At 63.5% G+C, this 55577-nt stretch carries 59 protein-coding genes and 1 pseudogene (1 of these 60 running past the window's edge); 28 read left to right on the top strand and 32 right to left on the bottom strand.

Going from position 1 to position 55577, the window contains the following annotated elements; all coding sequences use genetic code 11:
- A protein-coding gene (locus BSG09_RS14020; RefSeq protein ID WP_092934168.1) for a PAS domain-containing sensor histidine kinase crosses the window boundary here: on the bottom strand, positions 1-1539 show its 5' portion. Its footprint begins 333 nt before the window's first position; only the first 1539 of its 1872 coding nucleotides appear in the window; it begins with the start codon at positions 1537-1539; the stop codon falls past the left edge of the window.
- Positions 1540-1758: 219 nt separating this feature from the next.
- Positions 1759-2172 (bottom strand): Lrp/AsnC family transcriptional regulator, encoded by a 414-nt coding sequence (locus BSG09_RS14015; RefSeq protein WP_008009069.1) that lies wholly within the window; start codon positions 2170-2172, stop codon positions 1759-1761.
- Positions 2173-2274: 102 nt separating this feature from the next.
- On the opposite strand from BSG09_RS14015, the gene carA reads away from it, so the two are divergent.
- Complete coding sequence (gene carA, locus BSG09_RS14010; protein WP_092934166.1) at positions 2275-3354, top strand: glutamine-hydrolyzing carbamoyl-phosphate synthase small subunit; 1080 nt, start codon at positions 2275-2277, stop codon at positions 3352-3354.
- Positions 3355-3537: 183 nt separating this feature from the next.
- Here carA and BSG09_RS14005 read toward each other — a convergent pair whose 3' ends face one another.
- The 3 genes from BSG09_RS14005 to BSG09_RS13995 form a co-directional block, all read right to left on the bottom strand.
- The gene (locus BSG09_RS14005; protein ID WP_092934164.1) at positions 3538-4308 is read right to left on the bottom strand and encodes an SIMPL domain-containing protein; all 771 of its coding nucleotides are present in this window, start codon (positions 4306-4308) and stop codon (positions 3538-3540) included.
- Positions 4309-4513: 205 nt separating this feature from the next.
- On the bottom strand, positions 4514-5461 hold the full coding sequence (locus BSG09_RS14000) for a glycosyltransferase family 2 protein (protein ID WP_092934162.1): 948 nt from the start codon (positions 5459-5461) through the stop codon (positions 4514-4516).
- Between the two features lie 49 nt (positions 5462-5510).
- Positions 5511-6218, bottom strand: coding sequence for a class I SAM-dependent methyltransferase (locus BSG09_RS13995; protein ID WP_092934160.1), 708 nt, complete (start codon positions 6216-6218; stop codon positions 5511-5513).
- A gap of 210 nt (positions 6219-6428) precedes the next feature.
- Between BSG09_RS13995 and BSG09_RS13990 the strand changes: the two genes are divergently transcribed.
- The 3 genes from BSG09_RS13990 (at position 6429) to BSG09_RS13980 (ending at position 8459) form a co-directional block, all read left to right on the top strand.
- Positions 6429-6710: a helix-turn-helix domain-containing protein gene (locus tag BSG09_RS13990; RefSeq protein WP_092934158.1), complete on the top strand. Its 282-nt coding sequence runs from the start codon at positions 6429-6431 to the stop codon at positions 6708-6710.
- 178 nt (positions 6711-6888) lie between these two features.
- Positions 6889-7710 carry an MBL fold metallo-hydrolase gene (locus BSG09_RS13985; protein WP_092934156.1) on the top strand — a complete coding sequence of 274 codons (822 nt, stop codon included), beginning with the start codon at positions 6889-6891 and terminating at the stop codon, positions 7708-7710.
- A gap of 29 nt (positions 7711-7739) precedes the next feature.
- Positions 7740-8459, top strand: a complete 720-nt coding sequence (locus tag BSG09_RS13980; RefSeq protein WP_092934154.1) for a YkgJ family cysteine cluster protein — start codon at positions 7740-7742, stop codon at positions 8457-8459.
- Between the two features lie 208 nt (positions 8460-8667).
- On the opposite strand, the gene BSG09_RS13975 is transcribed toward BSG09_RS13980, so the two are convergent.
- Positions 8668-9078: a TRAM domain-containing protein gene (locus tag BSG09_RS13975; RefSeq protein WP_008009056.1), complete on the bottom strand. Its 411-nt coding sequence runs from the start codon at positions 9076-9078 to the stop codon at positions 8668-8670.
- A 113-nt stretch (positions 9079-9191) separates the two neighbouring features.
- Positions 9192-10919: a radical SAM protein gene (locus BSG09_RS13970; RefSeq protein WP_092934152.1), complete on the bottom strand. Its 1728-nt coding sequence runs from the start codon at positions 10917-10919 to the stop codon at positions 9192-9194.
- A gap of 111 nt (positions 10920-11030) precedes the next feature.
- On the opposite strand from BSG09_RS13970, the gene BSG09_RS20860 reads away from it, so the two are divergent.
- Both BSG09_RS20860 and BSG09_RS13965 read left to right on the top strand, forming a co-directional pair.
- Entirely contained in the window at positions 11031-11189 is a 159-nt protein-coding gene (locus BSG09_RS20860) for a DUF7559 family protein (protein ID WP_175542208.1), read from the top strand.
- Between the two features lie 165 nt (positions 11190-11354).
- Positions 11355-11828 carry an Hsp20/alpha crystallin family protein gene (locus BSG09_RS13965; RefSeq protein WP_092934150.1) on the top strand — a complete coding sequence of 158 codons (474 nt, stop codon included), beginning with the start codon at positions 11355-11357 and terminating at the stop codon, positions 11826-11828.
- A 31-nt stretch (positions 11829-11859) separates the two neighbouring features.
- Here BSG09_RS13965 and BSG09_RS13960 read toward each other — a convergent pair whose 3' ends face one another.
- Together BSG09_RS13960 and BSG09_RS13955 are read right to left on the bottom strand one after the other, a co-directional pair.
- Positions 11860-13056: an NAD(P)/FAD-dependent oxidoreductase gene (locus tag BSG09_RS13960; protein WP_092934147.1), complete on the bottom strand. Its 1197-nt coding sequence runs from the start codon at positions 13054-13056 to the stop codon at positions 11860-11862.
- Positions 13057-13600: 544 nt separating this feature from the next.
- Entirely contained in the window at positions 13601-13891 is a 291-nt protein-coding gene (locus BSG09_RS13955; protein WP_092934145.1) for a DUF7521 family protein, read from the bottom strand.
- A 149-nt stretch (positions 13892-14040) separates the two neighbouring features.
- Here BSG09_RS13955 and BSG09_RS13950 point away from each other — a divergent pair, with 149 nt between their 5' ends.
- A complete protein-coding gene (locus BSG09_RS13950) occupies positions 14041-14280 on the top strand; it encodes a CDGSH iron-sulfur domain-containing protein (protein WP_092934143.1) in 240 nt (79 codons plus the stop codon).
- A 30-nt stretch (positions 14281-14310) separates the two neighbouring features.
- On the opposite strand, the gene BSG09_RS13945 is transcribed toward BSG09_RS13950, so the two are convergent.
- Genes BSG09_RS13945 through BSG09_RS13935 form a run of 3 tightly spaced genes read right to left on the bottom strand, consistent with a single transcriptional unit; the run spans position 14311 to position 17866 of the window.
- On the bottom strand, positions 14311-16758 hold the full coding sequence (locus tag BSG09_RS13945) for a heavy metal translocating P-type ATPase (protein ID WP_092934141.1): 2448 nt from the start codon (positions 16756-16758) through the stop codon (positions 14311-14313).
- 2 nt (positions 16759-16760) lie between these two features.
- Positions 16761-17639, bottom strand: coding sequence for a sulfite exporter TauE/SafE family protein (locus tag BSG09_RS13940; RefSeq protein WP_092934139.1), 879 nt, complete (start codon positions 17637-17639; stop codon positions 16761-16763).
- Between the two features lie 14 nt (positions 17640-17653).
- On the bottom strand, positions 17654-17866 hold the full coding sequence (locus BSG09_RS13935; protein WP_092934211.1) for a cytochrome-ba3 oxidase subunit: 213 nt from the start codon (positions 17864-17866) through the stop codon (positions 17654-17656).
- A gap of 101 nt (positions 17867-17967) precedes the next feature.
- On the opposite strand from BSG09_RS13935, the gene BSG09_RS13930 reads away from it, so the two are divergent.
- The 4 genes from BSG09_RS13930 to BSG09_RS13915 are packed head-to-tail and all read left to right on the top strand — an operon-like array spanning position 17968 to position 20950.
- Positions 17968-18195, top strand: coding sequence for a hypothetical protein (locus tag BSG09_RS13930; protein ID WP_092934137.1), 228 nt, complete (start codon positions 17968-17970; stop codon positions 18193-18195).
- Positions 18192-19019 carry a cytochrome c oxidase subunit II gene (locus BSG09_RS13925; protein ID WP_092934135.1) on the top strand — a complete coding sequence of 276 codons (828 nt, stop codon included), beginning with the start codon at positions 18192-18194 and terminating at the stop codon, positions 19017-19019. Before BSG09_RS13930 ends, BSG09_RS13925 begins: the two co-directional genes overlap by 4 nt.
- Entirely contained in the window at positions 19006-20748 is a 1743-nt protein-coding gene (locus tag BSG09_RS13920; RefSeq protein ID WP_092934133.1) for a b(o/a)3-type cytochrome-c oxidase subunit 1, read from the top strand. Before BSG09_RS13925 ends, BSG09_RS13920 begins: the two co-directional genes overlap by 14 nt.
- A 1-nt stretch (position 20749) precedes the next feature.
- Entirely contained in the window at positions 20750-20950 is a 201-nt protein-coding gene (locus tag BSG09_RS13915) for a CbaC protein (RefSeq protein ID WP_092934131.1), read from the top strand.
- Between the two features lie 104 nt (positions 20951-21054).
- Here the strand turns inward: BSG09_RS13915 and BSG09_RS13910 are convergent, their stop codons facing one another.
- Positions 21055-22083, bottom strand: coding sequence for a mannose-1-phosphate guanylyltransferase (locus BSG09_RS13910; protein ID WP_092934129.1), 1029 nt, complete (start codon positions 22081-22083; stop codon positions 21055-21057).
- Between the two features lies 1 nt (position 22084).
- Entirely contained in the window at positions 22085-22396 is a 312-nt protein-coding gene (locus BSG09_RS13905; protein WP_008009022.1) for a DUF7091 family protein, read from the bottom strand.
- 131 nt (positions 22397-22527) lie between these two features.
- Between BSG09_RS13905 and dapA the strand changes: the two genes are divergently transcribed.
- The 3 genes from dapA (at position 22528) to BSG09_RS13890 (ending at position 25162) form a co-directional block, all read left to right on the top strand.
- A complete protein-coding gene (gene dapA / locus BSG09_RS13900) occupies positions 22528-23418 on the top strand; it encodes a 4-hydroxy-tetrahydrodipicolinate synthase (RefSeq protein WP_092934127.1) in 891 nt (296 codons plus the stop codon).
- A gap of 171 nt (positions 23419-23589) precedes the next feature.
- The gene (locus BSG09_RS13895; protein ID WP_092934125.1) at positions 23590-24519 is read left to right on the top strand and encodes a replication factor A; all 930 of its coding nucleotides are present in this window, start codon (positions 23590-23592) and stop codon (positions 24517-24519) included.
- Between the two features lies 1 nt (position 24520).
- Positions 24521-25162 carry an RPA family protein gene (locus BSG09_RS13890; RefSeq protein ID WP_092934123.1) on the top strand — a complete coding sequence of 214 codons (642 nt, stop codon included), beginning with the start codon at positions 24521-24523 and terminating at the stop codon, positions 25160-25162.
- A 52-nt stretch (positions 25163-25214) separates the two neighbouring features.
- On the opposite strand, the gene BSG09_RS13885 is transcribed toward BSG09_RS13890, so the two are convergent.
- Together BSG09_RS13885 and BSG09_RS13880 are read right to left on the bottom strand one after the other, a co-directional pair.
- Positions 25215-25898 carry an alpha/beta hydrolase gene (locus BSG09_RS13885; RefSeq protein ID WP_092934121.1) on the bottom strand — a complete coding sequence of 228 codons (684 nt, stop codon included), beginning with the start codon at positions 25896-25898 and terminating at the stop codon, positions 25215-25217.
- On the bottom strand, positions 25895-26851 hold the full coding sequence (locus tag BSG09_RS13880) for a VOC family protein (RefSeq protein WP_092934208.1): 957 nt from the start codon (positions 26849-26851) through the stop codon (positions 25895-25897). Before BSG09_RS13880 ends, BSG09_RS13885 begins: the two co-directional genes overlap by 4 nt.
- Before the next feature lie 154 nt (positions 26852-27005).
- Here BSG09_RS13880 and BSG09_RS13875 point away from each other — a divergent pair, with 154 nt between their 5' ends.
- The 5 genes from BSG09_RS13875 to BSG09_RS13855 all read left to right on the top strand — a co-directional run bounded on the left by BSG09_RS13875 (position 27006) and on the right by BSG09_RS13855 (position 31356).
- Complete coding sequence (locus tag BSG09_RS13875; RefSeq protein WP_092934119.1) at positions 27006-27413, top strand: ribbon-helix-helix protein, CopG family; 408 nt, start codon at positions 27006-27008, stop codon at positions 27411-27413.
- Positions 27414-27563: 150 nt separating this feature from the next.
- Complete coding sequence (gene trpC / locus BSG09_RS13870; RefSeq protein WP_092934117.1) at positions 27564-28358, top strand: indole-3-glycerol phosphate synthase; 795 nt, start codon at positions 27564-27566, stop codon at positions 28356-28358.
- A gap of 2 nt (positions 28359-28360) precedes the next feature.
- Positions 28361-29677, top strand: a complete 1317-nt coding sequence (gene trpB / locus BSG09_RS13865) for a tryptophan synthase subunit beta (RefSeq protein ID WP_092934115.1) — start codon at positions 28361-28363, stop codon at positions 29675-29677.
- A complete protein-coding gene (gene trpA, locus BSG09_RS13860) occupies positions 29674-30537 on the top strand; it encodes a tryptophan synthase subunit alpha (RefSeq protein WP_092934113.1) in 864 nt (287 codons plus the stop codon). Before trpB ends, trpA begins: the two co-directional genes overlap by 4 nt.
- Before the next feature lie 24 nt (positions 30538-30561).
- Entirely contained in the window at positions 30562-31356 is a 795-nt protein-coding gene (locus BSG09_RS13855) for a 2-amino-3,7-dideoxy-D-threo-hept-6-ulosonate synthase (RefSeq protein ID WP_092934111.1), read from the top strand.
- 53 nt (positions 31357-31409) lie between these two features.
- Here BSG09_RS13855 and BSG09_RS13850 read toward each other — a convergent pair whose 3' ends face one another.
- Both BSG09_RS13850 and BSG09_RS13845 read right to left on the bottom strand, forming a co-directional pair.
- The gene (locus BSG09_RS13850; protein WP_092934110.1) at positions 31410-32852 is read right to left on the bottom strand and encodes an amidase; all 1443 of its coding nucleotides are present in this window, start codon (positions 32850-32852) and stop codon (positions 31410-31412) included.
- Positions 32853-32960: 108 nt separating this feature from the next.
- Positions 32961-33935, bottom strand: coding sequence for a cation diffusion facilitator family transporter (locus tag BSG09_RS13845; RefSeq protein ID WP_092934108.1), 975 nt, complete (start codon positions 33933-33935; stop codon positions 32961-32963).
- Between the two features lie 181 nt (positions 33936-34116).
- Between BSG09_RS13845 and BSG09_RS13840 the strand changes: the two genes are divergently transcribed.
- Both BSG09_RS13840 and BSG09_RS13835 read left to right on the top strand, forming a co-directional pair.
- A complete protein-coding gene (locus tag BSG09_RS13840) occupies positions 34117-34689 on the top strand; it encodes a SprT-like domain-containing protein (RefSeq protein ID WP_092934206.1) in 573 nt (190 codons plus the stop codon).
- 130 nt (positions 34690-34819) lie between these two features.
- Entirely contained in the window at positions 34820-35353 is a 534-nt protein-coding gene (locus tag BSG09_RS13835) for a hypothetical protein (RefSeq protein WP_092934106.1), read from the top strand.
- 14 nt (positions 35354-35367) lie between these two features.
- On the opposite strand, the gene BSG09_RS13830 is transcribed toward BSG09_RS13835, so the two are convergent.
- A complete protein-coding gene (locus BSG09_RS13830) occupies positions 35368-36042 on the bottom strand; it encodes an HAD family hydrolase (protein ID WP_092934104.1) in 675 nt (224 codons plus the stop codon).
- A gap of 235 nt (positions 36043-36277) precedes the next feature.
- Between BSG09_RS13830 and BSG09_RS13825 the strand changes: the two genes are divergently transcribed.
- The gene (locus BSG09_RS13825) at positions 36278-37135 is read left to right on the top strand and encodes an HFX_2341 family transcriptional regulator domain-containing protein (protein ID WP_092934102.1); all 858 of its coding nucleotides are present in this window, start codon (positions 36278-36280) and stop codon (positions 37133-37135) included.
- A 9-nt stretch (positions 37136-37144) separates the two neighbouring features.
- Here the strand turns inward: BSG09_RS13825 and BSG09_RS13820 are convergent, their stop codons facing one another.
- The gene (locus BSG09_RS13820) at positions 37145-37663 is read right to left on the bottom strand and encodes a hypothetical protein (RefSeq protein ID WP_223174719.1); all 519 of its coding nucleotides are present in this window, start codon (positions 37661-37663) and stop codon (positions 37145-37147) included.
- A 286-nt stretch (positions 37664-37949) separates the two neighbouring features.
- On the opposite strand from BSG09_RS13820, the gene BSG09_RS13815 reads away from it, so the two are divergent.
- A complete protein-coding gene (locus BSG09_RS13815; RefSeq protein WP_092934098.1) occupies positions 37950-39140 on the top strand; it encodes a 3-dehydroquinate synthase II in 1191 nt (396 codons plus the stop codon).
- Positions 39141-39153: 13 nt separating this feature from the next.
- Here BSG09_RS13815 and BSG09_RS13810 read toward each other — a convergent pair whose 3' ends face one another.
- From BSG09_RS13810 to BSG09_RS13800, 3 genes are all read right to left on the bottom strand, one after another.
- A complete protein-coding gene (locus BSG09_RS13810) occupies positions 39154-39585 on the bottom strand; it encodes a zinc ribbon domain-containing protein (protein WP_092934096.1) in 432 nt (143 codons plus the stop codon).
- 167 nt (positions 39586-39752) lie between these two features.
- Complete coding sequence (locus BSG09_RS13805; protein ID WP_092934094.1) at positions 39753-40427, bottom strand: type I 3-dehydroquinate dehydratase; 675 nt, start codon at positions 40425-40427, stop codon at positions 39753-39755.
- Between the two features lie 69 nt (positions 40428-40496).
- Entirely contained in the window at positions 40497-41477 is a 981-nt protein-coding gene (locus BSG09_RS13800; protein WP_092934092.1) for a transcription initiation factor IIB, read from the bottom strand.
- A 218-nt stretch (positions 41478-41695) separates the two neighbouring features.
- Here BSG09_RS13800 and yjjX point away from each other — a divergent pair, with 218 nt between their 5' ends.
- The 3 genes from yjjX (at position 41696) to BSG09_RS13785 (ending at position 43446) form a co-directional block, all read left to right on the top strand.
- A complete protein-coding gene (gene yjjX, locus BSG09_RS13795; protein ID WP_092934090.1) occupies positions 41696-42220 on the top strand; it encodes an inosine/xanthosine triphosphatase in 525 nt (174 codons plus the stop codon).
- Positions 42221-42444: 224 nt separating this feature from the next.
- Positions 42445-42666, top strand: a complete 222-nt coding sequence (locus BSG09_RS13790) for a DUF7123 family protein (RefSeq protein ID WP_049911526.1) — start codon at positions 42445-42447, stop codon at positions 42664-42666.
- Between the two features lie 117 nt (positions 42667-42783).
- Positions 42784-43446, top strand: a complete 663-nt coding sequence (locus BSG09_RS13785; RefSeq protein WP_092934088.1) for an HAD family hydrolase — start codon at positions 42784-42786, stop codon at positions 43444-43446.
- A gap of 37 nt (positions 43447-43483) precedes the next feature.
- On the opposite strand, the gene BSG09_RS13780 is transcribed toward BSG09_RS13785, so the two are convergent.
- The 5 genes from BSG09_RS13780 to pyk all read right to left on the bottom strand — a co-directional run bounded on the left by BSG09_RS13780 (position 43484) and on the right by pyk (position 48676).
- Positions 43484-44101, bottom strand: coding sequence for a winged helix-turn-helix transcriptional regulator (locus tag BSG09_RS13780; RefSeq protein ID WP_092934086.1), 618 nt, complete (start codon positions 44099-44101; stop codon positions 43484-43486).
- Between the two features lie 347 nt (positions 44102-44448).
- On the bottom strand, positions 44449-45624 hold the full coding sequence (locus BSG09_RS13775) for an SPFH domain-containing protein (RefSeq protein ID WP_092934084.1): 1176 nt from the start codon (positions 45622-45624) through the stop codon (positions 44449-44451).
- Between the two features lie 69 nt (positions 45625-45693).
- On the bottom strand, positions 45694-46311 hold the full coding sequence (locus tag BSG09_RS13770) for an NfeD family protein (protein ID WP_092934082.1): 618 nt from the start codon (positions 46309-46311) through the stop codon (positions 45694-45696).
- 193 nt (positions 46312-46504) lie between these two features.
- Positions 46505-46831, bottom strand: coding sequence for a DUF7312 domain-containing protein (locus BSG09_RS13765; RefSeq protein WP_092934080.1), 327 nt, complete (start codon positions 46829-46831; stop codon positions 46505-46507).
- Positions 46832-46918: 87 nt separating this feature from the next.
- A complete protein-coding gene (gene pyk, locus BSG09_RS13760; RefSeq protein ID WP_092934078.1) occupies positions 46919-48676 on the bottom strand; it encodes a pyruvate kinase in 1758 nt (585 codons plus the stop codon).
- A 134-nt stretch (positions 48677-48810) separates the two neighbouring features.
- Between pyk and BSG09_RS13755 the strand changes: the two genes are divergently transcribed.
- Entirely contained in the window at positions 48811-49098 is a 288-nt protein-coding gene (locus BSG09_RS13755; protein WP_092934076.1) for a GYD domain-containing protein, read from the top strand.
- Between the two features lie 83 nt (positions 49099-49181).
- On the opposite strand, the gene BSG09_RS13750 is transcribed toward BSG09_RS13755, so the two are convergent.
- The 3 genes from BSG09_RS13750 to mfnA all read right to left on the bottom strand — a co-directional run bounded on the left by BSG09_RS13750 (position 49182) and on the right by mfnA (position 53441).
- Positions 49182-49946 (bottom strand): potassium channel family protein, encoded by a 765-nt coding sequence (locus BSG09_RS13750; protein WP_092934074.1) that lies wholly within the window; start codon positions 49944-49946, stop codon positions 49182-49184.
- 119 nt (positions 49947-50065) lie between these two features.
- The gene (metG, locus tag BSG09_RS13745) at positions 50066-52153 is read right to left on the bottom strand and encodes a methionine--tRNA ligase (protein ID WP_092934204.1); all 2088 of its coding nucleotides are present in this window, start codon (positions 52151-52153) and stop codon (positions 50066-50068) included.
- A 202-nt stretch (positions 52154-52355) separates the two neighbouring features.
- Positions 52356-53441, bottom strand: a complete 1086-nt coding sequence (gene mfnA / locus BSG09_RS13740) for a tyrosine decarboxylase MfnA (RefSeq protein WP_092934072.1) — start codon at positions 53439-53441, stop codon at positions 52356-52358.
- A 256-nt stretch (positions 53442-53697) separates the two neighbouring features.
- Here mfnA and gatD point away from each other — a divergent pair, with 256 nt between their 5' ends.
- Positions 53698-54954 carry a Glu-tRNA(Gln) amidotransferase subunit GatD gene (gatD, locus tag BSG09_RS13735; protein ID WP_092934070.1) on the top strand — a complete coding sequence of 419 codons (1257 nt, stop codon included), beginning with the start codon at positions 53698-53700 and terminating at the stop codon, positions 54952-54954.
- Between the two features lie 314 nt (positions 54955-55268).
- Here gatD and BSG09_RS13730 read toward each other — a convergent pair.
- A pseudogene (locus tag BSG09_RS13730) lies at positions 55269-55577 on the bottom strand (IS5/IS1182 family transposase); the annotation flags it as partial.

Genomic DNA, 55577 nt, shown 5'->3' with positions numbered 1-55577 from the left:
GTCGTCGGCCTGGGCCGTGACGGGGTCGGGTGCGGTCACCGTGATGTCTGTGTCCGGATAGTCGTCGTCGAAGTCAGTCGCCAGCCCCAAGAGCATCGCACCGACGTCACAGGTGGCATCGGGATGGCGGTCACGCTGGAACAGGTCCCGCACGGCCGCGGCGTTGTCGCTAATCTTGCACAACTCGGCGGCTTGTTCTTCGATCGCAGTCAGCGCCTCGTCTCGCTCGTCGTCGGTGAGATTTCGGAGCCGCGTTGCGTTCCCTTGGATGACGTTCACCCCGTTTCGGATGTTGTGTCGCAGAATCCGGTTGAGCACGTTGAGTCGTTGTTCGCGCAGTCGTTGTTCGGTGACATCGGACTCGATCGCGACGAAATGCGTTATTGCATCGTTGTCATCGGTAATCGGCGCGATCGTCTGCTCGACGTGGTACAGTTCCCCGGATTTCCGGCGGTTTATGAGTTCGTGTTCCCAGACCTCGCCCGAGCAGATCGTCTCCCACAGCGTCTCGTAAAACGTCGCGTCGTGTTTGCCCGATTTGACCAGCCGTGGATTCCGACCGACAGCTTCCGTGTGGGAATAGCCACTGTCTCGCTCGTAGGCCGGATTGACGTACTCGATCGTTCCCTCGCGGTCCGTGATTACGATCCCGTGACCGGCCTGTTCGACCGCCTTCTGAAAGAGCTGAAGCTCCTGTTCGCGTTCCCTTCGCGCCGTCACGTCTCTGACAGCGCCGCGTAACGCGACGACCTCATCGCCATCGGCGACCGGCTCGCCGACAGTGTGGACCCATCGTTCGTTCCCCGCAGCGGTGATGATTCGCAGTACCACGTCGTATGGCTCGCCGCCGTCTCGACACGTCTCGACGAACGAGCGAATTCGGTCCCGGTTGGCAGGGTGATAGAACTCGAGTGCCTCGGACAGCGTCGGGTCGTATCCAGCATCGACCTCGAATATCTCGCGTGTCCCATCGGTCCACCGGAGGTCGTTCGACCGCAAATCGAGTTCCCACCCACCGACGGCCGCGAGCTGCTCCGCTTTCTCGAGGAGATCGCGACTCCGTGTAAGTTCACGTTCTGTTCGCGTTTGCGCGGTGACGTCACGAACGATCCCGACGAGCTGCTCGACTGTTCCGTTTTCGACAGTCGGCGTCAGTTTCGTCTCGAGCGTGCGTTCGCCGGCGGGAAGCGACAGCGTCGTCTCGTCGTCGATCGTCGCCGCCTGTTCGACGCATGCGTCGTATCGCTCAGTGACGGCAGCCGCCGTTTCTGTGCTGAAGATCTCGGCCGGTGTCCGTCCACGGATCTCCGTGTCGGTCAGGCCGGTGATCGTCTCGTAGGCGGGATTGACGCGTCGATATCGGTACGTGCGATCGTCAGCCGTTCGATCGACATCGAGGAGCAAAACGGCGTCCTCGACGGTGTCGAATATTGTTTCGTACTCCTCGAGCGTCGTCGAACGCTCCTGATCCGACCGTGTCCAGCGATCGGAGGACACTGCCGAGTCGGGTTGCTCGGCAGGCTTCTCCCCAGTAGTCATTAGTTGTGAATGTGAAACCAACTCGAAAAAGGAATCGAGGTTTTCCAACGCACTGAGAATACCGACGTACTCCGGACCCCAGACTCCTAGCCAGCAGTCACGACGACGCCGGTCGCAGACATGCGGCCATCGCCTGTGTGAGGACGGCCGCGAATTCGCCCGGCGTCACGTCGTTTTGTGCGGCAGTATCAGGTCGCTCAAGTCGACCCAAGACCACGCTTACCCGAGTTCTTCATCTAAGATCAGCCGCGTCTTCGTGCTGACAACCTCGTCCTGATCCCGGGCCTTCGTAATGAGATCGTTGACCCCGCGCGTGTCCGCGGCGTCGACGACGAGGACGATGTCCTGCTCGCCCGAGACCATCCAGACGAAGTCGACCTCGTCCCACTCCGCCATCCGCTCGGAGACCCCCTTGGTATCGACGTCGACCGCGACGCTGATCTCGAGCATCGCTTGGACGTTCCCCGTCCGAGTCGAGATGGTAAAGCGCTCGATGACGTCGTCGTCCATCATTCGTTCGACACGGTTGCGCACGGTCCCCTCGCTCGTCCCGACCTCGTCTGCGATCTCCGTATACGGCGTTCGGGCGTCACGCCGGAGAATATCGAGGATCTGTCGGTCCAGGTCGTCCATAGAGATGCGTACCTATACTCGACGTGCACTTACCGATTACGAAAATCGTAACTGAGCTTCGAAGACAACACTTATGAGCATCCATCCGATACGTAGATCGTAATGACGGAAGCCTACGTCGCACTGGAAGGCGGCCACGTACTCGAGGGACGTGGTCGTGCGTCAGGTACGGCCCGCGGTGAACTCGTTTTCACAACAGCATATACAGGCTACGAGGAGAGTCTGACCGACCCCTCCTACGAGGAGCAGGTCCTGACCTTCTCGTACCCGTTGATCGGCAACTACGGCGTCCGAGAGGAGCGGTTCGAGTCCGACCGCGTCCACCCACGTGCGGTGCTCGCGAAGGAACTCACTGAGGATGTCGCCGAGTGGCTCGAAAGCGAAGGTGTCCCGGCAGTCGACCACCTCGATACGCGTGATGTGGTCACTGACATCCGCGACGGCGGCGCGATGAAATGCGGTATCGCCGTCGGCGAGGACGTCACCGAGGAAGACGCACTGGCCGAACTCGAACAGTGCAAGGCCATGAGCGACCACACCGACATCGGCACACAGGTCAGCGTCGACGAGCCCGTCGTCCACGGCGAAGACAACGACGGCGAGACCGTCGCGCTTATCGACTGTGGCGCGAAAGGCTCGATCATCGACTCGCTGCTCGAGCGTGACGCGACCGTCCACGTGTTCCCCTACAACGCGACCGTCGACGACGTCGCGGCCGTCGAGCCGGACGTCCTTTTCATCTCGAACGGCCCCGGCGACCCGGTCAACTTCGAGCAAGCCATCACGCTCGTCGAGGAGTTCGTCGAGGACACGCCCGTCGCCGGCATCTGTCTCGGCCAGCAGATCGTCGCCGAATCCCTCGGCGGCTCGACCGAGAAGATGGACTTCGGCCACCGCGGCGTCAACCAGCCCGTGCTCGATCTCGAGTCCGGGCAGGTCGTCATGACCACCCAGAACCACGGCTACACGGTCGCCGAACCGGGTGACCATCTCGAGGTCACCCAGATCAACGTCAACGACGATACGCCCGAGGGAATCGACGGCGTCGAGTACGACGTGATCACCCGCCAGTACCACCCCGAAGCGAACCCCGGTCCCGAAGACACCCTCGACTTCTTCGACGACGTGCTCGCCATGGCTTCCGGGCGAGCTGACTCGCGAGCGGTTCCAGCCGACGACTAACGACGACTGCTGACTGAGCGTTTCGTCTTTCGTGCGTCACCCACGCAGTGACACCTGTTTCTTGGAGACTACTCGGAGTGTCCGACAGCAGAAAACGAAGGTGATGGCTGCTTTCGGGCGGTGATCTGATCACTCGTCGACTATACTGTCCCGATCGCGGTCAGCCACCCTCACAGTCGCCGTTTACGCTGTAAACGCGTACGTGATCGTCACGCTGGCACTCACGCGAACCGGCTCCGTCCCGATTTCCGTCTGCGGTGCCCCACCGCTTGCCGCGTCAGCGCTCGTCATGGCTTCGGCTTCGAGATGGACCGGGTGAACCCGTACGTCACCGGTCGAAACGGCCGTCGTCCCCTCGAGTTCGACGCCACGGTTGTCCGCGATGTGGGATGCCTCCTCGTCGGCGTTTGCCAGTGCATCGTCGATCGCGTCGTTTCGCAGTTCGGATCGCGTCTCCTCACGGAGCGTAAAGCGAACGTGACCCACGTCGTCCGCACCGGCTTCGGTCACTGCATCGATAATCTCGCCGACGCGGTCGACGTCGGTGACCGTCACCTCGAAGGAGTGTACCCCCTCGTAGCCGGTTGCAGTTCGACCATGTGCTTCATGAACCCGATATCGTCCATCCTCGATGTTCTCTTCGGGAATCCCGAGGTCGTCGAACGTCGTCCGCAACTCGTCAGCGCCGGTCGAGAGTTCCTCGGTGACGGCGGCTGCGCTTTCGCCGGACGCCTCCACACCGACGTCGATGACTGCCTGATCCGGCTCAGTTTCGACTTCGCCGCTGGCGCTGACAGTGATCTCACCGTCTTGTGCCGTCATGTCCGATTCCGCTCCGGGGTCGGCCTCGGAACCGGGTTCGGGATTCTCACTGCTGAGCGGACTACCCAGACAGCCCGCCGCCGCTGCTGTGAGTCCGATGCTCGAGGCCGCCAGAAACTGTCGTCGATCCATACCTCATCGACGGTCGGGGATGGGGATAAAAGTACCTTAGACTGAAATGTTCATTTGACGTATCCCAACAGGCGAAGACATTCTGGAAAGCTGACCAGTATGATCAGTAGCGTGAGTGACGCGAATGACCCACCAGATCGCCCGCGCGATCGTCGATGTCGCCGAACGAACTGACGTGCTCGAGTGTCGCTTTTGAGACCGGCAGTTAGCGCCAGTCGTAGACCTGCACTGCGCGATCGTGTCGCTGTGAGAGCCCGTTGGGGTTACGGCGAGGCGAGCGATCATTGTACCGAGCACGAACGCCATCCCACAGGCCGCGTGTGACGTTCCTGACGACATCGGTTCCATCAGAGAGCCAGCCCGTCGGTGTCGCCTCGCCGGCCGCCAGCCGGCAGACGCCGGCAGCCCCCTCTCGCAGCGCACTGCCGGCAGTCCGTGCGAGAACGTTCGGCCGCAGCCCGTAGTTTTTCGCCAGCCGGTACGACAGCGATCGATAGGCCGCCCCCCAGTCAGGATCGGTGCGGCCACCGTCAGAACGAAGTTCCGACGAAGCTTCCTGCGAGTCGATCACCGCGTCGCAATCGGTTCTGACCTCACAGCGAGCAGCCATCGCCGCGTTCCACGACACCTCGAAGTCGAGGCTCGCGATCCGATGTGCACAGTCGCGCTCACCCGCCTCTGTGAGATACTCGTCGAAGCCATCCAGCGCATCGAGGACGGAGCGATCGAATGCAGCGTTGTCCCCGTGGAAATGGGTTACAGTCCGGCCAGCGACGGCGTCGGACGACTGACCGGCGTGAAGGGGATGACCGGTCACAGGACCGGTGACGACATCGGTCCCATCAGTCATTGACTCGTCGATGGCTGAATACCAGCTATGGTCGATCGCGTACTCGCCGTCGAGGAAGGCGACGACCTCGCCCGTCGCGAGCTCGAGGCCGGCGTTGCGGGAGACGTTCGGATTGCGCTCTGAGATTTCGACGAGCACGTCGATGTCGTCGCGGTCGCGGACGACGCCAGTCGTGCCGTCCGAGGAGGGGCCGTTGACGACGATGCACTCGGTTTCGCTCGGCGTTCGCTTGGCGAGTGCATCGAGACACGACACTAATCGCTCTCGGTCGTTGAGCGTCGAGACGACCACCGAGAGCTCCATACCTTCCTATAGGAGACCCTCGTAGTAAATAGGTTGGATTTCGATCGGATCAGCGAACACGTGCGTTCCAGTACGAGACCGATGCGACGTGGTCGGTGGTCGGCAACTCACTGATCGCCTTGTCCAGCGTCCGAAGCGGTGACGCGAGGGAGTTGGGGATCGATCGATAGAGCCCGTAGGGAAGGAGGAAATCGTCCTCAACGTCGACGAGCGTCAGGTCCGTCTTCGCGAGGAGGACCGCGATTTCGCTTTTCGAATAGAGACGCGATCCCATCGGCAGCGCCCAGTTGTAGATGCTGCGAGCCGAAAAGCGGTTGAACGTATCGAAGACGATCTGATCACGGGAAACGCGGCGCATCTCCTCTAAGAACGCCTCCGGATCGTCCGCAAGGTGGAAAAACCGCATCGCGATGACGGTATCGAAGTGATCGTCCGGAAACGGCAATCGGCCCGCATCGCCCCGGAGAAACTCGAGCGTGCCTGCGAGTTCGGTGTTCTGTGCTTTTCGTCGTCCCTGCTGTAGCATCGCTGCCGAGATGTCCAGTCCCACGACATCGGCTCCCTGATGAGCGAGCATGACCGTAAACCGCCCGGTACCACAGGCGATTTCGAGGACCTTCTGATCCTCGACTGGCATGATGGCCTCGAGAACGGCTTCTTTCTCCCGACGGTCGATCAGCTGTCCGCCCCGGGAGAAGCGCTTGTCGTCGTATTCCTCGGCGACGTCGTCGGCCTGGTACCACTCCTGTCCTTTCACACTGGGCGAATCTACTGTCGTGCTGGGATAAAACGATACTGGAGTCCAGCCGACGAACCCGGCTCTGTACTGCTATCTTGCGTGACCATCGTTGCCGAAAGCCGAACTATATGCCTGTGTTAATACCTTATTTATATCCCTTATACAAACTTCAGTATCCGTATCCACATATAGGGAAGCTTTACCACCGACGACAGCGCTGGCTCGAGTATGAGCATGAGTACAGCCGAAGACCGTGCCACTGCTGCCGAGGAACTCCTCTCGGAGGAGGAATACCGTGACCGACTCCGTGACCTGCCACCGAGTGCGAAGCTCGTCGCGAAAGTGTTAGAGACCGACTCGCCGCTCTCGCAGGGCCAACTCGCCGAGGAATCGCTGCTGCCCGATCGCACCGTTCGCTACGCGCTCAACCGACTCGAGGACGTCGGCCTCATCGGCTCGCGGTACAGTTTCCGCGATGCACGCAAGCAGGTTTACTACCTCAACCACTGAGACGGGCTGCTGTCACGAGTTACCGGTGGGGTCCCAAGGCAGTCACAGTCCCACCGGCATTGGCTGACAGGAGTCCGTCTGATCGGCTCGCACACACATTCGACGAGCACGGACGGTCCTGTGTCAGAGAGCACCCGGCGTCGATAGATCCTTTTTGACCCGCTCACACTGTCGAGATATGCACGTCACGCGGTGTCCGATCCCGGTCGCGACGCGTGCACCGGGTGGAGAGACCAACGCCTACCTCGTCAGCGCGAGCGAGACACGACGCGACGAGGCTGGCCGCGAGCCCGCGATACTCGTTGATCCTGCGGCGAAAACCGACGCGCTCGACCGACTGCTCGAGGCACACACCGTCGACCACATCCTCGTTACGCACACCCACCCCGACCACGTCGGCGGCGTCGAGCCATACGCGGCCGCAACTGACGCGACGGTGTGGGCTCGCGACGGTCGCACCGATCGGTTTCGGGACGCGACTGATCGGGAGCCCGACTGCACGTTCACACCCGACACGACGATCCCGCTGGGCGACGAGCGCGTCCGGGTTCTGGACGCGCCAGGGCATGCCCCCGACCACGTCGCGCTCGAGGCCGGTCGCGGCGGCCCGATCTGCTGTGGCGACTGCGCCATCCGCGAGGGCAGCGTCGTCGTCGGCACGCCAGAGGGAGATATGCGCGCGTACATGACGACGCTGCGTCGACTCCGGGCGATCGACCCACCGACGTTGTATCCCGGTCACGGCCCCGCAATCGAGGCCCCTCGTACGACCCTCGAGCGTCTGCTTTCCCACCGGGCCGAGCGCGAGCAGCGAGTGCAGGAGGCAGCCGCGACTGGTGCCGATACGATCGCGGAAATAATCGAGACGGCATACGACAAAAACCTCGCGGGCGTGCGCGACCTCGCGCGGGCGACTGTCGCCGCCCACCTCGAGAAACTCGCCGTCGAAGGACACGTTACGTGGGACGGCCGGCCGGTATCGCCGTTCGCGGACGACTGACTTTTCTCCATCGACACCGACCATCAGGTGTGCAATCGCTCGAGGATGAACTCGACACCGCTCGCCAGCTCGCCGTTGCCGATCTCGCCGACGCGATCGAGTCGATCGGCTTCGAGTGTACCCGCTGTGGGGCCTGCTGTACGGCTGACGGTGAAGACGATCACACCGCGACGGTGTTTCCAGACGAGGTACGCGATCTCCAGCAGACGACCACGACCGACGACGAACGCGACTGGCGCGACATCGCCCGCCCGATGCCCTACGGACTTGCCGAATCCGAGAACGGCGACCTCGAGGGCGAGACCTTCGAGTGGGCGCTCCAGACCGACGGCTGTGGCGACTGCGTCTTCTACGAGGAAGACGAGGCGGGACATGGTGCCTGCATCGCTCACGACGACCGCCCACTCATCTGCCAGACGTATCCGTTTAGTGTTGCGCTCGCAGGCACCAGCCAGCCGATGGGTGAAGCTGTCGAGAGCGTTGCGCTGGAAGCGCAACGGGAAGCCGGCGAAGCCGGCGACGAAGAAGGCATCGTCCGTGCCCACGAGTGTGAGGGCCTTGGCCGCGACATCTCCCGCGACGACGCCGAGGAGCTGGCTCGAGCGCTGAAAGAACGCGCGGTCCGGGAACTCGAGGAAGCAATCGCCGTCCGAGATCGCTACCGGCCCGCCGATCCCGGTCCCGGGGAGGTCGTCGTCCACGACTCTGAAGGGGCGAAACGGATGGATGGAACGCCGCTCGAGGACTGAGACGAATCCGTATCGCCGCGACTCGGGTAGCGAAACGAGAACCGACAGTACCGAACGGCAGGAAACGCTTCTGTGGGGCGCACTTCGCGCGCCGTTTCACCGAGCGCTCGCTCCGCTCGCGCTCGGTCTTTTTGATCGAGATGTTTTGACGGGGATTGCGGCTGGCGTCTTCGACGCCGGCCGATGTCCCCGTCGAAAAAGGTCGTTATTAGAACGTCTCTTCGATGATCTCGCCGACAGCGAAGTTCGATTTGACTTCGGTGACTTCGATCTTGACGCGTTCGCCGACGTCAGCACCGGGTACGATGATAACGTAGCCGCGTTCGACGCGGGCGATCCCGTCGCCCTGTTTGCCGATGTCTTCGATCTCGACGTAGCGCGTTTCGCCGACGTCGACCGGCGGCTGGGGCTCCGATGGTGCACTTTTGGGTGTCGTAGTCGTCGTCCCTTCGTCGCCGCTCGTTTCGTCTTCGCGCGAGATAAGCGCGACACGATAGACCTCGCCGGGGTCGATGTCGCCGGTCTCGACTTCCTGCCGCGGTACCTCGATGACGTAGCGATCCTCCTCCTCCGATACGTCCGTACTGAACAGACACAACAATTTTTCAGAGATCTCCACAGGTAGACCCTCTATTTCACCTCTGATTCCCATCCATAATAGAACTACCGACACAGAACTGCCAATTGACGGAAAAAGCGTCCGTTCATGGGGCGAATCAGACGCGATTGCGGTCAGTTCACACGCTCGAGCGGCCGGGTTGTAACGAACTGGGAGAGATCGACCGTCGTGTCGAGCCCGGCGTCGGCGACCGACTCGTAGGGGCGATCAACGACGATATCACCGGCGGTACTGGAGCCGATACCGGGGATGGCGGTGAGTTCGTCCATCGACGCCGCGTTGAGATCGAGCGGATAGGGGACGGCCGTCACCGAGCGGTAGCCGTGATCGACGACCGCGACGTCGATCGTCTGGCCGAGCGCGCGCTCTCCTGGTATGCCGACGAGCAACGGATAGGTACCGAGCTGGCGGCCGAAGGTCGTTCCGTCCTGATGATACTCGAGATGAACGTCCGGCAGGACAGTGCCGGGGGGAGCGACCCGCTCGAGCATCGGGTTGTCGATCTCCTCGCGAACCTGCTTCTTGTAGCGTTTGAATAGCTTCTTGTGTTCGTTGGCGATCTCGGCTCCGGTATCGGACATGTCGGTGCCGTCGAAGGCCATCACCTGCCGGATGTTGATCCGCCGGAGCATGTAACCCTCGTCGTAGACCCGCCGAAGGAATGCCATGTTGCGCTCGTAGGTCTCCTCACGTTCTCCCTTGAGGCCGTGCAAGAGGTTGATTCCGGGCAGCAGTTTGGGGAGTCGCCGTGGCGCGTCGTCGCCGAACGTCGGCGCGTCATCGGGGTCTTCGCCCGGTCGCCAGCCGCCCTCCTCGTTGACGATCCGCACCGCTTCAAAACACTCTTCGGCGGAAACGTTCAGGTTGTTCTCCTCCTGGACGACCGGATCGGCCGACTCGAGGCCGAACGCGGCCGTGTCGCCGGGCGTGTTGTGCTCGGCGATAATCCGGATCCCCTCGCGGCTCTGTTCGGGCCACTCGACGATCGTGATGGGGTTCATATTGTCCAGATGCAGCGTCTCGAGGTCGGGGGCGACCTCGCGGATACCGCTGTAGAGCTGGCGCAAGGCGTCGGGGTTGGGCGCTTCGCCGTCGCCGCCGTAGGCGAGGATGTCGGCCTGGCGGCCGATCCGGAAGTGTTTCACGCCGTGATCGGAGAGCGCGTCGACCTCGCCGACGACGGTCGGTGGCGGCCGAAACGAGGGATTGCCATAGAGTGGTTCCGTACAGAACGAACACCGGTAGGCACAGCCACGGGAGGTCTCGAGTTCGGCGATGAGGTGATCGGGATGATTCGGGTGTTGGTCGACGACGAACGCACCCTCCCGGGCCCACCGCGATACCTCGTCGACATCGCGCATGCGGTTGTTGAATCCCTCGAGGCCGTTTTCGACGAGGTCGAAGACGGCAGCCTCGACGTCACCTTTGGCGACGAAATCGAAGTCTAAGTCCTGCCGTTCGGTCTCGGTCGCGCCGGCGTTTTCGTCGCCGACGCCGAACTTGACGGGGCCACCCATCAGGCTCGTGCCGCTTGCGGTCCAGGCGAGCTTGCGAACCTCGTCGGGTTCGGCCGGCGTGCCGCCGACGTACTTTCCGGGGACGGTCATACCCCCCAGATAGATCATGAGATCGGCCTCGTCGACATCCCGCCAGCGGTCGGGATCGTCGCGAAGCCCGTCGATCGTATGGTACGTGATCTGCTCGCGGGGAACCCCCGCGTCGACGAGCGCCCCGGCCGTATACCGGGGATACGTCGAGATGTACGGCGGCACCCCGAAGTGAGCGGGCTCGTCGACGTAGCCGTCGACGATTGTCACCGACAGCGTCTCGGGGTCAGTCATGACTCCCGGTAGCGCCTCGAGTGGTAAAACGGTGACTACACGCGCGAGCGAACCCATCGCCAGTTTTCCGCCACCCCGGTGTTGATAGGCGTCGTAGCGTTAGGCACTGCTATGCCAGCGACAGAAGAGTTCGTCTGTACCAACGAGGATTGTTTTCTCGATCTGTTCGAGAATCATTACACCTACGACGTGCCCGACGACGTCGAGCTCTCGGAGCTTTCGTGTCCGGTCTGTGGCGGCACTGACTGCCTCGAGCGGGTCGAACTGTAAGTGAACTATCCACATGTCAGACGTTTCTTTTGTACGGAACAAAAGGGATATCTACGGGGCGATCATAACCGTTCACACGGTCATGTCTGCCATGTACTGTCAGGCCCTTCTCTCGGTCTCCGTAACCGCCGCCCACGCCGCACGCACCGTCCGAGGTGACGCCCTGTGAGGTTCAACGATCTCGGAAAGTCGCTCGGCAACGCCCTCTACCGTCAGGTCGGCCGTGCGAGCGGTCGCGTACAGAACCACCGATCGCTTCCTGTCGATATTCTCGAGAACGACACCGCCTATCGCGTCGTCTTCGATGCGCCTGGTGCCGAATCGGACGACGTACAGGTCCGCTATCTCGATGGCACCGTCAGGATCCAGATCGACCGGTTCCGGCAGTTTCACGAGGGTTACGAGATGCAGTTTCCCGGGCGGGGGATGTCGCTATCCGGTGACGCCGAGTTACCGGCCGACGCGGTCGTCGATCCGGATGCCGGGACGGCGCGCCTCTCCGAAACCGGGACACTGAGCGTCGAAATCCCGAAGGCGTCTGCGATCGGGGACACGACCGAAACGGAGGCAGGACTCGACACATCCGACGACGCCGACCCGGATTCGAACGCGGAGCCGGTCGCCGTCGACAACGAGTGAGACTGGCTGTGCGAGCAGCGTGTGAACAGTTTCAGTTGTTACGATAGCGCTGCTTGAGCGACATCCCATCGACGATGTCGAACGACTCGTCGCCGTCGAACCGCGTCGGGTCGAAAGCGTCGATCCCCGAGCGACCACAGATTTCTGCCGCAAGCCGCTGTCCGATCGCCGGCGCACGCATGAAGCCGTGCCCCTGGAAACCGGTCGCGACATACAGCCCATCACGGACCGCGCCGACGAGCGGATCTCGATCCGGTGTCGCCGTACAGAGGCCAGCCCACGCCCGCTCGAGGCCGCCGTCCGCGAGACCCGGAACCCGGTGGGCAACTCGATCACGGATGTCGGCAGTGAACGTCGAATCAGCGTCGCGGTCGTAGCTGTCAGGGTCCGCCTCGCGATTCTCAGTGCCGTCGCCCACGAGGACGCCGTTCGCGTGGGGTCGCAGATAGAAGCCGCCCGTCGCGTCGTAACACATCGGTTCCGTGAGATCGCCGGCAGCGATCAGCGCCTGCACGCGATAGGGTTTGACGGCAAGGGAGATGCCCGCATCCGCGAGCAGCGCCTTCGTGCGTGCACCTGCTGTAACGACCACTGCGTCGACGTCGTGGGCTGTCCCATCCGGACGGATGACGCGCGCTGGGTCGGTTCGAACGTCGACCGGCGTGTCGGTCTCGAGGGTCGCCCCGGCACCGGTAGCCGCAGCCGCGAGACAGGCGGTGTACGCGGCCGGATCGGCATACCCTGCCGCGCCGGCGATGCCGGCGACTGCAACGTCGTCCGTCCGCAGAGCCGGGAACCGGTCGGCGAGTGCGTTGCCGTCCATCTCGAGAGCGACGACACCGTTGTCCTGCATCCGCTGTATCTGATCGCGAATCGCGTCGGCCCGGCCGGTGTCGCCCTCGCGGGCGAGCCAGACGTACGGACATTCAATGAACGGGAAGGTATCGTCGCCTGCGAGTGTGCGAAAGCGCTCGATCGCCTCGCCAGCGAGTTCGGCGTCGAGCCCATCCGCGAAGGCATCGTAGCAGATCCCTGCGGCCCGGCCGGTCGCACCGCTTGCGACGCTGCCGCGGTCGTAGAGCGTTACGTCAGCACCCTCACGTGCGAGATCGTAGGCCGTCGTCGCACCGATGGCACCCGCGCCGACGATCGCGACCTCGAGACCGGCACCCTGGTCCGTGAACGCGTCAGCACCGACGGCCAGTTCCGGGTCGTCGGCGTCGTTCATGGCCGATCACTCGTCGAGAGGAGTCGATACAGACAACTCGAAACACGTCTCCACGTCGGTCTTACGTAGACGGGATCGCCGCTCATACCCATCACTCGTGATGCTGTCTACTTACGTCTGGGTGGTTACGGCAGGTTCGCGACCAGCTGGGCCGCCCCGGATGCTGCTCGTTCGTCGACGATCATCTCGGGAAGTCTGTCGGAAAGAAGGGGGTACGACGGCAGGGCGGAGCGCCATGGTTCATACGGTTTCCTGTTGTTGGGTACCGGGAGGACCCCAAGACGGTCGCGGTCCCACCGACACTGACAGCAGACCGTGTCAATGCTCGCTAGTCCCAACTGAACCGAGTCACACCGATCGCACAGCAGTCGTGCAAGCAGGTGTGCAGTGACGTTCAGTAGTTACTAGATTTCCCTGCCGCGTGCCGACGTATTGCCCGATCACGCATACGAGTGATCCCAAAACAGTTTGGGTTCGTATACTGCCGGACACCAGTCCGTGAGTGATTGATCGTATCTCGCGTTCGATCGACGTCCGATAGACGTCAGGTGACGTACAGCGAATGCGCGATCACGAGAAAGCCAGCCAGAACTAGCAGGCTCTCGAAAAGGATGCCTGTCATTAACGGAACAGTGAGCAACTCATAGAGCATGCCGGCGAGCACCAGCCCGAGCGTCACGAGTCCGAACCCAAGTGTGAGATAGCCAAGGGCTGGCTGCCGGGTTCGCCGATAGGCCTTGTACGCAAACGACGTGATAACGCCGCCGACGATGAGGACGAGCGTTTTGACGACCGCGAGTGCGACCGCCGTCGGCATTGCCGCAGGAGACGACATAGCTGTGCGTACCCCGATATTCGAGAGCCATACCAAGAACCTTGCCGTTCCCGGAACCCGTGCAGTATGACAGCAACGGGCGTAGTCGTCCGTTCGACGACCCCCGATGCGAGCGAAAGGTTTTGTCGCCGGCGATCCGAGACGAAGTCATGTCACGACTTGTCGAACTCGAGGCGACGGGGCCACGAAAACTCGAGCCGTCCGATATCGACGACGAAAACGGTGATATCGCGGTCTGTCAGTGCGGCCTGTCGGGGTCGTTTCCCTTCTGTGACGGCAGTCATCGACGGACACGCGACGAGGACGCGGAGACGACCTACGTCTACGAAAACGGCGAGCGCCGGGAACTCGAGCGGGTCGTCACAACTGACGAGGATACAGTGGAGTAACCGGCAGCCGAACCGAGTCGGCTCACGTGGCTACATCGACCGCGAGGAGTTGAGGACGACCAGCGCGCTACTGGCAGCCATCGCGACGGCGGCGAACAATGGGTTCAACAGGCCGAGCACCGCCAGCGGGATCGCGACCGCGTTGTAGGCAAAGGCCCAGCCGAGGTTCTGCCGGATTCGCCGATGGGTGCTCGTCGCGATATCGAACGTCTCGGAGACGGCACCGAGGTCGTCGCCGACGATCACCGCGTCGGCTGCGTCAGTCGCGAGTTTTGTCCCACTGCCCATCGCGATTCCGACGTCCGCAGTTGCCAACGCGGGCGCGTCGTTGCTCCCGTCGCCGACCATCGCGACCGTCCCTCGACTCCGCAACCGGTCGACGGTCTCGGCTTTTGCCTCCGGCGGAACACCGGCAAAGACCTCGTCGACACCCTCGAGCGCGCGGAACCGATCGGCCGCCGCGCCCTCGTCGCCAGTCAGAACGACGACGTCGCGGCCCGACGAGAGGGTCTCGAGCGCGTCATCGAGTTCGTCACGCGGTGAGTCACCGACGACGATCACGCCGTGAGCCTGCCCGTCCCAGCCGACGACGACCGGTACATCACCCGCGTCACGGGTTTCGGTGATTCGAGACGCGAGCGCCTCGGGAACGGCGAGCCCGTGCTCGCGGAGGAAGTCGGGGTGGCCGACGACGACGCGGTCGCCGTCGACGCAGCCGCTGACACCGCGGTCGGCCCGCTCGAACTCGTCGACGGCGGTCGTTGCGTCCTCGGTCGCAGACTCGGATGCTGCGTCCGCGATGGCGGCTGCGATCGGATGCTCGGAGAGTGCCTCGACGGTGCCAGCCCGCCGGAGCAGTTCGTCGGCATCGACGTCATCGACGGCGTGTACGTCTTCGACGGTCATCGTCCCAGTCGTGAGCGTCCCCGTCTTGTCGAGGACGACGACATCGACGTCTCTGGCGTCCTCGAAGATCGTCTCCGCGGCGACGACGATCCCCCGCTCGGCGGCGGACTGAATCCCCGCGGCGATCGCAAGCGGCGTCGCGAGCCCAAGCGCACACGGACAGGAGACGATCACGACTGTCAGCCCGATCAACAGCGCCCGCGAGACGCTCGAGCCGGTCGCGAGCAAGACGGCGGTTGTCCCGACCGCGAGGATGACGACAAGCGGGACGAACACCGTCGCGAGCTTGTCGGCGAGTCGCTGGACGCCTGGACGGGCGCTCTGGATCGACCAGAGCAGCGAAACGAGCCGGTCGAGCGTGCTTTCGGCCTCGTCGCCGACGGTGACAACGAGCGGGGCGTCGGTAACGACGGTGCCACCCCGAACCGGATCACCCAGCGTCTTGCCGACGGGCAGCGATTCACCGGTGACGAGCGACTCGTCGACGGCAGCCGAGCCTTCAGCGACGTTGCCGTCGAGCGGGATCCGCTCGCCGGGACGGACGAGCAGGCGATCGCCGGGATCGACGTCCTCGAGGGGGACCGTCTCGCCGCTCTCACGGCGGGCCTCGTCGACCTGCTGTTCGGTCAGTTCAGAGAGGAGGCCGGTCGCACGGCGTTTGACCGCCTGCTCGTAGTGGGTGCCCGCGGTGACGACGATAATGATCGCAACGGTCACGTCGAAGTAGACGTGGGTCCGCCCTAGCAGAGTCGCGATCGCGCTGTAGCTATACGACCCGAGTGCGGCGAGCGCAACGAGCAGGTCCATGTTCGGTCGACCCGCCCGGAGGCTGACGTACGCCCCGCGGAGGGTCGGATAGCCGGTATAAAAGAGAACGAACGAGGTAAACACCCAGATGTTCGCCGTCAGAAACATGCCGTCATAGCCGCCGAAGTCGGCGATCGGCTCGAAACCGAAGTAAGTCGGGTACAGAAACAGGATGTACCACGTCATGACCATCATGCCGAAAAAGGCCCCGAACAGGAGCGCACCGAGCCGATCATCGGCGTCTTCATCGTCGGCACTCGAGCGGTCTGACGCAGTATAGCCGTAGCCGGAAACGATGTCAGGAAGCTCGTCAGCCGCGAGTTCGTCGGGATCGTAGACGATTCGGATCGTGTCCGTCGCGTAACTGGCCGTTACGCCACGGACGCCCGCTTCGCGTTCGGCGGTCGTCTCGAGGAACGCTTCACACGTCGAACAGTGCATCCCATCGACCGCGAGGAAGGCGTCCTCACCCTCGAGCTCATCGAGGTCGGGACCGTCGTCGTCCAGTCGTGACTGTAGCTCCGCCTCGTCGGGGCCGTCGGTTCGCTCGAGCGTCCGAGCGACCTCGAGACAGCCCTGACAACAAAACGAGCCGTCGACGTCGGGCTCGGTGATCGGAGTCGGCGGAGTCGGCAGCTCACAGAGGTCGCAGGTATCGGTGTCGGCCTCGGGCTCGGCCGGTGACCCGTTGCCGGTTGGGTTCGCAGTTCCTGCATTGGCTGCCGCCGCGGGCGACTGCGCGGACTGCTGTGGATTCTCACCCATCGTTAGAACAGGTTAATGTACGGGAGCGGGACGTGTGGCAGATGGATGCCGTACAGCATCAGCCCGTGTGAGAGGGGAATGTAGCCGAGCACGACGAACGCAGCCCCCAGTCCACGATGGAGTCGAACGCGCGTGTCGGGCCCGATCGTGTTCAGGACGGTCCCGTAGGCGAACAGTGTGGGAATCGTCCCCAGCCCGAGAGCGGCGAGTGAGAGCGCTCCGCGCGTCGGTGAGCCGAGCGCGAACGCATAGAGGTACGCCGGATAGATGATCGGACACGGCATGAGGCCATGAACCGCACCGAGTGCGAAAATCCCCGGCGACGTCGCGTAGCGGTCGATCCGGCTCGAGAGGAGATCGGAGAGTCGGCGGAAGGCCGTTCCGATGATCGGCAGTCCGTGACCGGGAACGGCAGTTTGCCCCCGGAGATAGTACAGGCCGCTCGTGACGATCGCGATCCCGACGAGGATTCCCGTCACGCCCCTGACGCTGTCGCCGATGGCGGCGACGGCCTCGCTCGAGGCGATCGTGATCGCCCCGAGCAGACCGAACAGGCCGCCGACCACAGCGTAGCTGGCCGTCCGACCGAGGTTAAACAGCGCATGCTGGCGCACCTCGTAGCCGGTGAGCGTGTCGTCGCGGCGTTTACTGCTCGCCGCACCGATCCGGTCGGCATACGCCGTCACCAGTGGGCCACACATCCCCAAACAGTGTGCGCCAGCCAGCAGTCCGACGACGAACAGCAAAAGCAGGTTCACGCGCTCGAGGACGGCACCCGACGGTACCGACGCACCCATCAGCGGTACGATCAGTGAGTGGACGCCGGACTCAAGCGGAAGAGCGGTCGAGAGCGGGCTCGATACGGATGAAACGAGGGTCATCTGAACTGAAAGCGTTAGCCGAGGGTGCCGCTGCCGTCACCATGGTGGCCGTGGGACGTCTCGACCGGTGACATGGCGAGATACAGCGAGCCGTAGATGAGGCCAGTGTTGAGCATGCTGACGCCACCGGCGAATACCGAATCCGTGATTCCATAGACGATAAGCGGGATCAACGCAAGCAACCCGACAGCTGCCGCGTGTCGAGGTTGGAGTGTCTCGAGGCTCATACACATTGGTTTAGACGGTGGATAGCTTAATTCCCCAACCCGTTCCCAGTGGCCGGGAATGATGATTGGCAGTAAGTCATGCCCTTTCCCTACCACTCCGTATGAGTTCGGCTATCGAAAAAGGGGTGGATGGGAAGCATCCCACTGATGAGACCGATCAGGTTCGTGAACTCGATCACGACGAGTACGATCCGATCGGAACAGCGATTCTGGTTGGGATCTACTTTCTCATACTGGTGGCACTGTGGATATTCATGTACTTCATCGAGTTCCTCGGTAACGGGCCGACCGTCACCGGGGTGCTGTTGACGGTGGTGGGGCTTGCATGAACATTCACACCTACGAAAAGACCTGGCTGGCCGTCGCGATGGTGCTGATCGTCGGCTTTATCGCGACGATTACGTACGGCGCGGTCGGGCCCGGCATCGCCATGATCGACGACGATGGCGGCACCATCGATCCGGACACGATCAACGACGACGAGCGGTTCAGTGACCCTGGCGTCACACACGTCGGTGGCAACGAATACGAGGCGGCCGTCGTCGCTCAGGCGTGGGCGTACACGCCAAGCGAGATCACGGTGCCGGCGAACAGCACCGTGACGTTTTACGTGACGAGCCGGGACGTGACACACAGCTATACTGTCGCCGGGACGAACGTGAACACGATGGTCGTCCCTGGACAAGTCTCAGAGATGACCGTCGAGTTCGACGAACCCGGCGAGTACGGCATTCTCTGCAACGAGTACTGTGGTGCATACCACCACACGATGGAAGGCAAACTGAACGTCGTTCCTGAAGACGAGTTCGATCTGACCGAACTGTCGACTGAGGCCCCCGACGAGGCCCAGCTCGGCAACCAGACGACGATCAACACCACCGTCAGCAACGATATGAATTACGACCTCGAAACGACCGCAACCCTCGAGATCGGCAATCAGACCGTCGAGCAGGATCAGACCGTCGAGCAGGATCAGACCGTCGAGCAGGACGTCACGGTGCCCGCACACGGCAGCGAAACCCTCGAGTTCGCGGTCGACACGACTGACTTTGGAACAGGCGATCACGACTGGACGGTGACCGTCGACGGCCACGAGGGAAGTGGGACGCTCACGGTCACCAACGCGACCGAAGGAGGTGATGGCGATGCGTAACGCCTACATCGACCAGTTCCCAGAGGAGGCACGCGTAATCAGAGCCGCACTCTGGAGTTCCTTCCTCGCGCTGATGATCGGCGGGACGCTCGGGCTCATTCAGGGCCTGCACCGAACGAACGTCTTGCGGTTCATCCCCTCGCAGGACTACTACACCGTGTTGACTGCCCACGGCGTGTTGCTGGTGATCACGTTCACGATCTTCTTCCTCGTGGGGATCTTCACCTGGGCAGTAACGACTAGCCTCGATCGCGGTGTCAAAGACATCCGCTTTACGTGGGGCTGGTACGCAATGATGTCGCTCGGAACGCTCCTGGTCGGCGTCTCGATCCTCGGCGGCGTCGTCGACCAGATTCCGATGAACGCCGACGTCCTGTATACGTTTTATTCGCCGTTCCAGGCGCATCCGGCGTTTTATGTGGGCTTCGTCCTGTTCGTCGTCGGGACCTGGCTCGCTGGCTTCGACTGGTTCCGGACATGGTGGGCCTGGAAGAAGGACAATCCCGACGAACGGATCCCGCTGCCGACGTTCATGGCGTTGACGACGATGCTGTTCTGGTATCTCAGCTCGATCGGTGTCGCCATCTCGATCCTCGCGTTCCTGCTCCCGTGGTCGCTGGGGATCATCGACTCCGTTAACCCGCTGCTCACCCGGACGCTGTTCTGGTTCTTCGGCCACCCAGTCGTGTACTTCTGGCTGATGCCGGCGTACATGCTGTGGTACACCATGCTGCCGAAGCTCTCCGGTGGCAAGCTGTTCAGCGATCCGCTCGCACGTGTCGTCTTCGTGCTGTTCCTGATCCTGTCGACGCCGGTTGGGATCCACCACCAGTATCTGGATCCCGGCATCGCGGAAGGGTTCAAGTTCATCGCGATGACGAACACGATGTTCCTGCTGTTGCCAAGCCTGCTGACCGCGTTTACCGTCGTCGCCAGCATGGAACACGGCGCGCGCCAGCGCGGCGGTGAGGGCTACCTCAGCTGGCTCAAGGCACTTCCATGGCGTGACCCGGCATTTACCGGGATGGCGCTTGCCGGCCTCATGTTCGCTGCCGGTGGCTTCTCCGGCATGATCAACGCCGGCCTGAGCATCAACTACCTCGTTCACAACTCCTGGTGGGTCGTCGGTCACTTCCACCTCACAGTCGGCACCGCCGTCGCGTTGACCTTCATGGCGGCGTCCTACTGGTTCATCCCACAGTTGACCGGCAAAGAGATCTGGAACCGCTCGCTCGGGCTGGTCCAGGTCGTGCTGTGGTTCATCGGCATGACGTTCATGTCGAACGCGATGCACCGGGCCGGGCTGTTCGGGATACCCCGTCGGACTGCTGAACCGCAGTACGAGGGCTTTAGCTTCGATCCCGCCGTCGGCACCGTCGCTGAGATCGACGCACAGGTCGCTCTGGGCGCGGCGTTGCTGACCCTCTCGGTGTACCTGTTCATCACGAACATGGTCCTGACGACCATCGGTGGCTCCACCAGCGATGCGATTCCGGACAACACCTATGCCGGCACGCTCTCGGGCCCCGAGGACTCGCCAGCGATCATCGACAACCTCAAGCTCTGGACTTCGATCGCCGTCGTCCTCGTGATCATCGCCTACTCGCTCCCGCTTGCGAGCATCATCGACGCCGGTGGGCTGTTCGGCCCCGGCATCGACCCCTGGAAGCCAAGCGTCGTCGTCGACCCGAGTCTCGTCCTCGAGTCCGTGCGTGGGGTGATGCCCTAATATGCGTATCTCGAAGGGCGGACTCCTCGTCATCATGGCGTTCCTGACGCCACTGATCGTCGAGTTGCGAACGGTGCTCTCGTGGTTCGGTATCAGGCTGTCCGTCGTGGAGACGGGCGCACTGGGACTGGCACTCATCGTTGCGGTCCTCATCTGGGCGATGTGGCCGTCAAACGGTGACACCGAGGCCAAGCTAGCCTGATAGTCGCGAGCGAATTCTAACTTCGATTTTTATTGCCAAACAGCAGTCAGAACCACTCGATCACCGCTCGAGCGTAGCCGATGTGTGGCGTGTTGCCAGATGCATTAGAAGGCGTCCCGATGGCGCAAGCGATCGACCACGTCACGAACCCGTTGCGACGCATCCCGCGGAGCGATAAGGAGTCGATTCCCGAACGCCGTCACGATCAGATCGTCGACCTCGAGCAGCGAGACGTGGGCGTCGGGTGCAGCGACGACGTTCCCAGTGGCGTCGATCGCGAGAACCCTTCCTGCGACGACGTCGTTCGACTCGTCGCCCGCTCGCTCGAGGATCCGGCCAACCGCGTCCCACGTCCCGAGGTCGTCCCAGCCGACCGATAGCGGCGTCACGAAGACGTTTGTCGCGCGCTCGATGATTGCGTAATCCACGCTGCTGGCCTCGACAGCCTCGAAGCCGCCGCGGGGGTCGCCAGCTGCGAGTGACTCGACCAGCGGCGCGAGCGGTGAGTTTCGCGCCGCGGCTAACAGGGCACTGGGTTTCCAGGCGAAGACGCCGACGTTCCAGTACGCACCGGCATCGATGAGTTCGCGTGCGTGTTCGCGGTCGGGTTTCTCGGTGAACTGCGTGACGGCTGCGTAGTCGTCGGTGTCGGCCTCGAGTCCGTCGGTGGGAACGACGTATCCATAGCCCGGCGACGGCCGCGTCGGTTCGACGCCGACCGTCACCAGCCCGCCTGTTTCGACGGCGATCTCGGCGGCGCGCTCGAGCCGTGTTGCAAACGCCGCGTCGTCGGCAACGTAGTGGTCACTGGGGAGACAGATCAAGACCGGCTCCGTGTCGAACTGCTTGCGGAGCCGCCAGGCCGCATAGACCAGCGCCGGTCCGGTGTCTTTCCCGGCCGGTTCGACCAGCACGCCCGCTTGTGGTGCGTGCTCGGAGACTGTGTCGGCGAACGACTCGCGGGTCAGGACGTACTGTTCGTCGGCAAACGCCGTTCGGTCCATCGTCCGTGCGAGCAACGAGCGCTCGCCGACGAGCGACCGCAACTGTTTGGGTCGGTCACGTCGGCTCGCAGGATAGAGTCGACTCCCGAGCCCGCCGGCCAGCACGCAGGCGACGACGGGACGATCCATCTCACCAGGTCTCGATTCGGCCGTTGCGGACGTCTTCTGCACACCCCTCACAGTCAGGATGACCCGCCTCGTAACAGGCCGGTCGGTACTCGTCGTCGAGCTTCGCCGCCCGCTGTTGGGCGTAGCGCCGACAGACGATTTTCGCCCGTCCCGCCTCATCGGTCGGCAACTGACGTGCGTGTTTCGCCATCTCGTATGCCTCGCGGGCCTCCTCGAGTTGCTCGTCGGTCGATCTGCGAAGCTCCTCGAACTGCTCGCCTGCGCCCTGCAGCGTCGAGCGCACGAATCGCTCGAGCCGACGCCGATCCGCCATATGCGTTCGTTCGACTGCCGGACACATATACTGTCGGACGGATCGACGCAGCGGTCACACTACAGCTACCCGTCGTGGTCGTGGGTCACCGATGGCAACGATTTTGACGTGGTCGCACGTCGAACACGGACATGGCACTTCGCAACGCGCTGCAGGGAATTACCTGTCCAATGGTGACGCCGTTCGACGACGGCTCGGTTGACGAATCGGCACTCGTCGACGTGCTCGCACACCTCCAGGACGGCGGCATCGACGCCGTCTTTCCCTGCGGAACGACCGGCGAGTATCCGAGTTTGACAGCCGACGAGCACCGTCACGTCGTCGAAACGACCGTCGACCACGCCGAGGTTCCGGTCATCGCAGGTGCTGGTGCGACAAGCGTCGATGAGACGGTCACCGCGATCGACCGCGCCGCCGATGCGGGAGCAGACGCCGCCGCGATCGTCGCGCCGTATTTCACGACCGCGAACGCGCCCGAGGGCAACCGGCGGTTCTTCGAGGCCATCATCGACGAGGCGTCGCTGCCCGTCCTGTTGTATAACATCCCGCAGTGTACGGGCCAGCGCATCGAACCCGAGACCGTCGCCGCCATCGTAGCACACGACAACGTCGTCGGGATCAAAGACTCGAGTGGCGATCTCGAATATTTCCTCTCGGTGCTCGAGGGGACGCCCGACGAGTTCCTGTGTCTACAGGGGTATGACGCGTTGCTGGTGCCCGCGCTTCGCATGGGCGCGGATGGGGGGATCAACGCCCTGTCAAACGTCATCCCCGAGGTACTGCGGGAGGCATTCGACCACGCCGACGACGAGCGCGGGCGAGAACTCCAGCGGGACGCGATCGCACCGCTGTTCGACGCGTGTACGACCCACGATTTCGCCCCGGCGACGAAGACGGCACTGGCCGAACGCGGCGTCATTCCCTCCGACGCGGTCCGCCCGCCGCTGGTTGCCGTCGACGATGCCGGCAGAGAGGCTATCGGCGACGCGCTCGAGTCTGCACTCGCGGTCACAGAGCAGTAGGACAGATCAGTGTCTCGATGGGCGACGACCACGGTCTCGAGATGTCCCTCGACGCCCGCTGGCGGTTTCTTTCGCCGCGATTCACTTTCACTCCGCTCCCCTCACTTTAAATACGATGGGGCGCGAACAGCGGTATGCCTCCCAGTGAAACCAAAGAGGAGGCGAGACACTATGAGCGACGTACGACAGCACGCGGACGACATACATGCGCAGTTTTCGGATCATATAGACGTCGACATCGAGGACGTCGAAGAACGTCTGACGACGCTCGTCGACGAGTACAAAGTGCCGATGGACGAGGCACGCCGGAGCGTCACGAATCACTACCTCGAGGAAGCCGGCTTAGAGCGTGAGGACATCTCGGGTGGCGACAGCGAGGCGGCAAAAATCGAGGATGTCGACGAACCCGAAGAGTGGATCGACCTCACCGCGAAGGTCATCGAACTCTGGGACCCACGGAGCGACTCGGTCGCGCAGGTCGGTCTGCTGGGCGACCCGACCGGGACGATCAAGTTCACCAAGTGGGCGAAATCAGAGCTCCCCGCACTCGAGGAGGGCGGCGTCTACGAACTTCGCAACGTCGTCACTGACGAGTACCAGGGCCGGTACTCGGTCAAACTCAACTCGACGACGGTGATCGAGGAACTCGACGAGGACATAGAGGTCGGCAACGACACCAGCGAGGTCGAAGGCGCACTGGTCGACATGCAACGCGGCAGTGGCCTCATCAAGCGCTGCCCGGAGGACGACTGTACCCGCGTCCTCCAGAACGGCCGTTGTAACGAACACGGTGAGGTCGAAGGCGAGTTCGACCTCCGGATCAAAGCCGTCGTCGACGACGGCATCGACGCCCACGAAGTCATCTTCGACAAGGACGCCACCGAGGAGTTGACCGGGCTCAGTCTCGAGGAAGCAAAGGAGATGGCGATGGACGCGCTGGATACGACCATCGTCGCCGACGAGATTAGAGAGGATATCGTCGGTACCTACTACCACATCGAGGGGCCGACGTTCGGCCGGTACGTCCTGGCCGACGACGTCGAAGAACTCGGCGGGCCAGCGGATCCAGAGGAACTGCTGATCAAAGCGAGGTCGATGTAACATGAGCCAGTCTGAACTTACCCGCGAAGTCGCCCGCCGCGTCTTCGCATCGGAATTCAACGATTCGACGTACGCCTTCAAAGAGAGCGACGACGAGCGCGCGCCGAACTACGCATTGCTCCCGACGGGCGATCGCGCGAACCGCGTGTTCGTTTCCGGGACCTTGACCGAAACCGAAGACGTCGGCGAGGAAAGCGAATACTGGCGCGGCCGGGTCGTCGACCCGACGGGGACGTTCTTCGTCTACGCCGGGCAGTACCAGCCCGAGGCCGCCTCGGTTCTGCGAGAGACGGAACCGCCGGCGTACGTCTCCATTGTCGGTAAACCCCGCACATACGAGACCGACGATGGCACCATCAACGTCTCCCTGCGACCCGAATCGATCTCGGTCGTCGACGACGAGACGCGCGATCGGTGGGTCGTCGAAACCGCCGAGCGCACGCTTGACCGCATTGAGGCGTTCGAAGCGTGGGAAAGCGAACAGGAGGCTCCCGAAAGCGCCTCGACCGCACCGACGAACGAGTACGCCCAGATGGCCCGCGAGCAGTACGACTCGCCGGTGGTCAACTACCGTAACGACGTGATTCAGGCACTCGAGAGCTTAGAGACCATCGGAAACGACGACGCGGAAGCGACGGTCTGAGCTCGCCTGTCTCGATTTTTCGCGGTTCGATCGATACCGGCCGAGTCGTGAGTTAGTCGTTCAGTATCTCCTCGAGGAGCGTGCCGATTGCCGCGAACTCGTCGTCGGTAACCTCGTGTCTGGTGTCGGAATAGCACCGTTCGTCGACGACGGCATCCGCTCGCTCGAACGTACGAACCGTCTCGGCGACGCCCGCGCGGTCGACGTGCGGATCGGCTTTGCCGTAGCCGACCAGGACTGGTGTTCGCGCGAGCGAGCCATCGATCGACGTCGAGCCAAGCTCGTCGATCGTCCCCGGAAGTGTCCCCGAGAGGAGGGCGAGACCACCGTAGCGAGCCGGGTTGCGTCGGACGAACTCGGCGGCGACGCACGCACCCTGTGAGAAGCCGACGAGGACGGTCCGTTCGGACGGCACGTCGATCGCCCGGGCGGCTTCGAGTGCGGCCGCGACACAGTCGACACTCGAGGAGAGCCACGGCTCGTTGGCTGACCGGGATGCACTCGCGGGTCGCGGGAACCAGCGGCTTCGGTCGGCCTGTGGCGCGAAGACGGCGACGCCGTGTCGGGAGGCCGGGTCGAAGAGGTTGATACCGCCCTGTGCAGTCGCGCCGCGGCCGTGACAGGCGACGAGGGCAGCGTTGGCGGCCAGTGCAGGTGCACCGGCCGTAAGCAACGGCTGACCGGCATGGGGGCCAGAAACGGAGTCCATCGACCGATACCCTCCCGACCCCGTCATCGATACTTGTCTCGTCCCGTCGGAACCCGCAACGTTGGGAGCTGGCTCTCGATCAGGTCGCGGTCGGCCTCGAATCGGTCGGGCAGGTATAACGACTCGCCGGGAGCGCCCGCATCGTCACTCGCCGCGACGCCGTCGGTTTCGGTCGCCAACTCGAAGAGGATTCCACCTGGCTCACGGACGTACAGCGAGTGAAAGAAGTGGCGGTCTTTGACCCGCGAGACGTCGTAGTCGCGGTCGTCGAAGAGCGTCCGCCACTCGTGGAGGTCGGCTTCGCCCTCGACTCGAACCGCAACGTGGTGGAGCGTCCCCGCTCCTTCGCGACCGAACGGAACGTCGCGGTCGAGCACGTCGACGACTGTAGCTCGCGTCCCGGGTGCTCGGTACCGAACCCGATCGTCGGTTTCCGTCTCGTACTCGAACCCCAGCGTCTCGAGTAGCCCGGCCGTCGCGTAGGGGTTGGTAGAGAGTGTCGACACGCCGTGGAGTCCTCGAATCGCGTCTGCCGCCGGGACAGATCCCGCAGTCCAGGGGTCGATATCGCTCGGCACCGACGGGCCAGCGACGAGTTCGATCCGCGTTCCTGCAGGATCTTCGAGTCGCAGTACTCGGTCACCGAATCGCTCGAGTGGCCCCTCGACAGCGAGATCGTGGGCCTCGAGTCGCGCGTGCCAGTGTGTGAGCGTGCCGGACGGGACGACGAACGACACCGATTCGACCTGCGGCGACCCGTGCCGGCCGGGGTCGCCGTGGGGGTCGGGAAACTGCGTCAGAACCGTTCCCGGCGTGCCGGCGGCGTCGCCGAAGTAGAGGTGGTGCTGGAGGATGTCCTCGAAGTTTACCGTCTGGATGACGAGGCGAAGGCCAAGCACGCCGCTGTAGAAGTCGATAGCATCCTGGGCGTCCCCGACGATCCCCGTCACGTGGTGGAGTCCCGGCGTGTCTGTCAGCATCACGTAGTGTTGGTGCCCCGTGCGGATAGCCTGTCGGGTCGGACCCATCGCGACGATGTGGCCGTCGACACGCAAGTGTGGAGAGTCGCCAACCCGGTCAGAGCCGGTCGTCTGACGAATGATTAAGTTCCGTGAACGACGACTAGGGACATCGATGGGGAACAAGAACAAGACCATCTCGTTTCGGGTGAATGAGGACGCGTTCGAGGCGCTACAGGAGATCGCCGCCGAGCGCGATATCTCGCTGTCTGCGGTCTTCCGGGATTACGTCGACCAGCTCGTCGAACACGACGGACAGGTCGAGGTCGTCCCTGAAGCCGATCTCGAGGCTCGCACGAGCGAGGACAACGACGAGGTCTCGTTCCCGCCGACCGTCGAAGTGCCAAAACGGTTCATCCGCGAGCACGAGCGGCTGGAACTCGAGGCCGAGCACCTTCGGGAACAACTCGACGAGTACAAAGGCTACGTCAACGAGCTCCAGGACCGACTCGAGGACGAGGAAGACGAAGTGCTCCTCCTGGATGAGTTAGACGACGAGAGCGACTCGTTCCAGCTTCGGTAGCGTCCTCACCCGTATCCCATCCGCCCTTCTCTTCGCCAAAACTCGTTAGGTTCGAGCGTGTCAGTCCTGCCGACGACGAACTCGTGAGACCCGCGATTGCGTCACGATGGCGCAAGCCTTATGTACATATGAGTACGTCGATGTACAATAATGAACTCCGAAACGGAGCTCGCTCCCGCGGTGCAGTCGATTCTCGAGGCGGCACGGGAGCGGTCGGGTGGTGACGGCGTCGTTTCCGTCGACGCGCGCTCGCTGCCCGACGCGCTGGCCGACGCCGAGGCCGCGGGGCGAGTCCCAGTGATCGCGGAGGTAAAACCGACGAGTCCGACGGCCGATGGGACACGAGACGACGACCCAGTCGCGTTGGCGCAGGCGATGGTCGACGGCGGCGCGGCGGCGCTGTCGGTCCTCACCGAGCCGACCCATTTCGGCGGCTCGCCCGACGCGCTGAGTCGGATTCGTGAGGCCGTCGATGTTCCCGTCTTGCGCAAGGACTTCGTCCTCGACGAAGCCGGGATGGATATCGTCGAGGCCGACCTTCTGTTGTTGATCGCGCGGTTCGTCGACGACCTCGAGGGACTCATCGCCGCCGCCCGCGAGCGCGGCTTTCAGCCGCTGGTCGAGGTTCACGATCAGGCGGAACTCGAGACCGCCCTTGAGGCAGGGGCCGAAATTATCGGCGTGAACAATCGCGATTTGGCCCGACTCGAGGTTGACCTCGAAACCTTCGAGTCAGTGGCAACCGAGGTACCGGATGACGTGACACTGATCGCCGAGAGCGGAATCTCGTCGCCGGCCGACGTGCGACGGATGCGCGAAGCGGGTGCCGGCGCGTTGCTCGTCGGCAGCGCCATCATGGACCACGGCGCAGGCGACAGCGACGTGACCGGGAACACGCGCCGACTGGTAGATGCGAAATCAAGCGACCACGACGGAGACTGTTAGATATGAGCACGGAACGCGAACGCGACGGAAAGAGCAGTCGAACGGGAACGTTCGGCGACTACGGCGGCCAGTACGTCCCCGAGGCGCTGATGCCAGCCGTTCAGGAACTCGAGGACGCCTACGAGCGCTACGTCCTCGAAAACGAGGATGGCTTCATGGACGAATTCCGCGAGCGGATGCGAGAGTTCGGCGGGCGACCGACGCCGCTCCAGCGTGCGGATCGGCTGAGCGAGCGCTACGACCGCGAGATCTACCTCAAGCGCGAGGATCTGCTCCACGGCGGGGCTCACAAGCTGAACAACGCGCTCGGACAGGTGCTGCTCGCGAAGTACATGGGCAAAGAGCGGATCATCGCCGAAACCGGTGCGGGCCAACACGGCACCGCGACGGCGATGGCCGCCGCCCATCTCGACATGCCCTGTGAGATTTACATGGGCCGGACCGACGTCAACCGCCAGCGGCCCAACGTCTACCGGATGCGGATGAACGGGGCCGAGGTGAACCCGGTCGAGGCCGGCAGCGGCACTCTGAAGGAGGCGATTAACGAGACGATGCGCGACTGGGCGACCACCGTCGAGCGAACGCATTACGTGATCGGCTCGGTCGTCGGTCCACACCCGTTCCCGAAAATGGTCCGGGACTTCCAGTCGGTCATCGGCACGGAAGCCCGGAAACAGATTCAGGAGCAGGCCAGCCGCTTGCCCGACAGCGTCGTCGCTTGCGCCGGCGGCGGCTCGAACACGATGGGGACCTTCCACGCGTTCGTTCCAGACGAGGAGAGCGCGGAGCCACGCTCCGCGGATGACTCGAGCGGGCAAAGCCCGCGAGAGCACGTCGACCTCTATGCCGTCGAGGCCGGCGGCTCGAGCCTCGAGATCGACGAAGACGAAGGACTTGCGCCCAACTCCGCGACGCTGTCGACGGGCACTGACGGCGTTCTCCACGGCGCGATGACGAAGCTCCTCCAGAGTACGGAAGGCCAGATCATGGAATCCCACAGCGTCAGCGCGGGGCTCGACTACGCCGGCGTCGGTCCGGAACTTTCCCATTTGGTCGAGACGGGCCGCGTGACGCCAGCCAGCGTCGACGACGAGGTCGCGCTCAACGGCTTCCACCGACTTTCGCGACTCGAGGGGATCATCCCCGCACTCGAGTCGAGTCACGCCCTCGGGTTCCTTGAAGAGGCCCACGAAGACCTCGGCGATCTCGTCGTCGTCAACGTCTCCGGCCGTGGCGACAAGGACTTAGAGACGGTGCTCGAGGAGACCGAAAAACGCGATCTCGCGGCCGCTCCCGACGTGGAGGTGTTCGACCAGTGAGCGACGAGACATCGATCGAGAGCGACATCGAAGCCGCCATTCGCGAGAACCACCCTGCCCTGATCACCTACATTACGGCGGGTGACCCCTCGCTCGAGGATACCAAAGAATACGTCGAGGCGCTGGATCGCGGCGGCTCGGACCTGATCGAACTCGGCCTCCCGTTTTCGGAGCCGATCGCCGAGGGGCCGACGATTCAGGCCGCGATCAACCGCGCGCTCGATGCTGGAACGACCCCCCAGGGATTCTTCGAACTGGTCGATGACATAGAGACCGAGGCACCGCTGCTGGTGATGACCTACTACAACATGATCCTGCAGTATGGCTCCGAGCCTGATGTCAAGCCATTCGTGGAGCGAGCCGCCGAAGCCGGGCTCTCGGGGATCATCGTCCCTGACCTGCCCGCCGAGGAGTCCGAACCGCTCCGTGCGGCCTGTGACGATCATGGGCTCGATCTCGTCTTCATCGTCGCGCCGACGACCGAGGGCGAGCGCCTCGAGACGATCATGTCGCAGGTTTCGGGCTTTGCCTACGTACAGGCCCGGCTCGGGACGACGGGTGCACGCGCGAACGTCTCCGGAGCGACCCACGACAGTCTCGCACGCCTCTCCGAGTACGACGTCCCCAAGGCAGTCGGCTTCGGCGTCAGCGAGGGCGACCACGCCGCCGAGATCATCGAGGCCGGCGCTGACGGCGTCATCGTCGGCAGCGCACTCATCGATCTGATCGCCTCGAGCGACGATCCAAGCGACGCGATCGACGCGCTCGAGGCCAAAGCCGCGGAACTCAAACGCGGCGCACGCCGTGGGACCGAGAACGAGGCAGACGAGGAAGTGGCACCGGAACCAGAACAGCCATAACTGCAAGCTTGCTACACTCCCGCAATGACTGTCGGAACTGACGCACGACTCGATCGAATCGGGACAGACGGATCGTACGTAATCGTCCCAATGGACCACGGCATCACAATCGGTGCCGTCCAGGGATTGAAAGACATCGAATCGACAATCGATGGCGTCACCAGCGGTGGCGCGGACGCGGTTCTCACACAGAAGGGGATCGCGCCGCGCGTCCACGACAACAAGAACGACAAGGGCTACATCGTCCATCTCAATGGCTCGACGACGATCGGCCCCGACGAGAACGACAAGCGCATGACCGGCACCGTCGAGGAGGCGATCCGTGCCGGTGCCGACGCCGTCTCCTTCCACATCAACGTCGGCTCGGACCACGAGCCCGACCAGCTCACCCAGCTCTCTGAGGTCACCGAGAAAGCAGACCGCTTCGGGATGCCGGTCCTCGCGATGGCCTACGCCCGCGGCCCGGGCGTCGACCCCGAAGACCCCGACGCGCTCGGCCACGCTGTTCGCCTCGCCGAAGAACTGGGTGCCGACATCGTCAAAACGGGCTACAGCGGCGACGCCGACAGCTTCCAGCACGTCGTCGAGTCGACCCGGCTGCCGGTCGTCATCGCCGGCGGCTCGAAGGGAACCGACCGCGAGACCATCGAGATGGTCCGTGGCGTGATGGACGCCGGCGGTGCCGGTGTCTCGATGGGCCGGTCGATCTTCCAACACGAAGACCCCGAAGCGATCGCCCGCGCGGTCGCCGGCGTCGTCCACGACGATCTCTCGACCGAGGACGCACTGGCCGAAGCGGGACTCGCACTCGAGGCCTGAACAACTGACTTTTCGCTGTCAGGCTCTCTGCTCGGTCCGTTTTGGACCGCCGTTCAGCTATCCGGATAGTGGCCAGTCCACGGCCGGACCCGCTCGAGGGCCGCAGCAACCGCGAGCACGTCCGCCTCTGCATATCGGCGGCCGACGATCTGCAGGCCGACCGGCAGGCCATCGTCTGTAAGGCCTGCGGGGACCGACGCGGCCGGATGGCCGGTCAGATTGAATATCCAGGTGAGCATCGCATCGGTCGGAATCCCGTCGACGTCCTGTCCGTCGATCGTCGTCGGATACCGGTCGGCCAGTCGTTTCCCGTAGGGAGGTACCGTCAGCGTCGGCGTCACGAGCGCATCGTGGCCCGCCAGCGCGTCCTCGATCGCGTCGTAGGCCTGCGTCCGGAGGCCGTTCGCGAGTCGTTCCTCGACCGCACTCGTGTCGTTTGCCAGCGCGATCGTTGACAGAAGTGTTTCCTCGACGTCGGCAGTCTCGAGGTCGATCCCGAACCGCTCCTCGACTCGGGCCGCGAGCGCAGCGAAGTAGCCGCCGACCTGCGTGTAATACGCCGATCGCAGCGGTTCGTAGTCCGGCAGCGAGACGTCGACATCGGTGACGGCCACGCCCGCAGCCGCGAGGTCGTCGACGGCGTCGCCGACGATCGCACGGACGGTCGGGTCGACAGGTTGTAGATCCAGATTCGGGCTGTACCCGATGGAGAGGTCGTCTGCCAGCCGATCCGTCGCCGGGAGCACGTCGTCGCCGTCCGGCACGCTGAGCGGATCGCGGTCGTCCTGTCCCGAGAGAATGTCGAACGCGAGCGCGACGTCTTCGGTCGACCGACCGATCGGCCCGCCAATCATGAACGGCGTGTGTGTGCCAAAAGAATCGAGCCGGGAACCGGCCGGCACGCGCCCGAAGCTGGGTTTGAGGCCGACGACGTTACAACACGACGCCGGCACCCGAAGGGAGCCGCCGATGTCCGAGCCGGTGGCGAACGTCGTGAGGCCGGCCGCGACCGCCGCCGCGGAGCCACCGGAGGAGCCGCCGGCCGACCGCTCGAGGTCGAACGGCGTCGCCGTCGCCCCGACGAGACGGTTGTCGGTCTTGATCGTGTGAGCAAGCGCCGGCGTGTTGGTGGTGCCGACGATCACTGCCCCAGCCGCCTCGAGTCGCTCGACGGTGATCGAGTCCGTGCTGGCGACGTGGTCCGACAGCGGAGCTAGCCCCATCGTGTTTCGGACGCCCGCTTTTCGATCCCGGAGATCCTTGATCGCGACCGGAACCCCGTGTAGCGGGCCGAGATCCTCGCCGGCCGCTGCCGCGCGGTCGGCTTCGCGAGCACGCTCCCGAGCCGCGTCCGCGATGAGCGTCACGTAGGCGTTCAGGTCGCTTGCCGCCTCGATCCGCTCGAGGAGGGCTTCGACAACTGCCAGCGAGGATCGCTCTCCGCGTCGGATCGCGTCCGCGAGTTCCCGCGCGGACGAGATGGTGTCAATGTGCATAAACCATCGAATTGGTTCGAGATGATAAAGGTCCGGGTGGCTGCTCACTCGAGATCCGACCGATGGAGACTCGATCGAGAGACGTTGTGACCCCGAACCACTGGGTCCTCAGTGACAGTGCGTATCCAGATGAAGGTCGCGGTCGTCGTAGCGCGGCGAGAGTTCGACGGTGGCGTGATCGACGCCGTGGCCGGCGAGTTCGTCGTGGACCCGGCGCGTGACCGACTCGGCTTCGAGCATCGTCTCGACGTCTGTTTCGACGTGGACCGTCGCGACCGTGATCTGACTGCAGATCTGCCAGGCGTGGAAGTCGTCGACCGCATCGACGCCGTCGATCTCGCGGATGTGCGACTGAATCTCGTCGCTCTTGAGGGGCGTTTTGAGGAAGAAGATCTCGCCGCTGCCACGCAACACCGTGATCGCCGACCAGGTGACGACGACGGCGATCAGCGCCGCAGCAATCGGGTCGATGACGCTGATTCCGGTTACGTCGATCGCCACCACGGAGACGATGACGGCGACCGAGCCGCCAGCGTCGCCCAGCAGGTGGTAGAACGCGCCCTTCTCGTTGAGACTCATCGCGTCGCCATGGAGGACGAAGACTGAACCGACGTTGACCAGGAGGCCGCCGATAGCGATAGCGATCGTCGGCCCAGTCCCGATAGCGATGGGCTCGAGAAACCGCTGGTATGACTCCCAGAGGATGAACGCGACCATCGGCAGGAGCAACAGGCCGTTGAGGAAGGCAGCAAACGGCTCGAGGCGGTGGAGGCCGTACGACCAGCGCTCATCGTCGCCGTAGTGTTCGGCGACGTAGGAGGCGGCGAAGGCCATCACGTACGCGAGCGCGTCGAACAGCATGTGGACGGCGTCGCTGACGAGCGCGACCGAGCCAAACGCCAGCCCACCCACGAGTTCGACGAGAAAGCCGACGACGTTGATCAGCGAGACGGCGGCAAGCTTGCGGCTGCTCGTCGACTCGCCACCGTGGCCGTGGCCGTGTCCGTGCCCATGTCCACCGTGGTCGTGATCGTGGCCGTCGTGTGAGTCGTCGTGGGTGTGCGCCGACTCGTTGTGACTCATCGATAGTCGAACTCGGTGTGTCTAGCTTATTAATTCGGCTGCTATTAAGCAGCCTATAGACTAGTAACCTTAACAAAATTCTTCAGCTAAATTGCTAACACCTGCGGCAGTGTCTCGAGTTCGATCGGTGCACGGTCGTATCACCGGAAGAATTTCGGCGACGGTCTCCCTTTTCGAGGTCGTGACAGACGGCGAGACGACCACGCTCGACGATGAAATCGTCGCCCGCGCTCGGATTCACGCCCGCGAGGTACGCGACGAACATGAGCTCGCGATCGACCTCGGAGCCATCGAGTGGGCCGTCTCGACGCGAGCGCGCCGCCGGGCGGGCGCGTGTCGGTGGCACGCCGATCGCGAGGTGGCGACGATCGTCCTCGCCCGACGGGCCTACGAGCGCTACGAGTGGCCCGCGTTCGCAGGGATCGTCCGCCACGAACTCGTTCACGCATGGGAGTTCCAGCAGTTCGGCGAGTCCGGTCACGGCGACCGGTTTCGAAAGCGAGCGGCCGCGCTCGAGGCCCCGCGCTATTGCGAGACGTTCGTGGAGCCACGGTACGTCCTCCGGTGTCTCGAGGCCGACTGCGACTGGCGCGCGAAACGCCACCGGGCCTCGAAACCGGTGAAGACACCCGACCAGTACCGCTGTGGGGCCTGCGGCGGTGGGTACGAGGTCGAACACGTAGCAAGCGATCGCACGTGGACGACGGCAAGCGGCTACGGCGGCGCGAAGGCGGCACTTGGCGACGATTGGTAGCACGACAGCGTGAGCCGGCCCGTTTCGGTCGTCGATAGCATCTCGATTGCTCACCGAAGAGCGATCGTAATCGAAGACATCTCGAGTTGACCGCGGAACACTTATTCGCCTCACGACACCTGTTTCGGGTATGGGAATCCTCGATCTAATGCTGGGAAAGACGAGCCCTGGGGAGCAGGGCATCGAAGGGCAATCGTACACGCTCCCGAAGGAGACACACGACTTCGTCTATCCCGTCGCGGTCCGGCGCGATGAACTGGAGGCGTTCGCCGAGCTCGTTGAGGCCGAAGCGGACGCGCCGCCGCTTACAGACGCCAGCAACGACCTCCAGTCGGTCTTCGACGGGCTGGTCGGTGAGGGCGGCGTCGACGCGACGGAACTGGCCGAGCAACTGCGCAAACCCCGGCAGGCGGTCGAACCGATGATCGAGACCTGGCAGGACGCGGTCGACCAAGACATCGGCGTCGTCTACGCTCGCATCGGTGCCCACGAGAACCTGCTGGCGTTCGTCCAGTTCTGTAAACAACGCGACGACGACGACAGTGATCCGTTCGAACTCCCCGAGAGCTTCACCGATGCGGCGGCGCTGCTCAAGCGCCTCGAGGAGGGAACCGATACGCAGTACCGCGCGCTGGTCCATACGGACCTCCTGCCCGAAAACTAGCCCAGGCCAGTTGCTCAGACGATCGTCTCGAGCCCCTCGAGCGACGCGAGTTCGTAGGTCGGCACGTGATCGCCGGGGCCGTCCTCGCGGCCGAGATCGAGCCAGGCCGAATCGAGCCCCATCGCGTTTGCACCCGCGATGTCGGCGTGGAGTGAGTCGCCGACGTGGATCGCCGCATCCGGCGTGACCTCGAGTTCGGTCAGCGCGTGTTCGAACGGTGCCGCGCTCGGTTTGGGAGCGATGCCGGCGCTCGGTTCGGTAAACACCCGCACGTCGAAGGCATCCTCGATACCGAGCGTCCGGAGCTTCTGGGTCTGTGTCGGCCGACCGCCGTTCGTGATGAGGCCGACCTGCCCTCGGTCGCGGGCGTGCTCGAGCGCGGTTTGCGCGCCGGGACGGAACTCGACGGCGGTTGGATCTCGCACTTCGAGGTACTCCGCGGCGAGCGTCGGCGCGATCTCCGTCTCGACGCCAGATCGAGTTGCGACTTCGGCAAAGAGGTGTTCGTAGAACTCGCGATCCGTCTCGGCGGTCGGCAGGTCGGGGACTGCGGCCCGCAGCTCTGCCGGCGTACAGAACTGCTCGTAGCCGGCGCGCTCGAACGTCGACGCGAGCAGGTCGGTGGCGTCCTGAGTCGGCTCACAGAGGGTGCTGTCGAGATCGAAACAGATCGCGTCGTAGGCGGCCATCTGTTCCGACGTAGGGCGGCGGGCGTTCTCAACGTTTCGCCGAGTGTGTCAACAAGGTATTACTGTTACCCCCACCGCCATCGAGAATACGTTGAAAGCCTTGTCGTCCCTTTCACTCCCACCCCGAAGATAGAACAGTCGGATAGCCGAACGTGCCAGTGGTCGGTCGGGTTCGACTCGAGTCACGACCATCGATTCCGGAGTTGTTATTTTTTCCTGACACACCTCTCGGGATATGGATATCGTCAAGCGCGTCCACGTCGTCCCGCTTGGCTACGAGTTCGATCGGATCCTCGAGCCGATTCGCGACCAGCGAGCCGATCTCGTCTATCTGCTCGAGGACGATCACGCGGTCCACGACCATGGGGACAGCGATCGACAGGATGGCCACATCGAGCGAAACGCAACCGCGACAGCCGAGTATCACGACGAGTTACGCGACGAACTCGAGTCGATCGTCCCGGAGGTTCGGACCTGGAAATGCGATCTGACGGACGTCTATGCGGTCCTCGGAGACGTGACGACGATCGCCGCGAAACACGCCGACGACCAGGTGTACGTCAATGTATCAGGAGCGGGGACGATCCCGGCGATCGGCGCGACGATTGCGTGTATGGACGTCTCGACTGACGCCCACGCATACTACGTCGACCCGTCGACGTACGCCCACGACGGGACGACCGAACCCGGCTCCTTCGGGGTCGACGAGATCGAGGGGATTCCGACCTACCCGATCGAGTCGCCGACACGCGATCAGGTCGCGATCATGGAGTTTCTGGCCGATCCTGACGCGTGGGAGGGATATCACGACGATCGGACGAGCCCACCGAAGAAGAAAGACCTCATCGAGTACGCTCGCGACCGGAACCTCTCGTTTATGGCCGACCGTCGCGCACCCGACGAGCGCGCCGGCGATGACAAGGGTGCGTTTCGGGTGCTAGATACCCACGTCCTCGAGCCGCTGGCCGATGACGGCTACGTCACGATCGAGTCCGTCGGCCGTCGGCGCGTCGTCGAGTTGACCGAGCGCGGCGAAAACGCCTACCGGGCGTTCCGACACAAACTCGGCGACGAGGCCAACTACATCCGGTAAGCGGCTCGCTTAGTTCTCAGTAGACACCAGTCCGTAGAGTTTCGTGCCGAGCCGGGCGAGTTCGAGGTCGGCCTCGAGTCGGTCGATGTGGTCACGAAGTGCCGCCGCGTCGAGCCCCGGGTACTCGCAGTCGGTGCGGGCGTCGAGGTGGCTGCTCGCGCGGGCGAGCAGGAAGGGCGCGGCGTCAGCGAGGTACGAGCCCGGAAGCTCGGGGCCAGCGCTGCGGCCACGCTCGACCGCGGCCAGGACCTCCTGGGCCACGATGAGCGTCCGCCGAAGCGAGCGGATCTCGTCGGCATCGGCAGGCGGACTCAGATACGTCGCCAACAACTCGTCGGCGTGGACGACACGCTCCGGATCGACATCGAACGTCGCCGCGATCCGGTCGCGGTCGGGTTCACCGACATCGGTGCGACGGGCGGCGAGCCGGACGGCACCCAAGACGGCAGCCGGGCGTCCGTACTCGAGGGTTGCCATCTCGCCTGCATGCTCGAAGGCTGCTCGCGCGACTGTGGCCGCAGCATCCACCTCGAGTCGGTGGGCGGCACAGTCGATCGTCAGTTCGGTGGGCGTCTCGAGGTGGCGCTGACCCGTATCGTATCGGTCGACCGATCAGATATTATCAACTTTGGAGAAAGTATCGGTACTTTCGTTACTATCAGAACTGTTGTCAGTTTTCGCTCGGCCGTGACGGGGCGACTGTGTCGACCGCTGTGTGCCTGCTGGCGTGTCGTGCATCCCTAGTCCGTGGCAGGAACCCATCGCACCTGCCCGATTCGCCACGTTCAAGCCGGTCCCCTTCGAGGATCGATTTATGACGCGAACTGTTTGGGTAAAAGCCGACGACACCGTCGGCGACTGGGACGACCGCCGGGCACGGATTACCGCCGCGCTCGAGGCGGGTGCAGACTGGGTACTGGTCGACGAAGACGATGTCGAGCGCGTCCGCGAACTCGGCGACATCAACGTTGCGGCGTTCCGGACCGACGGCGACGTAACGCTGGTCGACGACATCGACGACGCCGAGAGCGACGACGAGCAGTCGACACAGGCTGACGCCATCGTCGTCGGCAAAGACGGCGAAGGTGACGCGACGATCGATCTGCCGGAGGACTTTTCGGGCTCGGCGGACCTCTCGACGCTGCGCCGCGATGGTGACCTCGATCGTGGTGCGTACGTCCGCATCCTCGGCAAGGAGTACGAGCACTTCGCCGAGACCGCTGCCGATGAAGCCGACTACACGATCGTCGTCGGCGAGGACTGGACGATCATCCCACTCGAGAACCTGATCGCCCGTATCGGCGAGGAGACCGACCTCGTCGCGGGCGTCACCAGCGCAGAGGAGGCCAAGACGGCCTTCGAGACCCTCGAGATCGGCTCCGACGCCGTGTTGCTCGACTCTGACGACCCTGACGAGATCCGCAAGACGGTCGAGGTCCGCGACGAGGCCGCACGCGAGAGTCTCGACCTCGAGTACGCCGAAGTCCTCGACGTCGAGCGCGCGGGCAGCGCCGACCGGGTCTGTGTTGACACCGGCAACCTCCTCGAGCACGACGAGGGGATGCTCGTCGGCTCGATGAGCCGCGGGCTGGTTTTCGTCCACGCCGAAACGGCAGAATCGCCGTACGTCGCCTCGCGTCCCTTCCGGGTCAACGCAGGCGCGGTCCACGCCTACATCCGGACGCCCGACGGCGGAACGAAGTACCTCGCGGGCCTGCAAAGCGGTGACGAGGTACAGGTCGTCGACACCAACGGCAACACCCGTGAGGCTATCGTCGGCCGGGTCAAGATCGAACAGCGGCCGATGTTCCGGGTCGCACTCGAGACCGAAAACGGCGACCGGGTCGAGACGCTACTCCAGAACGCCGAGACGATCAAAGTCGCCGCCAAAGAGGGGCGCAAGGCTGTGACGGAGCTGGAAGCCGGCGACGAGATCCTGTTGTACTACGAGGATACGGCACGACACTTCGGCGAGGCCGTCGACGAGAGTATTATCGAGAAGTAACGGCTCGGCTCTCTCAGTTGTCTGTCTCCGATTCGGGCGCGTCAGGCTCGAGTCGCGTCGTACACCAGTGACAGAACTCGAGGTCCGGATCGACGTCTTTCCCACATTCGGGACAGGTCGTCCCGTCTGTGTTTCCGTCGCCGCCGGACGGATAGCCGAGTGCCCGAAAGGCCGCGTCGATCGTGGCAAACAGGGCGATAAACGAGAGGGAAAACTGTGCCATTGGATCCACGTCCGCGGCCATAGCGGTCGCCTGTGTGATGGCCTCGTCGTAACTCGTCGGTTCGGCGGCCGCGAGTTGCTCGATCGGGAGCAAGAAAGCACTCGCAGCGAGGAACAGACCAGCGAAAGCGGCGGCGCGAAGCCAGTCACGAGAGAGGACGTGACCCGCACCGGGTAAGATCACCGACAGACCGGCGGCGAGGATCGCGCGGAGCCATGTCATTGTCGGCTAGTGGGGGACCGCTGTCCTTAACATTCCGATTTCGGCTGTTTTTCATACTGCCGGACAGAACGGTGTGAAGCTCGGTCGCTCTGCGACGGCCGTCACCGGTGGAGACGGCCGCGAATCCGCGATCGACTTCGTATTGACTGCTGTCCGACAGTAGCAGCTCACTCGAGGTGTGCCACGAGCTCCGCGAGCGTTTCGAGGTCGTACTGCCCCGGCGCAGTGGCGTTTTCGGGGTCAACAGGTGCATACCCAATTTTCGATCCGTACACCGGTGCCACTGCTCGCGTGTGACTTCCCACTTCACCCATCGCCATCGTCGCGACGGTGTCCCCATGCGAGGTCAGCTGCTCGGTCGCCGACAGCAACGCGAGCGTATCCGCTTTCGATTCAGCCGTCACCGCCAGCTTTGCCACGTCTGCGTACTTGCCCGCCTCGGTCAGCGTCCGCACCAGCTCTTTCCGGGGCGGCGTCCCCTCGAAGTCGTGGACCGAGGCGACGATCGACACGTCGCGCTCGCGAGCCGTCTCGAGGAGCGCCTCGGCCTCGCCCTCGAGAATCGACTTGAGTTCGATGTCGATCGCTTCGACGGCCTCACACGCGGTCGCGTCGGCCAGCGCCTCGAGTCGACCCTCGTCTTTCGCTTCACCACCCTCCCAGTCAGCCCTGTTCGTCGCGAGGATCGGTAACTCGCCGTCGTAGGCCTCGAGCGCTGCCAGCGGCTCGTCAGCGAGGTCCATTCGGAATTCGACCGCATCGGCGTGCTCGCGGGCCGCCGGTTCATCCGAGAGGTCCGCCGTCGCTGCTGTGAGTACGAACGAGTCGAAATCAAGTCCCATTGCTACCGACTGGGACCGAGCGCGATAAAAACGGTATCGTTCCAGCGACGTGTAGTTCGACGACCGCGATTACGCCATCCCGATGGTCTCCTCGGCCTCGAGGAGCTCGTGGTACCGGTTGCGGATGGTGACTTCGGAGATGTCGGCGACGTCGGAGACGGCAGCCTGCGTGGTCTTTTCGTTAGTCAGCAGTGCGGCAGCGTAGACCGCGGCAGCCGCAAGGCCGACCGGGGACTTGCCGGAGTGAACGCCCTTCTCCTTGGCGTTCTGGAGCAGCGAGCGTGCGCGGTGTTCGGCTTCGTCGGAGAGCTCGAGCCCCGAGGCAAAGCGGGGGACGTAGCTCTCGGGGTCGGCCGGCTGGACCTCGAGACCGAGTTCGCGGACCACATAGCGGTAGGTGCGCGCGATTTCGTTTTTCTCGACGCGGGAGACGTCGGCGATCTCGTCGAGGCTCCGGGGGACGCCAGCCTGGCGGGCGGCGGCGTAGACACAGGCCGTCGAGACGCCCTCAATCGAGCGTCCCGGCAGGAGGTCCTCGTCGAGTGCGCGCCGATAGATGACCGACGCCGTCTCGCGGACGTTCGTGGGGAGGCCGAGTGCGGAGGCCATCCGGTCGATCTCGCCGAGTGCCTGTTTCAGGTTGCGTTCCTTGGAGTCACGCGTGCGGAAGCGCTCGTTCCACTTTCGCAGGCGCTGCATCTTCTCGCGCTGGCGCGAGCCAAGCGAGTTGCCGTAGGCGTCTTTGTTGCGCCAGTCGATGTTCGTCGAGAGCCCCTTGTCGTGCATCGTGTTGGTCGTGGGCGCGCCCACGCGGGACTTCTCGTTTTTCTCGGCGGCGTCGAACGCACGCCATTCGGGACCGCGGTCGACCGAGTCCTCCTCGACGACCAGCCCACAGTCTTCACAGACCGTCTCGCCGTGCTCGTCGTCGACGACGAGATGGCCAGCACATTCGGGACAGACCAGGTCCTCGTCCTCGGTTTCGGTCTCCTGTTCGTTCGTTTGGGGTTCGCTACGTCGTACTCTCGTGTTCGATGGTGCGTTAGTCATACGATGGCGAGTGCTGCCCGGCCGAACCGATCGCAAAAGCCCGGACGGATCCGTTACCTCCCACGTTCAGACACTCAAAGGATAAGGGTTTCGAAATCTCACCCAGATACCCCTCGAAAACGGGTAATTCGGGCAAAAGAGTATGATAAATAGAAACATTAAAGCATAGTATCGGTTCGAACCGGAGCCACCAACTGCCCGCCGTCCGAACGGCCGCTATGAAACTTGCAGTCGGGAGTACGAACCCGGTCAAGGTCGATGCAGTCGAGCGAACCCTCGAGTCATACGAGCCGACCGTCATCGCCGTCGACGTCGACTCCGGGGTGTGCGAACAGCCGTGGTCGATCGAAGAAACCGTCACTGGTGCCGAAACCCGCGCCCGGCGAGCGCTCGCAGCGACCGACGCCGACTACGGCGTCGGACTCGAGGGAGGGGTTGCGCGACTCGAGGGCGTGCCGGGACTCTCGTTGATCATGTGGGGAGCCGTGACCGACGGCGACAGAATTGAGCGTGGCAGTGGCCCGACGCTGCGGCTTCCTGACGGTGTCGCCGAGCAGGTCGAAGCCGGTGGGGAACTGGGGCCGGTGATGGACGACCTGCTCGGAACTGACGGCCTCGCCGAATCCGAAGGGGCCGCAGGTGCGCTGACGGCTGGACTGACCGACCGAACGCAGGCGCTCGGCGAGGCAGTTGCGTGTTCGATCGGTCCCTTCCTGACGGCGTATTACGACAGCGACGACTGATGTCGCGTGACGGTCGTGATATCGACCCGCTCACCCGTCGAGAACTATCACGACCAGGCGAGTGTCAGCGTTGCGAATGGTTTAACCGGCCGTACCAACGAAAGCTTTCCGACCGATTATTCGTCTCTTACTCGGTGGTGAAATCGCACGACTGCGGCCAGTTAACTGTGCGTACCAAACCCCCTAAGACCGTTCCTGTCGTTCATCTGTGTATGAGCACTGCAATGGCCCCTGACCTCACGAGCAAACAACAGCGGATTCTGGAGTACCTTCGGAACAATGCGGCGACGAAGACGTACTTCAAATCTCGCCTCATCGGCAAGGAACTCGGGATGACGGCGAAAGAGGTCGGGTCGAACATCACCGCCCTGCAGGAGGGCGACTACGACGTCGAAATCGAGAAGTGGGGGTATTCCTCGAGTACCACCTGGAAAGTCGACGTTTAACGCCACCCCGGCACCCGGTGCCATTTCAGCTCGTTTTTACCGATCGTTTCGGTCGTAGACGTCCGGCGACCAGCAACGCCGAACCCTCTTTTCGCGACACGCCATATATCCGGATAGATGACGCCGATACTGTTCGACATGGACGGGGTTCTCATCGAGGGACCACGGACCGATCCGCAGGTGTACGCTGACGCTTCCGACGCGGCCCTCGCCGAACTCGACGCCGAGCCGACGCCATCACAGCGCCGCGATTTCAGAAATCACGACGTCGAACGGATTCGAACACACTGCGAGGAACTCGGGATCGATCGAGCGCGGTTCTGGAAACTGAAAGAAACGTACGCCTCGAGTGGCACCCACGACCGCCTTCGGTCGGGTGAGCGTGGCATCTATGATGATGTTGACGCGATCCGTGAACTAAGCGACCGAACCACGACCGGACTCGTCACCAACAATCGCCACGAAACCGCTGCGTTCGTTGCAGAGTTCGTCGGGATCGATTTCGATGTCGTTCGCGGGCGCGAGCCGACGCTCGAGGGCTACGAACGTCGCAAGCCGGATCCCTACTATCTCGAGGAGGCACTTGCCGACCTTGGCGTCTCGGACGGGCTCTACGTCGGCGACTCCCCGAAAGACATCGTCGCCGGGCAAGCGGCAGGCCTCGAGACCGCGTTCCTGCGGCGGTCACACAACCGCGAGCGCGAGTGCCCACTGAACGCGACCTACGAACTCGAGTCGGTGACCGAGGTGCTGTCGGTCATCGACGAGCGAGAGTCATAGGTCGTTGTAAGCCGGTCTTACTGCTTCTAACAGCGTCTTAACCCCGGTAGTCGAGTAACTGATCTGCGTTACGGGCGAGGGCTCGTGCCCGATCGCCGAAGGAGTCGGCGTGACCGACGACCAGTATCAACACCGTCTCCGGGCGCTCGACGGCGTAGCCGTCGTCCCGCGAGAGGAGGCCGGCGTCCTCGAGTTGGCCAGCGTACTTGCTCACCGTCGGGGCCGACACGTCCAGCGCCTCGGCGAGGTCGCCAGCGGTGGCGTCGGGATTCGACAGGAGTTCGATGAGCATGCCACGCGGGGTCTCCCGTCGGAGATAGCCAAGCGCTCGTTTCTCGAACTCGTCGAACCGGCCGGCCGTGACGAATCGCTTGTAGTCGCCGTCGCGATAGCGCTCGATGACGCCCGCGTCCTCGAGTTGGCGCAGATGATGTTGGGTTTCGCCGGTGCCGAGTTGCAGATCGTCACGGATCTTCGAGAAGTGTGCCCCGGGTGTCGTCGAGAGATAGCCCGCGATCGCATCGCGAGCCTCGCTTTCACCCATCTTCGCCGTCGATGAACTCGAGCGGCCAATCAGCGGCGAGGCAGCACCGATAGCGGCAAACCGGCGCAGGGTCGCTCGTTTCTCGTCGTCGACCCCATCGGGCGATGTCATTTCGATACCTATAGTCCAGAACGGGGTGGCGCGTAAAACCGGTTTCGCTCCGCTTTGTTCACTGAAAGTGACTGATTTCGTCGCATGTGCGTTTCGGTAAGCGATGTTGAACCGCCGATCGGATCGGCAGCCAGTGTCTCCGCGCCGGCGTTAGACACGAACAGTGTGGAGAGGGAGGTCAGACTCTCGCGTCGCGCCGACGCCGTTACTACTGGCGGTAATCCACTGGGAGTATCGACGAGAGCGACGAGACAGCGGCGAAAACGGAGTAGTGCGAACCGATCTAAGCGAGGGGACACGCACGAACCGGCAACACGGGACAGCCGGTCACAGCATGACGTGGCCGCTCACTCGCTCGCGTCGTCCGCCTCGTCAACCGAACCGTCGGTCCCGCCATCGGTCTGTCCCGGGAACTCCTGATCCATCTCCTCGATGACCTCGTCGGGATCGGAGATCTCCGCGGGATCCTTGCCTTCTTTGATGGCTTGGGCCTCCTGTTCCATCGCCTCGACGTCCATATCCGCCTCCTGGTCGATTTCGCCGATGATCTCGGCGATATCGTCGAGTCCGATCAGTTCGCGCGTCTCCTCGTCGAACTCGCGGCTCTCGAGTTCTGCGCCGTCCCCTTCGACGTCGCTGCCCGAGAGGTGCTTGCCGTAGCGGCCGACCAGTGAGGTGAGTTCCTGGGGCATGACGAACGTCGTCGATTCGCCCTGGCCGATGTCGGCCAGCGTCTCCATGCCCTTGTCGATGACGGCGCGTTCACCCATCGACTCGGCCGAGCGCGCACGCAAGACAGTCGAAATCGCGTCACCCTGCGCTTCGAGGATCTGGCTCTGTTTCTCACCCTGGGCGCGGATGATCTCACTCTGTTTGTCACCCTCCGCTTTCTCGACGGCACTGCGGCGTTCACCCTGTGCCTCGAGGATCATGGCACGGCGTTTCCGCTCGGCGGAGGTCTGTTGTTCCATCGCGCGCTGGACGTCCTTCGAGGGGTTGACCTCGCGGACCTCGACGGACTCGACACGGATCCCCCACTCGTCGGTGGGTTCGTCGAGTTCCTCGCGGATGCGCGCGTTGATCTCTTGGCGTTTGTTCAGCGTGTCGTCGAGTTCCATGTCACCCAGCACAGCACGCAGCGTGGTCTGGGCGAGATTCGAGACGGCGCGCTTGTAGTCGTCGACCTGGAGGAAGGCCTTCTTCGCGTCCATCACCTTGATGTAGACGACGGCGTCGGCGGTCACCGGCGAGTTGTCCCGCGTGATCGCTTCCTGTCGGGGGACGTCTAACGTCTGTGTTCGCATGTCGAACCGGTAGGTGTTCGAGACGAACGGCGGGATGAAGTTGATCCCCGGCTCCAGGAGCTTGCGGTACTCACCGAAGACCGTGAGGGCGCGTTTCTCGTAGGCGTCGACGATCTCGATCGCGCTCAACAACGCAGCGACAACGAGAACGAGGACGAGGGCACCGACGAGCAACAGGGCAGTGCCGGCGGTTTGCAGTGGAACCAATGGTATCTCCATATTTCGGAGTTACGACGGCGGGGAGAAAAGCGTTCCCTTGTTTCAGCAACATATGCGCGAGAATGTCACTCAATTTCCCGACCGTTCCGTCTCGGTTTCGGGCTCTCGCTCGTCGTCACCATCGTCGGTTCGTTCACTATCGAGTTGGGCGGCGGAATCGTGCTCGGACTCGGACGACTCGTCCATCCGTGCGAGCGCACGATCGATTTCGTCTTCACCGAGTGCCTCGAGCGATTCGACCGTGAGTACGTTCCCACCGCCTGGGTCGAGGACGATGACCTCCTTTCCCTCCGCGATCGTGCCGTCGGTCGTCCGCGCGCTGAAGTAGGGCGCGAAGCCGCCGCCGTCGAGTTTGACCTCGCCATCGCGGGCCGTAACGGTCTCGGTGACATAGCCCGTCCGGCCGGCAAGCGAGTCCGAGTCCGTCGTCCGGGCCGTTCCTTTCCCGCCGTAGAAGTCGAACTCCCGGTAGACGTAGGCCGCAGCGAGCCCGATCACGAGCGTCAATGCAGCCAAGATGAACGGGCTCGCTGCGGGCGGGAAGACCATGCCAACGAGACCGGCACCGACCAGCGCGATCCCGATGACGATGAGGTGGGCACCGGGCGAGATGGCCTCGAGGACCATCAACACGAGCCCCACAACGAGCAACAGCAGTGGGATGTTCCCGACGAGGGATTCGACCATATGCGGGGATTAGGCCTTGTGCCGATTAAATGTTTACCGCACGAAAGAAGTGAGATAATCGGTCGAGTGCCGAACGGCCACGAGTTGGTGACTGCCATTCCCCGGACGATTCATACAGGCACCACCCAGTCAGTTTCGGCGCACCCGCGACCCGTCATGCGGGTGCGACGGGACAGCGTGACAGCAGACCGTCTCAGCCGAGCGGCAGCATCAACAATCGAGCGATGACGAGCACCATCATGATCGCACCCAGCAGGACGAACAGCGCGTTCTCGAGGTCGGGATCACCGGGTTCGATCGGCGTCGAGCTGGCTTCGGGTGTATATCCGTTCGACTCGGTCGCGGCCGCGTCATCGTCGTCGCTCCCAGAGAGATCGAGCGGGATCCGATCGTCGTTGGCTCGCTCGACGCGATCGGCTGGACTCGAGTCGGACGCCGGTCCGCTGTCCTGGTTCGCCGTCGACGACTCGTTCCATCGATCGGCGGCGTCGTCGCCGGGTCCGGACGGCTCGGATACCATACGCGGCTATACTGGCCGGGGCGTCAAAAACCCGCGGTCCAAGCCGGCAGCGACGTGCGGCGGGAAATCCGATGGTGACCGACAGTATCAGGCTCGCTCGTGTCGGTCCCCAATATCGCCGCCGTAGACGACGCCGTGTTCGGCATCGAGGGTTACCGGTTCGCCATCGGTGAGTGCCGAGATCTCAGCATCGCTGACCATCGGGATTCCCAGTTCACGAGCGACCAGCGCCGGATAGCCGGTCATGCCTCGTTCGGCGTTGACGATGCCGCCGAGCCGGCTCGTCTCGCCCGAAAACTCCTCGTCGAAGTCGGCTGGCAGTGCGACGATAGCCCCGTCGGGCACCACCGAGAGATCGCCGTCCGACAGGTGGACGACGGGACCGGTCGCCCGGCCCTCGACGACCACCTGGCCGGTGGTCAGCGTGTCGGCTGCGACGTGGACTTTCAGCATGTTCGTCGTGTTCGCCCCCTCGAGATCGGTCATCATTCCACAGAGGACGACGACGGTATCGCCGCTTTCGGCGACGCCGGCGTCCAGAGCGGCCTGGACAGCGTTTTCGACGACGGCGTCAGCCCCCTGTCCCGAGACGTCGGCGTACAGCGGCGTCACACCCCAGCTCAGCGCAAGCTGGCGGCGCACCGCCTGGCTTGGCGTCGAGGCGACGACCGGGACACCGGGGCGGTACTTGGCCGTCTTCAGCGCCGTGTAGCCCGACTCGGTCGCGGCCACGACCGCGTCCGCGTCGATGTCCCGCGCAAGGAATCGCGCCGACCGCGCAAGGGCGTCCGTTCGCGCCTCGCCCGAGGCGGGAACGCGTTGCTCGAGTAACTCGTCGTACTCGTCGGATTCTTCGACCTGTCGGACGATACTGTCCATCGCGTCGACGACGGCCACGGGATGGTCGCCGACTGCCGTTTCGGCCGAAAGCATGACTCCATCGGTGCCGTCGAGGACGGCATTTGCGACGTCCGAGGCCTCCGCGCGCGTCGGGCGGCGCGCGTGGACCATCGAGTCGAGCATCTCCGTCGCCGTGATAACCGGTCGCCCCGCCTCGCGGCAGGTGCGGATGATCCGTTTCTGGATCATCGGGACGTCCTCCATCGGACACTCGACGCCGAGGTCGCCGCGTGCGACCATTACGCCGTAGGCAGCGTCGATGATTTCGTCCATGTTCTCGACCGCCCCAGCGCGTTCGATCTTCGCGATGATCGGGATGTCCGCCCCCAGGTCCTCGAGCACTTCGCCGACCTCGTAGACGTCCTCGGCGTCCCGGACGAAACTCGCCGCGACGAAGTCGACGCCCTTCTCGGCTGCGAGCTCGAGGTCTTTCCGGTCAGATTCCGTAACGACATCCAATCCGAGTTCGACACCGGGGACGTTGACCCCCTTGCGGCCGCCCAGTTCGCCGCCAGTGTCGACGCGGGCGCAGACCCCGTCGTCGCCAGTCTCGAGGACGGTCGTCTCGATCAGACCGTCATCCAGCAGGATGCGGTCACCCGGCTCGACGGCATCGATCGGCAACGAGAGTCCGACCGTCTCGGGAGTTGCCTCGTCGCCGTCGACGAACCGGATTTCGGAGCCAGTCTCGAGCGTCACGGTCTCGCCCTCGGGTAGGGGTGCGGTCCGGATCTCCGGTCCCTGTGTGTCGAGCATGACCGCGACGGGTTCGGCTCGCTCTTCATCGACGGCGCGGACGTGATCGATCAGTGCCGCGCGATCCTCGCGAGTCCCGTGGCTCGCGTTCAGACGTGCGACAGACATTCCGGCCGCGGCGAGGTCCCGGATCGTCTCCCGGTCGTTCGACGCTGGCCCCAGCGTACAGACGATCTTCGCGTTTCTCATACCGGGAGCTACCGCCAGCACCCCCTAAAAGATGGTCACTTACTCGTGTTCGAGTAGCTGTCCATCTCCCGCCGACCATCACCCCGTCGTCTGCCACGCCAACCGTTTTTTGCGGATCGCCCTTCCGACGTGACATGCCAACCTACGCGACGCTCGTCGATCTCGACGACCGTGAGATCCAGAACGCACAGGAACTCGCCTCGGTCTGGGGCGAAATTCGAACGGAGTTCGAAACACACGGAGCGGACCTGCGAGACGCCTACGCCGCCCTCGGCGAGTACGACTTCCTCATCGTCTTCGAGACCGATGACAACGAGGCAGCGTTCAAGTCGGCACTGACGCTCCACCGCCACGGCCTCGAGGGGAAGACGATGGAGGTCATCCCGACTGAGGACCTCTCACAGGTCGTCGACGAGGTGTGATTCGTACGGTCTGCTGTCAGTCAGTCCCGGTGCACCCACGATCGTCCTGCGGGTACACCGGAAACCAGTGACAGGAAACCGTATCAGTCCGCCGGCCGCTCGAGCAGCCGGGTCACGCGCTCGCCGCTGACGACTTCGGGGATGATGACTGCGTCAGCACCGGCTTCCTTCGCGACGGACTCGTACATCTCCTCGCCGACGCGAACGATGATTTCGGGCGCGTCGGTCGCCGTCCCGCTGACGACCGCGATCTGGATATTGACGTTCGAGTCGTCGATCGCGGCGACGAGTTTCGTCGCTCGCTCGACGCCCGCAGCCCGTAGCGTCTGTTCCTGTCTGGCGTCGCCCTCGACGAGGAGATGGCCGTCTGCTCGGACGCGTTCCGCGGTGTCCTCGTCGTGCTCGATGACGACGACCGTTCGGCCGGCCTCGGCCAGCCGGTTGGCGATCGTTCGTCCGAACATGCCGTATCCACAAACGATAACATGTTCGTCGCTGTCGTCGATTCGTCGTTGCATTGTTGCTCGTGATACCTCCGTTGGAATCCGCCCGCCGAACGTCTCGGTGACGACCGTTTCGCCGATCCACAGCCCCGAGAGGACGAGTCCGGCCGTCACCACGATGGCGTAGGCCTTCGTCGCTCGCTCTGCACCGGCGTGCTCCTGGAAGTGCAGTTCGATGCTCGTCAGATCGACCAGCCAGAACGTCGCTTCGAGGAGACCGACACCGCCGAGAACCGAGAAGCCGACGATGCCGGCGACGACGACCGCGGTGAAACAGCCGATCGGGACCAGCACCCGTCGCAGGACAGGTCGCCCTGCGAGGTGGGAAACGAATCCTCGGTGCACAACTGAGGCATGATACCAGCCCACATATTTCTATCCGTTGGCGCAAACGTTAGTCGATCCGCACGGCTAACGCGACGACCCCGTCCGATATCGGCAAAAATTCGACGAACAGGACGCCGTTACTGGATCTTCTCGCCGAGCGCGGCGTCGCCGTGAGTCGTCAGCAGGTCCGCCTCGTCGCCCGCTGCGAGGATCATCCCGTTGGATTCGACGCCGAACAGTTCCGCAGGTTCCATGTTCGCGAGCAGCACGCATCGCGTTCCCGGCAGTTCCTCGAGATCGTGGAGTTGCTTGATCCCGGCGACGACCTGGCGGGTCTCGAAACCGATGTCGACCTCGAGTCGCGCGAGGTCGTCTGCACCCTCGATGCCCTCGGCCTCAACGATCTCGCCGACGCGAATGTCAAGTTCCTGGAAGTCCTCGAATCCGATCCGGTCCTCGAGCAGCGGCTCGAGGTCGTCCGTGTCTGTCATAGCGTCGGCTTCGCCCGCCGCGGTGTCGTCGCTTTCGGTTTCGTCCTCGTCGTCATCGTCGGTTGCGGCGGCTGCGACGCGTTCCTCGAGTTTGGCGGTCAGTTCCTCGACGCGTTCGTCTTCGATCTTTGCGAAGAGTTCGCCGGGTTCCTCGAAGGACTGTGGTGGGGCCGCGAGTGCCTCCTCGAGGTCGGCATCGCCGATCTCGCCGTCCTCGCCGATCTGTGTCCACAGGGCCTGTGCCTTGTCCGGCGTGATCGGCTCGAGGATGACGGCGACGGCCTTGGCGATCTGGACGCAGTCGCGGATGACCTGTGCGGCCTCCTCGGGGTCGTCGTCGGTGAGCTTCCAGGGTTCGTTGCGCTGGATGTACTCGTTGCCGAACTGGGCAAGCTGGGTCGCTGCCTGGCCGACCCCGCGCATGGAGTAGTCGTTGACGTGCTCGCGGACGTCGGCGATCGCTTCTTCGATATGTTCCTCGACCTCCGCGGAGACGTCCGCGTCGGGGGTGCCCTCGTAGTTGCGGTAGGCAAACAGCAGCGAGCGGTACCAGAAGTTGCCCACGGTGCCGACGAGTTCGCCGTTGACTTTCTCCTGGAAGGCTTCCCACGAGAAGTCGACGTCCTGCTGGAGACCGCCGGTCGTCGTCAGGTAGTAGCGCAGCAGGTCGGGATGGAATCCTTCTTCGAGGTACTCTTTCGCCCAGATCGCGCGATTCCGGCTGGTCGAAAGCCCCTTCCCGTTGATCGTGATGAAACCGGTCGCGGCGATCCCACGCGGTTTGTTGTAGCCTGCGCCCTCGAGCATCGCCGGCCAGAAGATCGTGTGGTGCTGGATGATGTCCCGGCCGATGATGTGCATGATCTCGCCGTCGCCTTTCCAGACCTGCTCCCAGTCGAAGTCGTCGTCGCGCTCGGCGTACTGCTTCGAACTCGAGATGTACTCGATCGGCGCGTCGACCCAGACGTAGAGGACGAGGTCGCTCTCGCCGCCGGGATAGTCGATCCCCCAGTCCATGTCGCGGGTGATACACCAGTCCTGCAGGCCGTCTTCGATCCACTGTCGGGGCTGGTTGCGCGCGTTCGAGGTCCCCTCGAGGTCGTCTAAGAAGTCGGTGAGGAAGTCGGCGAACTCCGAGACCTCGAAGAACTTGTGGGTCCGCTCGCGATACTCCGCGGGGTTGCCCGTGATCGTACTCGTTGGATCTTCGACCTCGCCCGGCTCGAGGTGACGCTGACAGCCCTCGTCACACTCGTCGCCGCGGGCTTTTGCGCCACAGTAGGGACAGGTACCCTCGACGTAGCGATCGGGCAGATACTGGTCGGCATCGGGGTCGTAGGCGACCTGAATCTCTTTCTCGTAGATGTAACCCTCTTCGTCCAGCGTGCGGACGATATCTTGCGTCGTCTCGACGTTCGTCTCGTCGTGGGTGTGGCCGTAATTGTCGAAGTCGACGTTGAACTGCGGGAACGTCTCCTCGTACTGGTGGTGCCACTCGAGCGCGAAGTCCTCGGGCTCGACGCCCTCCTGTTCGGCGTTGACGGCGACCGGCGTGCCGTGCATGTCCGACCCGCAGACGTAGATCGAGTCCTGACCAAGCGTCTGCAGTGCGCGGTTGAACGCGTCTGCGCCGATGTACCCCCGCAGGTGACCGATGTGCAGGTCGCCGTTGGCGTAGGGCAACCCGCAGGTCACGACGGCGGGTTCGTCCGTCGGAAACTCGTCGTTGCTCATGATCGTCACGATGGGACGGCGGGCGTAAAACCCGCCGGTTTCGATCGTCCGGCTGCGGTTGCACTCATTTGGTCTGCCGAGCAGCGGTAGTGTCGACACTGCGTGTCCACCCTTGGTATCAGTATGAGCGGCCGCAGAGCTCACTATGGGTCCAAGCCGTCCCTAAGAATAGACTTCGGCGGCTCGTGTGACGTCTCTCCGGTCAATCGTCGCTCGCGACGGGAACGCTCGCCCGCACCTCGAGCCGGTCGAGATCGCCGACGAACGACGCCAGCATCTCGCGGGTGACGTGGGGCATACAGACGACCCGCAGCTCACCGGTGGCAGTCCGCGAAATGCGCCAGCCCTTCGCTCGCAGTGCGTCGAACGTCGACCGGGGCACGTCGGCCGCGACCAGCGGTAAGGTCGGATCGGCGACCCGGTAGCCACGTTTCTCTAGGGCATCGGCGAGCCACTCGGCGTTGTTCTGTGACCGGATGTACTGGCTGCGATAGCCAGCGGGCCAGAGTTCTTCGATCGCCGCGACGGCGCTTGCGACGCCCGCACCCGAGCGGGTACCCGTCAGCGTCGCCTGCGAGGTCGACTCGAGATAGGGCGTGTCGACGGCGAGTTCGTCGAGCAGGTCCGGCGAACGCACGAGCAACCCGCCCGAGGGCACCGCGGCCTGACCCATCTTGTGGGGATCGATGGTCATCGTGTCGACGGCGGCGTGACCGAAGTGCCACTCGTAGTCGGTAAAGGGGAGCACGAACCCGCCCCAGGCAGCGTCGACGTGGAGCATGGCGTCGGCCGAGTGGGCGATCTCGCCGAGGGCCGGAATCGGATCGACGCGGCCGTACTCGGTCGTCCCCGCGACGCCGACCACCAGCGCCGTATTCTCGTCGACACTGGCACGGACCGCCTCGAGGTCGGCTCGATGCCGGTCGTCGGTCGGGACGATCCGGAGTTCGACGCCGAGCAGATCGGCAGCCTTCTGAAAGCTGAAGTGGCCGGACTCCGGCATGACGACGTTTGGCGTCCGACTGTCGGTCCGCTCGCGGGCGATGCGAACGGCCTGAATGTTCGCTTCCGTGCCGCCGCTGGTAATGTAGCCAGCCGGGTCGTCGAGACCTGCGATCTCGCCCAGTAAGGCAACGGCGTCGTCCTCGAGCGCCGAGACGTTCGGATACGTGCCTGGATCACCGGGATTCGTCGCGAGAAACCGCTCGGCCGCGTCGCGCGCCGCCGGGTGGGGTTCCGTACACATCGACGAGAGAACCCGGTCGAACGCTTGCGGCTCGATTTGCATATCACGTATGTAAACGGTCGTCGGTTTATTTGTTGCGTTTGACGACGTTTCTCGACGGCAGCCGTTTCGACACTGCCGCGGACTGGACGTTCGGTGAGTAATCGAGAGTCACCACTGACCAGTTCTGTCTGCCCGATCGCATGACAGCTCTCCAGTCAGTGTGTCACGCAGTTGGTGTGGGACCTGCCACCCGACGGCGTCAGGTCACGCCGGCCGAAAGCGTGCCTTCAAGTCCGCCGCCGCGCAACGCCTCCCTATGAACCCAGGCGACCGCGTCCGCGTCGACCGCGCGGATCGCACGTACGAAGGCGTGTTGCTCCCCTCGAGTACGGATGACCACCTCGTGGTGAAACTCGAGGGCGGCTACAACGTCGGCGTCGATCGCGACGGTGCCGACGTCGACGTCCTCGCCGAAGACGTCTACGAGATCGATGGGACGGACTCGACGGGGGCTGACGAGGGCGAAAGTTCCGAAATCGAGTTCGACGACGACCTGCCGACGATCTCGCTGATTTCGACTGGCGGGACGATCGCCTCGACGGTCGACTACCGCACTGGCGCGGTGACAGCACAGTTCGACGCTGAGGACGTCCTGCGCGCCGTTCCCGACCTCGCAGGCCGGGCGAACTACCGCGGCCGCGTCGTCGCCAATATTCTCTCGGAGAACATGGAACCGCCGCTGTGGCAGGACCTCGCACAGGCAGTCTACGAGGAGATCGAGGCCGGTGCCGACGGCGTCGTCGTCATGCACGGCACCGACACGATGCAGTACTCCGCGTCGGCGCTCGCGTTCATGCTCGAGACGCCAGTCCCGATCGTCTTTACGGGCTCGCAGCGCTCGGCCGACCGGCCCTCGTCGGACAACGTCATGAACGCCGTCTCGGCCGTCGAGGCAGCCAAAAGCGACTGTGCGGAGGTCATGGTCTGTATGCACGCCTCCGAATCGGACGACGCCTGTGCGCTCCATCGCGGGACTCGCGTGCGAAAGAATCATACTTCGCGCCGGGACGCCTTCGAGACCATCGGCGCGAAGCCGCTCGGCGAAGTCGACTACGAAAGCGAGGAGATCACGTTCCGACGCGACTACCAACAGCGCGGCGCTGTCGATCTCGCGATCGAACCCGAGCTCGAAGACGACGTCGAACTCGTCAAATTCACGCCCGGGATGGACCCTGCGTTCCTCGACATCGCCGAGGGCAGCGAGGGGCTGATCGTCGAGGGAACCGGCCTCGGCCACGTTCACACCGACCTCATCCCGCGACTCGAGGAACTGATCGCGGACGGCACGACGGTCGTCATGACCAGCCAGTGTCTCGAGGGCCGGGTCTGTGATCGGGTCTACGACACGGGTCGTGACCTGCTCGAGGCAGGGGTCATCGAAGCCGGCGATACGCTGCCGGGAACGGCCAAAGTCAAGCTGATGTGGGCACTCGAAAACAGCGCGGACGTCGAAGAGGCGATGGAAACGTCGCTTGCGGGCGAGCTTCAGGTGCGGTCGGTACCCTGGGAGTAGGCGACGGGCCGTCCGAGCGAGAAACCACGCCTCACTGCCTTCCGTCGAAATACCCCCGCAGTCCCTCGTATATTCCCTCGACGAGTCTGTACAGAACGATCAACATCAGGAGGGCGATTACGAGTTCGGTTAGTTCCATATCTGTCACGTCATCACCGTCCTATAATATCGTTCTCAGTCATATCGCCGACACGAATCCGCTTGTCTCTTTCTCGACGGTCTGCGAACCGATTTCACGGAGAACAATGCACACTCGTCACCCGCCTATCCAGTTATCCAGCAAAGTGCTCTGTTGAATAGATGCTGAATCACGGTTACAGCGGCTCACACAGCGATTCTATATTGATGAGGGCGAACATCAAGACAATTTCACGGAACTGGCGATACCAGCCCAGCGCTCGCACGGCGTCGCCGAGCGAGCGCTTCGTTGTTGAGTACGAGGTTTCGGCCATCCAGCGCTGAGAGTATCCTTTTGCCCGGATGAGCGCGTTGTTCATGACTGCATTCGGTGATGAGCCGCGGTAGTGAACAAGGTACTCAACGTCAAGTGCGGAGATTTCGTACTCAGTGTGCCAGTCTTGGAACGCGTTGTCGGCAACCACGGACTGCAGGTCGTCCGCGTT

It is taken from the genome of Natrinema hispanicum, assembly GCF_900111485.1.
Lineage (GTDB): Archaea > Halobacteriota > Halobacteria > Halobacteriales > Natrialbaceae > Natrinema > Natrinema hispanicum_A.
This window is presented reverse-complemented; position numbering and strand designations above follow the sequence as displayed.

Coding starts and splice junctions, on each gene's coding strand:
- BSG09_RS13805 (WP_092934094.1), bottom strand. CDS start 40,427: ATGGGACTTGATTTCGACTCGTTCGTACTCACAGCAGCGACGGCGGAC.
- BSG09_RS13815 (WP_092934098.1), top strand. CDS start 37,950: ATGACGCGAACTGTTTGGGTAAAAGCCGACGACACCGTCGGCGACTGG.
- BSG09_RS13990 (WP_092934158.1), top strand. CDS start 6,429: ATGAGCATGAGTACAGCCGAAGACCGTGCCACTGCTGCCGAGGAACTC.
- BSG09_RS14005 (WP_092934164.1), bottom strand. CDS start 4,308: ATGGATCGACGACAGTTTCTGGCGGCCTCGAGCATCGGACTCACAGCA.
- BSG09_RS13955 (WP_092934145.1), bottom strand. CDS start 13,891: ATGTCGTCTCCTGCGGCAATGCCGACGGCGGTCGCACTCGCGGTCGTC.
- BSG09_RS13915 (WP_092934131.1), top strand. CDS start 20,750: ATGCGTATCTCGAAGGGCGGACTCCTCGTCATCATGGCGTTCCTGACG.
- BSG09_RS13895 (WP_092934125.1), top strand. CDS start 23,590: ATGAGCGACGTACGACAGCACGCGGACGACATACATGCGCAGTTTTCG.
- BSG09_RS13970 (WP_092934152.1), bottom strand. CDS start 10,919: ATGACTGACCCCGAGACGCTGTCGGTGACAATCGTCGACGGCTACGTC.
- carA (WP_092934166.1), top strand. CDS start 2,275: ATGACGGAAGCCTACGTCGCACTGGAAGGCGGCCACGTACTCGAGGGA.
- trpC (WP_092934117.1), top strand. CDS start 27,564: ATGAACTCCGAAACGGAGCTCGCTCCCGCGGTGCAGTCGATTCTCGAG.
- BSG09_RS13770 (WP_092934082.1), bottom strand. CDS start 46,311: ATGGTCGAATCCCTCGTCGGGAACATCCCACTGCTGTTGCTCGTTGTG.
- BSG09_RS13875 (WP_092934119.1), top strand. CDS start 27,006: ATGGGGAACAAGAACAAGACCATCTCGTTTCGGGTGAATGAGGACGCG.
- BSG09_RS13835 (WP_092934106.1), top strand. CDS start 34,820: ATGGGAATCCTCGATCTAATGCTGGGAAAGACGAGCCCTGGGGAGCAG.
- mfnA (WP_092934072.1), bottom strand. CDS start 53,441: ATGCAAATCGAGCCGCAAGCGTTCGACCGGGTTCTCTCGTCGATGTGT.
- BSG09_RS13755 (WP_092934076.1), top strand. CDS start 48,811: ATGCCAACCTACGCGACGCTCGTCGATCTCGACGACCGTGAGATCCAG.
- BSG09_RS14000 (WP_092934162.1), bottom strand. CDS start 5,461: ATGGAGCTCTCGGTGGTCGTCTCGACGCTCAACGACCGAGAGCGATTA.
- BSG09_RS13885 (WP_092934121.1), bottom strand. CDS start 25,898: ATGACGGGGTCGGGAGGGTATCGGTCGATGGACTCCGTTTCTGGCCCC.
- BSG09_RS13985 (WP_092934156.1), top strand. CDS start 6,889: ATGCACGTCACGCGGTGTCCGATCCCGGTCGCGACGCGTGCACCGGGT.
- BSG09_RS13850 (WP_092934110.1), bottom strand. CDS start 32,852: ATGCACATTGACACCATCTCGTCCGCGCGGGAACTCGCGGACGCGATC.
- BSG09_RS13845 (WP_092934108.1), bottom strand. CDS start 33,935: ATGAGTCACAACGAGTCGGCGCACACCCACGACGACTCACACGACGGC.
- BSG09_RS13940 (WP_092934139.1), bottom strand. CDS start 17,639: ATGACCCTCGTTTCATCCGTATCGAGCCCGCTCTCGACCGCTCTTCCG.
- BSG09_RS20860 (WP_175542208.1), top strand. CDS start 11,031: ATGCCAGCGACAGAAGAGTTCGTCTGTACCAACGAGGATTGTTTTCTC.
- yjjX (WP_092934090.1), top strand. CDS start 41,696: ATGAAACTTGCAGTCGGGAGTACGAACCCGGTCAAGGTCGATGCAGTC.
- BSG09_RS13810 (WP_092934096.1), bottom strand. CDS start 39,585: ATGACATGGCTCCGCGCGATCCTCGCCGCCGGTCTGTCGGTGATCTTA.
- dapA (WP_092934127.1), top strand. CDS start 22,528: ATGGCACTTCGCAACGCGCTGCAGGGAATTACCTGTCCAATGGTGACG.
- BSG09_RS13910 (WP_092934129.1), bottom strand. CDS start 22,083: ATGGATCGTCCCGTCGTCGCCTGCGTGCTGGCCGGCGGGCTCGGGAGT.
- pyk (WP_092934078.1), bottom strand. CDS start 48,676: ATGAGAAACGCGAAGATCGTCTGTACGCTGGGGCCAGCGTCGAACGAC.
- BSG09_RS13785 (WP_092934088.1), top strand. CDS start 42,784: ATGACGCCGATACTGTTCGACATGGACGGGGTTCTCATCGAGGGACCA.
- BSG09_RS13920 (WP_092934133.1), top strand. CDS start 19,006: ATGGCGATGCGTAACGCCTACATCGACCAGTTCCCAGAGGAGGCACGC.
- BSG09_RS13890 (WP_092934123.1), top strand. CDS start 24,521: ATGAGCCAGTCTGAACTTACCCGCGAAGTCGCCCGCCGCGTCTTCGCA.
- BSG09_RS13925 (WP_092934135.1), top strand. CDS start 18,192: ATGAACATTCACACCTACGAAAAGACCTGGCTGGCCGTCGCGATGGTG.
- BSG09_RS13945 (WP_092934141.1), bottom strand. CDS start 16,758: ATGGGTGAGAATCCACAGCAGTCCGCGCAGTCGCCCGCGGCGGCAGCC.
- BSG09_RS14015 (WP_008009069.1), bottom strand. CDS start 2,172: ATGGACGACCTGGACCGACAGATCCTCGATATTCTCCGGCGTGACGCC.
- BSG09_RS13950 (WP_092934143.1), top strand. CDS start 14,041: ATGTCACGACTTGTCGAACTCGAGGCGACGGGGCCACGAAAACTCGAG.
- trpB (WP_092934115.1), top strand. CDS start 28,361: ATGAGCACGGAACGCGAACGCGACGGAAAGAGCAGTCGAACGGGAACG.
- gatD (WP_092934070.1), top strand. CDS start 53,698: ATGAACCCAGGCGACCGCGTCCGCGTCGACCGCGCGGATCGCACGTAC.
- BSG09_RS13935 (WP_092934211.1), bottom strand. CDS start 17,866: ATGAGCCTCGAGACACTCCAACCTCGACACGCGGCAGCTGTCGGGTTG.
- BSG09_RS13830 (WP_092934104.1), bottom strand. CDS start 36,042: ATGGCCGCCTACGACGCGATCTGTTTCGATCTCGACAGCACCCTCTGT.
- BSG09_RS13855 (WP_092934111.1), top strand. CDS start 30,562: ATGACTGTCGGAACTGACGCACGACTCGATCGAATCGGGACAGACGGA.
- BSG09_RS13880 (WP_092934208.1), bottom strand. CDS start 26,851: ATGCTGACAGACACGCCGGGACTCCACCACGTGACGGGGATCGTCGGG.
- BSG09_RS13775 (WP_092934084.1), bottom strand. CDS start 45,624: ATGGAGATACCATTGGTTCCACTGCAAACCGCCGGCACTGCCCTGTTG.
- BSG09_RS13930 (WP_092934137.1), top strand. CDS start 17,968: ATGAGTTCGGCTATCGAAAAAGGGGTGGATGGGAAGCATCCCACTGAT.
- BSG09_RS13800 (WP_092934092.1), bottom strand. CDS start 41,477: ATGACTAACGCACCATCGAACACGAGAGTACGACGTAGCGAACCCCAA.
- BSG09_RS13790 (WP_049911526.1), top strand. CDS start 42,445: ATGGCCCCTGACCTCACGAGCAAACAACAGCGGATTCTGGAGTACCTT.
- BSG09_RS13960 (WP_092934147.1), bottom strand. CDS start 13,056: ATGAACGACGCCGACGACCCGGAACTGGCCGTCGGTGCTGACGCGTTC.
- BSG09_RS13780 (WP_092934086.1), bottom strand. CDS start 44,101: ATGACATCGCCCGATGGGGTCGACGACGAGAAACGAGCGACCCTGCGC.
- metG (WP_092934204.1), bottom strand. CDS start 52,153: ATGAGCAACGACGAGTTTCCGACGGACGAACCCGCCGTCGTGACCTGC.
- BSG09_RS13825 (WP_092934102.1), top strand. CDS start 36,278: ATGGATATCGTCAAGCGCGTCCACGTCGTCCCGCTTGGCTACGAGTTC.
- BSG09_RS13905 (WP_008009022.1), bottom strand. CDS start 22,396: ATGGCGGATCGGCGTCGGCTCGAGCGATTCGTGCGCTCGACGCTGCAG.
- BSG09_RS13765 (WP_092934080.1), bottom strand. CDS start 46,831: ATGGTATCCGAGCCGTCCGGACCCGGCGACGACGCCGCCGATCGATGG.